Consider the following 57,671-nt stretch of genomic DNA (forward strand, 5'->3'; position numbering starts at 1 on the left):
ACTTACCATCTTGATAGATAAATGGCCCCGAGGCATTAGCAATGAGTTTTGATATAAAACCAATTTTATTCATAACTTCGCATTAGACCAACAACAACACCTGCGATTCGAAAGTCATTTTCTGCTGTGATGACAAAAGGTGAGAGGCGATCATTTGCAGGATGCAACTCAACTGAGTTTTTCTTCTTAAAGAAGTTTTTAACTGTGGCCTCATTATCAACAAGAGCGATGACTGTTTGGCCTTGGTTAGCATTTTCTTGCGCACGACAAACGAGAATATCTCCCTCGTGAATACCGTCGTTAATCATGGAGTCACCTTGTACATTTAGTGCAAAGTATCTTCCTGGCCTTGAGACCATATGACTTGGTACGAGAGTGTGCTCACTTGGGTTTTCGATGGCCTCAATTGGATTTCCTGCTGCAACATCACCAAGAAGGGGAATCTCGCTAAATTGTGGACTCATATTTGTTAAGGACGCTAGTTGTTGATCAACATTAGATGTTGTTTGCTCCACATCCAGTAACTTAATTCCACGACGAGCATTCCAGTCAACTTCGATTTTTCCGGCCTCTTGCAAATAGTGCATATATTTATTTACGGAACCGAATGACTTAAGGCCAAAATGCTCTTTAATTTCTTTTTGCGTAGGAGCATAGCCCTCGGCCAGGTAGTAATTCTTTATATAGAGATAAACTTGGTTTTGTTTCTTTGTTAATGCCATAACAATATGTTATGCGTAAGATATGCGTAAGTCAACATAAGTTTTGTTCACATACTTTGTGAATATTTTTCACGGTTTTTGTGAAAAAAACTTACAATCAAAAATCATCTCTTTCTTGAATTGACGTAGGGCCTTGAAATAGCTACTTATAGGTCATCAAATTAAAGGGAGGGTCCATGAAATCGTTTACAAGTTTAAGTCGTTTGGCAGTTATCGCTACATTACTATTTAGTACGAATGCATTCTCTCTAGATGCTAGAGCGCTGAATAAAGCGAAGTTTGAAAAGCTCGATGCAAGAGATCAAGAACAGTATCTTGAGATTGTTGATCGTGAAGTAACTGAAGTTTATCCTCGTTATGGACTTGTTTATAACAAGTTAACAAATGAGAAGAGTGGCGCAGGACTTGGTGAAGTCTTTATGACAGTTGATAAGATTTTGGCCCTTGGGCAAAAGATTTGGAAGATTGTCGATGCAGGAAAACCTGTTAGTAGCACAAAGTTTACAAAACCAATCAGTATCATCCCAAATATGGAAGATGTTAATGGAACATTCTCTTCAATGTCTCACTGGAGAGCTCCAATTGTTCGCTCATTCAAAGTTGCTTACCGCAATGGATTTGGCTCTGAGGTTATCTCATTCGTTTATACAGTTGTATTTCAATACGGTGGAAAGTTTGAAGGCAAGGGATCTTATATTACTGGCCTTTTTGTAAGTGCAAGTAACGTAAGTGTTTCTTGGGGATTTAACTTCTCAGCTTCAAGTGAGATTATGTCAATTGCAAATCAGGGAAGCATGGATTCACCAGTTGCTTCAGCAGTAGTTAATATTAACTACAAGGCATCATCAGTTTTGAAATCGATTGATGAAACAGATATCTTCTACGTAAATGGAGATGGCCTACTACAAAGAATGAATTAAGAATTAAAATAGAAAAGGCTTCCGATGGAAGCCTTTTTTTATAGTTTGTTTGCCTCTTTTAAAGCATCTGTTAGCATTGATTTGAAACGATCCAGCCTTTCTTCTTGCTGGTTCTTATACTTCTTAGAAGATGCCCTTTCCGCGCTTAAATCACGCCCTTCAATCGCTGGTGCAATAATTTCTTTAATTATATATTCTCGAGCACGAGCACCAGTTCTTGTTTTAGTAATTTTATACCATTTGAAATCTTTCTTATCGATAATATTTAGGAGGTCTCCTGCGTTTATCGTAAACTCTCTAAAGAAACCTCTTAGGCCACGTGAGCGATTTCTCATGCGATTAAGCTCAGTTTGAACAAGAGCATACGAGAGTTGATCGCCAAATGATCCATCTTTCGTATCACTTGTAAGTGCTTGAGCAAGTAATTTTCTAAGATTAGTATCCTCTGCAATATTATCAATTGCACCTTCTTCAACTTTTTTAAGAATATATTCTTTAAGCTTGCGCCCTTGTGGTGTTCTCATAATATCTGTTAGCAGACGATTATTTGTAATATCTTCAATCTTTTCGATAACAAGATTATCTGGCCCATTATAAGAAGCTAGCTCTTTTTTAAAGACTTCATTTAAATTCATTCCCAATTGTGAAGTGATGAGGTTTTCAAGCAGTTCACTTTCCATGAGGGCCTGGGTATTTTGTGCTGTTGAAGACGAAGGATTATCAAGGCCATGCCTTTGCATTGCAATTGTTGTGTTGTGAATTGCCTGATCGCAGATAGCAGTATTATTTTCGCATGAATACTTAAGTGTAGATCCTACTAGTTCAAGAGTTGAAATAAGTTGTGCATTCGGCATTCCCTCAGAAGATGAAGAATCTTGTTTGTGACCAGTTTCTTGAGCTTTTGCAGGAATGGTGAGGAGGATATCCATGACCTTTCCTAGTTGCTCTGGGTTTTGTCTTCCGTAGACTTGAATAAAACGATTCTTAACTTCATCTTTTGCTTGTGCTTCAAGTTTAGTAACACAAGAGTTCATATTTTGAGTGGCCTCTTCTAGATCAGGGTTTCTTGGCCCATCAATACAACGTTCAAATTCGCGGTATGCTTGTGATTTTGTGAAGTCCTGTAATGTTGCATTTGGATTTGCAAACTTATTAAGATCAGAAAGGAGAGTCTTAGCAATTGATTTGGCGATATTTCCAATTTCACTGCTAAGGCAATCTTTTGCGTTATCCTGTGCTTTTATATCATCACTTACCGAGTCAAGACACTTCATTAAATTTCTTGAAGATGTTTGAGTTAGAGATGCTACTTTGTTTGGTTCGTTGCTAAAAAGTGGTGCAATCGTTTCTTTTATAATCTTTGGAGCAAGTGAACGGTAAGCATCCTTAACAGTCACTGACATACAAACACTCGCTGCCGTTGTTGCGTTTATTTCACTGTTTCTTTCTTTATCTGCAAGTGTCTTATCAAGACAATTGTTAAGTTGGGTGCTGATTTTCTCTTTTGCTGCTTCAAATTCTGCTTTTGTAAATTTCGACTTAAAATCCTCTAGAGTCTTTTCAATTGCTCCAGGAGCAACTCTTTTAATAAGTAGAGGAGTTAGGGTGTCGACGTTGCTATCAAGATTATCAGGAGTACTATTACTTATGTGATTCTCGATAAATCTATTGAGGGAATTAACCTCGTTTGTTGGTAAGTTAAACTCTTTTACTTGAGCATGTGCCATTTCTTTTGCAATTAAACCAATGACACTCCTTTGGGTTTTAAATGTACAGGCCGAAATAATATTGTTCATTTCATCTTGATATGAGCCTAATGATGTGTGTTTTGAAAGATCGCTTTCTAGGCAACCTTTCATTGTATTCTTTACTCTTGATAGCTCTTGCTCTGATATTGCCGCTTCAACTACTGTGTCAGCAATACCTTTGTCACTTGTTGCTTTATAAATACTATCTTTTAGAATTGATCCTGAAAGGGAAGTGATGGCCCCTGTTAAGCACTGGTTAATAAGATTTTCATCAATGTTTTTTGTCAGGTCTCGATATATTTCTCTTTTTGCTCGTTCAATACAAATTTCATAATCTCCAATAATTCTTTGAGAAAGACGAACTCTTTGGGCCTCGTCGATATTAAGAGCATCAAATTGTTTATCAAACTCAAGTGCTAAAATTGACTTTGCAGCTTGTGCTGTTGCCATGGCCGTAATAAATGCTGAACACTCATTTCCGTCAGTTGTATTCTTTGCATTCATACAGGCCGGTAGATGCTTCGTTTTAATTTCTTCAATTAAAAGATTTTTTTCATTTTGAGATAGGCTTTCAGATATCTTTGGATTAGTTAAGATTGCAATTTCTACTACATCGTAAGTTGCACTCATCTTAAGACTATCAATACATTCACCAATTGTTTTTGTGAATTGTTCGGTACTCATTTTAGCAAGCACAAGATATTCTTGTGGTGTTTGACTCTTTTCATTAACAATAGGTGCATAACGACAGTTATTTGACTTTCTTAGTATATCTCCAACAATAGCGTTGTTTTGTGATTTCCCTGTGTAGCCTTTAATTGCATCATTAACACGTCCAGCACGAGTACGATGATAACTTTCTAGGATTCCTGTATAGACACAACCTTTAACGACTGATGTTGTGTCGATGATCTTTTCAAACTTATTAAAGTTTTCACTCACACACTTCATATATGCGTTTGTTGACTTTGATTTAAGTGTCAGTATACCATCTTCTGGTGTGAAATTAAGGCCAATTTGTTTTTCTAATTCTTTCTCACCTATAGCTAGTGCAATATTATTTGTGAATATATTTGAACATTCGATGACTTGATCTTTTCTGACGGCCTTATTAAGACACTTATCTAAGTCTTTAAGGTAAGGTGTAACAAAGGCCATCTTTTCTTGTTCACTAGAAAAAGTCTTCATGTCATCAAGTAGTAAATTGACAACTTCTTTTGAGTAAGCACTTGCTAGCTCCCTTATTTTATCGAAATTACCAATATCCTTCTTGTTAACATCATCAAATATTTCTTTAATTCTTGCCTCTGTTAAGTTTTCAGAAATTGCACCAATATTCTTAAATGTTGTATACAGAAATTCTTCTTTATCAAATGGGTTAATGCTTCCAAAGAAGTTAAAGACGCCAATAGCACCTCTTTCAATGACTCCCATTGTTTTGTCTCCAAAGTCAGGGGATTCCATATTTGAGTAGCTAAGTCTTGCTGTAAGTGACTTACGATGACACTCTTTTTCAAGATCACGAAATTCATTTGTAAGCTCTTGCCTTTCTTTTGCAATAGAAGTTTTTTCGTATCCATTTAGCTTAGAGATGATTTCGTTTAATTGATCATTTAATTCAATGGCAGGAGTAATAAGGTTTGCAATACACTCTGCTGCATTATTACAAACGATAACTGCCGATTCTTCACTATAAGTTGTGTCCTCGAGAGTAGCTAAAAAATCAGACTCAAGCTCATACTGTTCTTTCAGTTTATTCATAGGGATAAACTGTCCATCACTAGAGATTATCCCAGCAAGGATCTCTTCTTGATTCGTTAGATTTTGGCAAATAATAGGTGAAGCGCTATATGACTTCGAAAGTTTAAGCTTTTTAATATCACTTATAAGATGTGTTGATCTTACATCAACTTCTTTTGATGCTGCTTTAATTTTACAATTAGAAAGATTTTCGTCGCTATGATGCTTTGTTGGAAAGTAGGCGATGGGTGTGTCTAGCTTTAGGGTTTTATGAGCAGCATCTCTTTGATTGTATCTGACAGCGGGAATTCGATAGCTAATGCTATCGTTATGACAAGATACATAATAGCGAGTTAATTGTAGGGCCCTTGGGTTAGATGTACGTGTACAACTTTGTTCATATACTATCGTATTTCGATCGAGGATAGTTGCACTACATATCGGAGTTGCACTTTGTGCATCTGATTTAATATTGCCACGTTTTAAAACACAGGCCGACAGATCGTCTGAAGCATAGACTTGAAAGGTCGTAGATATAAATATGAATAAAATAACAATAAAACGATACATTTCATTGATCTTTTCGGAATGTTTAGATTAATACTTGAGGGAAATGTTGAGGTATTAAAAAAGACTTGGGCCAGAGATTGAGTCTAAGTAGCTGATAATCCCTTTTGCTGAGTATTTTGCATAGAGGTGATGAAACCAATCATCTAAAACAAGAGAGGCTTCAGTAGTGTTCGTAAGAAAGCCGGCCTCTAAGAGAATAGAAGGTCTTTTTGATAATGCTAGTACATAGAAAAGGCCCGGTTTTAGGCCTCGGTCTTTCATCTTATAATTCTTTGTTAGAAGCTTTCCTAATTCATCGTGAACTTTAGTCCCAAGCTTTTTAGATTCTGGTGCAACACGCTCAACGACAAGATCAGTTAGAATATTGTTGATGATGACCTGTTTTCCTTCAAGATCTCGGTTTTCTACCGCTTCAATTTTTGCGATCGCAGCATCTTGGTGATTGTTTAAGTAGTATGTTTCAAAGCCACTTGAGCTATTGTCTTCGGCCGCATTTAAGTGGATTGAAATAAAAATATCGGCCTTAATAATGTCGGCCATATCTGCTCTTTTTTGTAGAGAGACTGTTTTATCAATTGTTCTTGTTAAATAAGCGCGGTGCCTCTTTGTTTCATTGATATACTTTTTCAATTTAACAGCAATTTTTAGTGTGACATCTTTTTCACAAACAACGTTTAGCTTCTTTTTTCTCCACACTTTTGCCTTGGCCCCACAGTCTTCACCGCCATGACCAGGGTCAATCAGTACAGTCGCTGCAAACGTCTGTGATACGAATAAGATGGAACAAATAAGAAGTAAGTTTTTAATCATGTATAGTTATTATATGGATATCCCTCTAGCAGTGCAAATGGATTTTATAAAGCTTATGAATCTTTTGATCATGAAAGTCCTCAGGGATGCTCCATCTTGTCATATCCTTGACTTCAAAGCTCTGTTGTACTTGCTCACTAAGTTTAAAGCTACGTAAGTTATTTGAAAAATAGAGGACGCCACTATCTTCAAGAAGTTTTGAACAGTGCTCAATTAAAAGCTCGTGGTCTTTTTGCACATCAAATACAACATCCATTTTTTTAGATTTTGACATTGATGGTGGATCAAGGATGATGACATCGTATTTCTTGTCCTGCTTTAAAGCTTCATCTTTTAGGTATTTTAAAACATCTTCTCTAATAAAAGTATGTTTATTGATATCTAATTCATTAAGTTTAAAGTTTTCTTTTGCCCAATCAAGATACGTATTAGACATATCAACACTTGTTACAGTTGCTCCAGCATATGCACTTGCAACAGATAAGCTTCCTGTATAGCAAAAAAGATTTAATACTTTTTTATTTTGAAAATCTTCTTTTGCTAATAATTGCCTTAGTGGCCTATGATCGAGAAAGAGGCCTGTATCAATATACTTATTTAAAACTAGTTTAAATTTTAAATTACCTTCTTGAGAAATAAGGGGAGTTTCACCTTTAGATTTTTCATATTGAAAATCCTGTCCTTGTACCTTTCTTTCTTTTATGAAAATGGCATCATCGTTAAGTTCAGTGTGTTCCTTAATGGCCTCAACCAATAGGGGAAGATGGTTCTTATCAGCGTCAATCTTATCAATGCTTCTTTTATAAATAACACAGTAATTGGCGTGAATATCAACAATGAAAGGAAAGTCAGGAATGTCTCTGTCATAGAGGCGAAATGAATCAATATTATTTCTCTTGGCCCATTTCTTTTTATGTCGATAAAGTTTTTTGATGCGCCCATTGATTGCACTCATGATTTTTCCTTCTGTAAATTCAAGCAGCTGATATCACAAAGATTATGCTTAAATTTTAATATTTTGCAAGTACCTGACTAAAGTATGCAACTAAGGTTTCCGTTAAGTAAGACGATATTACGAAAGCTTATCAATTTTAACATATATACAATTGATTCACATTCTATTTCGTGAGGAGAGTTTAATGAAATTTATGGGTAGAAGTATGCTTGCGCTGTATGCGTTTGTAGCAATTTCTGGAAGTACTTATGCAAGTATCTTTACTTTTGGCGAGCTTTTATTGAAGCCGGTCTCAATCAAATCTAAAATTGTGAAAGAAGGGGTCTCTGGCGCTTCTGTTACAAGCCTCAAAGATTCGATTAATAATAGTGTCGCTTCGCTTTCGCATGGACATGCAAGTTTGAGTGATGCCCTTGTTGAGCTAAGGCCAAATACGACAAAAGAAGATGCTGCAAAAATAGGTCGTATTCTAGCTGCATTAAAAATGAATCACGATACCGTAACAGGGCAAGAGTTTAAGGATATTGTAAATGATCTTGCTTATATTGCATCTGTTTATGGTGAAGACTCTAGTAAGATTTTAAATTGTTCATATTGTAAATCGGATCAATTAGCTAGTCTTGGATTCAAGTCAAATATTACTGTTGTTGCTGATCCAGTTTTAAAAAAACAAGTTTCACGACTTCCAAAAAGTTCTACATCTATTTCTCGCTACATTAGCAAGATGTCTCGAAAGGGCAATGCTAAAGATGTCACTCGTTACCTCGATGCAGGTGAGCGTAAGACTCTAGCGTTATTCTTAAGTTTTAATGATCGTGGAGCAAAGAAAGAATACAAGCAGTTCTATGATGCTGTTTCAAAATACAATGCTGACAAGGCCGGAAATGTAACTCTTGCTGGACCTACTGCAAAGGCATCTTTCTGGAAAATTATTGATGGTAAGTTTTCGCCACAAAGAGCAGCGAAATTAGCTAAGGCCATTAATGAAGCAGCTAAGAAGCCAGTTTCTAAAAGAGAAGATGAGTTTTATAAGCAACTTTATAAAGTTAGCGATAAGACTCCTGAAACAGCAAATAGTATTGAAGAGCTAAAAGCTAAAAAGTGTTTTTTCAAATAATTAAATAAATAATAAAAAATGAAGGTATAGCGTATGAGTGATACTAATAGAAAATTTAAAGATCTTTATTTGCCAGTTGTTGGAACTGTTGCAATTGGGACAGCTGCTTTTTTTGGGGTATCCCAACTTAAGCATGGTGATTATCGAAATCCATCTTCTGATGGAAGTTTCAAAACTGCTTATGAAGCATGGGCCGATCTTCAGTATTCTGGAGCATCATATAGTGCCAAGGCGCTTTTAGTAGATGATAAAACTCTTCCAGGCATGCTTGGAGGGGTAACTTACGGTGCCGAAAAAGAAGCGTCTTCTTCTCTATTAACAAGAGTCATGTCTCCTTCGACGGCAATTATTAAAAAGAATATTGATACTCTTTCAGATGCAAATAAAGAGCTTTTCTTTCGCGATTTCTTAGAAAATTATGCAAAGGATTCTAATGGATATCGTACTTATAAAGACGTTACGACAGGTCGAAAGATTGATCTCGCAAGAGACGTTGTAGACGCCGAAGGAAACCCTAAGGTTATTGACTTAACTGAGCTTAAGGCAACTGATATCAAAACAGCTGACTTAGCAACTTTAGAAAAAGTTTTCTACAATCTATTTGAGCAGATGGAAGATCGATCAATGACTTTCATTAAGCCGACTGTTAGGCGTAAGTTTTTTACTGGAAACCTTCCTGGTCTTCCAAAGATTGTTCAACCAGAAGGTGGTGGTTGGTATAGCAAACCACATAAATTTCTTGGTAACAAGCAAGACTACCGCGAGTGGAAGCCTAACTTTGGTAAGGCCGAAAGATTTCTTACAGATGCCCATGGCCACGGTGGTGGTAATGGTGGTTGGGAGATTAACTTTAAGGCCCAAAATACTTATGGTGAATTCGAAGAAATGGTTGCATGGTTTAGGGAATCTCTTTCTCAAGTTGTGCGCGATCCTTTAACTGGTAAGAATAAAGTTCAACTCTTTCAAGCTCCTGGTCACCAGAGACTTGTTTTTAGAAAGCACCCTGATCTCGATGAAGCAAAGCTTTCAGAGTTCTACCGTACGATTCAGTCTTATATTGTATTAAATGGTATTAAAGGTAACTCTGGAATTGAATTTGCCAATTATAAGAATGTTCAAACAGAATCAAACCTTACTAATCTTTATCATGGTGGACGTGGTGTAATTAGGCCAGACGATCAGTGGAAGCCATGGATTGAAAAGACTGGTGGTTTAGGTATAGAGTTTAGGGCCGGAACAAAGAACCTTGCGCCTGCAAGATTTTATCAAACGACACTGGCCGCTCGTATTGGGGCCAATGACTTTAGTGGCATTGCAAGTATTTCAGACTATAACTTGAATAGCCCTGCATTTAGAGAGCCTGAAAGTATTGCAGCTCGATTTGGTATTGAACTGAGTGTTGTCGAACAGGCAATCGCTAATATGCAAAAGGCAGGAATTAAGGCCGACTACCGTGTGATGTTCTGGGGCTGGACAGAACCAGAGGTTGCATTCATTGGTGATACAAAGCGCGAGATCATTAAAAATCTTGTTAAAGATTATACACAGAAGGTCGCTCTACTTGATCCGAATATGTCTCAAGACAAATTAAAGCAAGAAATTCGTGAAATGAATCGTACATGGGTTTCAGCTTCTAAGTTAATTGATGATCTTGAAGCCTATATGCGTCCTAAGAAAATGGACTATAATGCATTAACAATGGACTTTAAGGCCAACGTCGATGCTCCTAATAGAGTTGCAAATCCAGTCGATGTTAATAAGATTGATCTTGGTATCGAGTACTCTGGTAAGTTCCCATTAAGACTTAAGTCGATTACTTCTAAAGATCGTCTTGAAGATGGTAAGCGCGCTTGGGTACAAACTGTTATTGATCTGTCATCACAAGAGCGTGAAGCAATTATTAAAAGAGTTGCTCAAGATCTTTATGAAGAAATTGGTGGTGAAGAAGGTGAGGCACCTGTTAAATTAGAAGTTGATGGACACGGGCACGGACTTGATGTTGCCTATGCAATTCGCGATTCTAAAGGCCGAAAATGGCAAGTTGAATGGGATGGTATTGGCCGCTCATATACTCCTTCTGGTGAGATCATTGCAGATTCTCCACGTGGGGGAACGATTGAGCTAATTACGCCAAAGTTTACTCCTACTATTGAAGAGGTATCGTCGGTATATAAAGCTTTTGAGAAGAATAATGTTCTTCCATCATTAATGGCCGGTGGTGGTCACGTCAATATTGACCTTGCTGCATTTGATGGTAACCCTAAGGCCCTTGCAAGATTCTTAACAATCTTCCACGAGCATAGAGGGATCATTTCATTAATGTTCCAGCATATTAATCGTACACACACTTCAGAGCCTGTCGTTGTAAGTGATACACTTAAGAATGCACTTAAGGACTTTAATGGATCTGAAGAAGAACTTAAAAAGCTTCTTTATAATGAAAGGTACTTTAATACTCGCTTCGGACGTAAGACTCGTTATATCCAACTTGATGTTTCAGCTTACTTTCAGGATGTTATCCCAGAAGAGTTTGTAACAGATGACTTTGATATCTCTAATCCTACAACAGATTGGAGAAGAACTTTTAGAGTCGATCCAAAAATTAGAAAAGGTGAGTTTAGAATGTTCAATGCTCCTCGTGATGCGGCCGAATCAGCAATGCAGATTCAGCTTGTAAGAGCAATGCTTGATAAGGCCATCAATAGTACGACTGCCTTATCTGGTGAAATTGATAATACGACTCACGTTGATTATGTTAAGAAACCAGATATGGTTGAAGATGATCTTAAAAAGTTATGTGATGATTTAGGACTTGATGTTAACCAATTCCGTACAGCTGCAATGGAAGGTTTATCTATTTCTCAACTAGAGTCAGATAAAATCTTCTTTAGAAGTATTGATGAGAAAATGGCAATCCATCCTCATCAACCTGGTTGGGGAAAAGCTGTTGATGCAAGAAGTAGCGATGAAGCTCTTAACTCTACTGGACGTCAGTGGACTCCAGGGCCAGCTGATGAGTTAAATACAATGGATAATGAGCACCGTATCCGTGCAGCTCTTGCTGCCCAAGAGATGAGACAAGATATTGTTCCAGCTCGTGAGCTACCAGGAGAGTTTGTGAGAACAAATAGTTGTGAAGAATTATTAAATGAAATTTTATAGAAAAGAAAAGGGCCTCATCAGAGGCCCTTTTTTTTATATTAATTTTTAAGCTTGTAAATCCTGAATATAATCCATAAAGACTTGATGGCGAATTGGCTTATAAAGAATGTCATGTGCGCCTAGTTCTTTTACTTCATCAAGAGACACTTCTTGGTGGGCCGTTACAAAAATAAATTTCTTGAAATCTAGTCCTTCTAAAATAAGGTTTTTTAAGAAGTCGATTCCATTCATTTTTGGCATGCGAATATCAGAGAAAATATAATCGAATTTTCCATTCTTAACTTTCTCAAGCGCCTCTTCACCATTGTACGCAACTTCATAATCTAATCCGATGCGATCAAACATGTATTGATAGAGCTCTACTAATTCAACTTCATCTTCCACAAATAAAAACTTCAAATTAAAAATCCTGTTGTGCCGTGCTGTGTTGTCTAAAAGACACTTCATCATAGTTAATTTTTATTTGTTTATCAAGCAATTTAGTTTGATTGGCTTAACTATTTGAAATCATTTGTCTTGAAAAACTCTACATCAGCATACTTTTCCGTTGCAAGCTTAAGGTCCCATTCCGTGCGGTAAATAAAGCAAGGGCGGTCCTTAATATCAAAAGCGATATTTGCACTATAGCGGGAAATAAATTCGTCTTTAATTTTCTCGCTTGGAAATTTTATCCATCTAATACCGTTGTAAGGGAAGCCTTCGTATTCTCCCTTAACATTATATTCGTCTTCTAGGCGACGTTGGACAACTTCAAATTGCAGGGCACCAACTGCACCAAGAATTTTCTCTGTTGAGTTATGGCGTCTAAACAACTGAACAGAACCTTCTTCTGATAGTTGCTGTAGACCTTTATCAAGCTGCTTTCCTTTCATTGGGTCTTTTAAGAGAACTCTCTTAAATAGTTCCGGGGCAAAGCTTGGAATCCCTGTAAACTGCATGATTTCACCTTCTGTAAAAGTGTCTCCAATTTGCAGCTTTCCAGAATCGTGGATACCAATGATATCTCCTGGAATTGCATATTCAGTAATTTCTCGATCTTGCGCTTGAAAGATTAGTGGAGTTGCTATTTTTAATTCTTTTCCTGTTCTTGCTAATGTAACTTTTTGGCCACGAGTAAACTTTCCTGAACAAACGCGGATGAAAGCGACGCGATCACGGTGCTTCTTATCCATGTTTGCCTGAATCTTAAATACAAAACCACTAAATTTAGATTCATTTGGCTCAACAATACGTGTTTCACCTTTTTCTAGTGGTGCAGTGATTACTTCACGCTTTCCTGGACCTGGCGCAAATTTTGAGAATGTATCTAAAACTTCTTTTACACCAAAGTTATTAAGAGCAGATCCAAAGTACATTGGAGTCATGATACCTGCTAAAAACTCTTCTTCGTCGAATTCTGGCATTAGTTCACTAATCATTTCAAGATCGTTTTCTAACTTCTCTAATAATTCTTCGCCAACAAAGTCGACAATATGCTGAGCTCTTAAGTCGCTTGCATCAATGATATTTGGACTAAATGGATCTTGAGCATCTTTAAAACTCATAATTGTTTTCTTCTTAAGATCGTATACACCTTTGAAGTCAACACCTGAGCCAATTGGCCAAGTCATTGGCACACACTGAATAGAACAAGTCTTTTCAACATCATCAATTAGTTCAAATGGGTCAAGAGAATCGCGGTCAAATTTATTACAGAAAGACACAATTGGAGTATCTCGCATTCGACATACTTCCATTAGCTTCTTTGTTTGAGTCTCAACACCTTTGGCCGAGTCAATCATCATTAGAACACTCTCTACAGCAGTTAGCGTACGATAAGTATCCTCGGAGAAATCCTTGTGACCAGGAGTGTCGAGAAGGTGCATGGCACGTTCATTATATGGAAATGACATAACTGATGAAGTGATTGAGATACCACGTTCTTTTTCCATCTCCATCCAGTCTGATTTTGCGTAGTTACCTTGCTTACTCTTTACCATACCTACGCTGCGTACAACTTGACCAAACCATAAAAGTTTTTCTGTCATTGTTGTTTTCCCCGCATCTGGGTGAGAAATAATTGCAAAGGTCGCTCTTTTTAAATCTTCCATTTAATTCGTATCCTAATTTTATAATTTTATGATGCGACACTGTAACACAGTGTGAATAAATTGAATAGCTTACTTCAAATCTTATTTATTTTTTAAATTTACTTAATTGAGTGTCTTGGGCATACTCTTAGTCAATAATTTCTTTGTAGAAAAGTTAACAAAATTAACAATTTAAGGAGAACTGATGAAAGGTTTTAAATCTTTAATTGGTCTTATTTGTGTTGGTGCTATTTCATTTAGTGCCCAGGCCGCAAAAAAGCCAAATTTTTTAATTATCTGGGGAGATGATATTGGTGTTGAAAATATCTCTGCCTACAGTCACGGTATTATGGGTTATAAAACTCCAAATATCGATCGAATTGCTAAAGAAGGGATGATGTTTACAGATTACTATGCTGAACAATCTTGTACAGCTGGTCGTTCAGCGTTCATCACAGGACAAGCAACTCTTAGAACAGGTCTTTCAAAAGTTGGGCTTCCTGGTGCTAAGGCTGGACTTCAAGATCGCGATATCACAATTGCAGAGGTATTAAAGACTCAAGGATATGTTACGGGTCAGTTCGGAAAGAACCACCTAGGTGATAGAGATGAGCATCTACCGACAAAACACGGTTTTGATGAATTCTATGGAAACCTATATCACTTAAATGCTGAGGAAGAGCCAGAAGATCCAGACTATCCAAAAGACAAGGCGTTTCATAAGAAATTTGGTCCTCGTGGAGTTCTTCACTCATTTGCCGATGGAAAAGTAAAAGATACTGGTCCACTGACGAAGAAGAGAATGGAAACAGTTGATGAAGATATTGTTAATCGTTCAATTAAATTCATGACTGATGCTGTTAAGAAAAAGAAGCCTTTCTTTGTATGGGTAAATACAACTGGAATGCACTACCGTACACACCCTCGTCCAGAGGCCAAAGGACTTTCAGGTCAAGGTGACTACAACGATGTATTCGTACAACACGATATGTATGTAGGTCGTCTTCTTGATTCTTTAGAGAAGAATAAGATCAAAGATAATACTTTTGTTATGTACTCAACTGACAATGGTGTTCACTTCAATACATGGCCAGATGCTGGTATTACAAAATTTAGATCTGAAAAGAATACGAACTGGGAAGGTGCTTACCGTGTTCCTGCTCTCGTTATGTTTCCTGGGAAGATTAAAGCTGGTCAAATCTCAAATGAAATTGTTTCTACACTTGATTGGATGCCGACGATCACAAAGTGGGCAGGATACTCTGATATCAATAAGAAATTTCTTAAGGGAACTCGTATTGGTAAAAAGAAGGTTAAACTTCACTTAGATGGGTTTGATCTTACAAAATATCTTGAAGGTAAGGAAAAGAAGTCTCCTCGAAATGAGTTCATTTACTTAGATGATCAGGGTGTTCCTGTTGCCGTTCGTATGGGAGATTGGAAAGTTGTTTTCTCTGAACAAAGAGCAAAGACAATGGCACTATGGGCCGAACCATTTGTTGATCTTCGTGTTTCAAAGGTATTCAATCTTCGTCGTGACCCTTATGAAAGAGCAGACCAAAACTCGAATACATACTGGGACTGGATGCAGTACAAAGCGGCTTACGTTTACATGGCCATGGATGTTACATCGAAGTTTCTTGAAACATTCAAGCAGTACCCACCAAGTCAAGCTGCTGACTCATGGAGTATGAAGGATATTACAAGAAATATTCTCCAGCAAAATAAAAAGAAATAACTTACTTTGATATGGCGGACCTAGTGTTCGCCATATTTATATTTGGAATGATTATGTCTGTTTTAAATGAAATTCAAAATATTCAAGAACAATTAAATAATCGAATCATTGGTCAAGAAGAGATCATTGAAAAGATCATTCTTGCAGTTCTATGTAATGGAAATGTTCTTCTTGAAGGTAATCCTGGAACAGGTAAAACGACAACGGTAAAATACCTGGCCGGACTGATTGGTGCCGATTTAGGTCGTATTCAATTTACTCCAGATTTACTCCCATCAGATGTTGTTGGTTCTGAGTTATATTTGACTGATGAAAGTGGTAAGGGCCGTATTGAATTTAGTAAAGGACCTGTTTTTAACAATCTTCTTTTGGCAGATGAAATTAACCGTGCCCCCTCAAAAGTACAATCAGCTCTTCTTGAGGCCATGGAAGAAAGGCAAGTTACAGTAAATGGTGTTACTCATAAATTACCTAAACTTTTTATGGTTTTAGCAACTCAAAACCCAATTGAACAAGATGGTACATATCCGCTTCCTGAAGCACAATTAGATCGCTTTATTTTTAAGCTAATTCTCAATTATCCTAATAAGGATAATGAAATGAAAATTATGCAATTAATTAGAGATAATTATAATGCTCCACAGATCAAGAGTGTCTCAAGTGAAGAGATCATTTTTGAGGCGAGAAATGAAATTCAAAAGATTACTTCTTCGGCCGCAATTGATCAGTATATTGTTGATATTGTCGATGCAACAAGAAGTAGCGATAAACTCCCTGATGAGACTCGTAAGTATATAACGATGGGACTGAGTACTCGTACGACCCTCTCGCTAGATATTGCAGCTAAGGCCAAGGCATGGCTTTGTGGCAGCGAATTTGTTACTCCCGATCACGTGCGTTCAATAATGAAGCCAGTTCTAAGGCATCGATTATATATTAGTTATGAGGCCATCGCTGATGGAGTCTCGGCCGATAATATAATTGATCAAATAATAGACTCAGTAGCTGTATTGTAAAAACAATGATTCAAGAGAATACGATTTACATATCTAAGAACTATCTAATGGAGCTTAAAGCTAAGATGGTTCATTTTCGTACATTCATTGATCGTCCGATTAGGAATAAGTATGTAGGAAGGTTCGCATCTAAAGTAAAAGGCCAAGGCCTAATTTTTGAAGAGATGGATAATTATCGTCTAGGAGACGATATTAGAAATATGAACTGGAAACTTACACAGAAACTTTCTAGGCCTGTTGTTAAGAGATATACCGAAGATAAAGAAAGACCGGTCTACTTAGTTGTTGATCAAAGCTCAACCATGTTCTTTGGTTCAACAAGTAAAATGAAGTCTGTAGTGGCCTGTGAGTTAGCAAGTATCTCATATTGGAGCGTTGTAAATAACCAAGACCCAGTCGGGGCCTTTGTTATTTCTAATGATGGTCATAGCTTTATAAAAGCATCAAAGTCACAAGCAAGATCTGTTGCTATATTAAGTGAGTTAGAGAGCGCAAATCGTAAACTCGATGTAAGTAGTTTGACTAATAAGATGGATGTGGTTGAAGAGGCCTTAAAGCGTCTTAGACATGAAGTTAGACAGAATTCTCTCATTATATTTATTTCCGATTTTTTGGATTTTAATGAAGGTGCTTTTACACAATTGAAGTTGTTGGCCAATAAGAATGAGTTAGTTTTAGCTCATATTGTTGATCAAAATGAAACAAGGCTTCCAGAGGTTAGTAATTTTGTCATTTCAAATAGTATTGATGAACTAACTATTAACTCGAAAGGGGAGAAGTTACAAAATGCTTATAAAGAAAATTGGGATAAGCATATTGATAGACTTTATGGCCTATGTCGGAAATTATCGTTTCCTATATTTGAAATAAATACTCATGAGAATATTTTTACTCAGTTAAAACAGAGGCGTTTTCATGAGTAAGGCCCTCGAAACAATTAAGCATGAGTATTTTGGGAATCTATCGATTAAAGGAATTCAAGAAGTTTCTGTTGAAGTTAGTAGTGTCTCATTGTTGCCACAAACTTGGGGATGGGCCCTACTGCTCATTATAATAATTAGTTTTGTTCTCTACTATATTTATCAACGTATTCTTTATCTGAAAAAGTATGGCCCCTATCTCAGAATCTATAAGGGCCTAACTAATAAGGATAAAGTTGAAGATATTTATCTCTTATATAAAAAAGTTTTCAAATTAAGGTTTAAAAAGCAAATTAATGATCGATTCTTAGTTGATAATGGACTTGGAGAGTATTCTCAACTTGAGCAAGATGAGCTTAATGAATATATCTATTCAGCTAAAAATATAGATGTTGAAGATGAGATCATTTTAAAAAAGAAAATGCTTTTAGATATTGGAGTTATTTTAGGGAGGTATCGTGATTAGTTTCGAGCATCCTATTTTCTTTCTGATTGTGCTATTGCCAATATTTGTTCATTTCCTTTTTAAGCCTTTTAGGATGCGACAAACTTCTATTAGAGCATCATTTTACAATATTGTTGCTGAAAGTATGCAAACAGCAGCAGGTGCTGAAAATATTAGAAAACGTAAACATATTCAAAACTCCTTATTAATAATTTCATGGGTTCTTTTTTGTGTCGCTCTTTCTAAGCCTGTCATGAGTGGTAAAGAAATAATTAAAAATATTTCTTCAAAGAGCTTCTATATCGCATTGGATTTGTCTGGCTCGATGAGCTATCAAGATACCCAAACTGGTGAGACAAGACTTGATGTTGCTAAGAAGAATATCACAAAATTTATTAATGAAAGAAGTGATGACTTTCTTGGACTTATTGTCTTTGGAGACTCTGCTTACCTTCAGGCCCCATTATCAAATGATAAAAAATCACTTGTGTCACTTGTTGAGCAATCTAGTGTCGGGATGGCCGGTCTTAGTACCAGATTAGGAGACGCCATTGGACTTGGAATTAAGCGATTTCGAGATACTAAGGTTAAAGAACGTGTTTTCATCTTATTAACTGATGGGAATGATACGGGTAGTGAAGTTCGTCCTATTGATGCTGCTCAAATAGCTAAGAATGAGAATATTAGAATTTATGTTTTGGGGTATGGAGATCCTACTACTGTAGGTGAGAATAGCCTTGATACAAATACACTCAAACAGATCGCCACGTTAACTAATGGCCGATTTTACTTACCCAAAAATGAGAAAGAGCTTGAAGAGGCATTTAAAGAAATCAACTCTATTGAAGTTCAGCAAATGACAAGATTAACATATCGGCCAAAGTACGACCTCTTTTATTACCCAATTATTATAATTTTATTATTATATCTCTTTGCCATTGTAATCGTGATATCTAGTCGACACTTTAGACATAGGAGTGTGCAATGAGTGAAATCTTGGCGCTAGCTAAAGCATTTATTATACGCTTTTATACTAATATTGCTGCTTTCCACTTCATTAGGCCATGGTGGCTGCTTTTGCTTATTATCGTAGTTCTATTTGCTGTACTCTATTTACGAAGTAAGAAGATGGGGGAGCTTGGACAATATTTTGGTCGTGATATTTTAAATGCTCTTGTTGTAAAACAACGAGGAGAATACCTTAAAGATCCACAGTTATGGGCGCTAGCATTAGCTTTTATGCTTATTCTTGCCGCTAGTGGACCTAGTTTTGAAAAGGTAAGGACATCCTTTGATGAGAATGAATCTAAAACAATGCTTGTCTTTAATCTTTCTGAATCAATGGAATCAATTGATATATCACCTTCGCGTATTGAAAGAGCAAAATTAAAAATTATCGATCTATTAAAAATTACTCAAGGCTCTTATTACTCTCTTGTTGTTACATCTGGTAACTCATATCAAATTCTTCCCTTTACAAGAGATTTTAATATCTTAAATAATTTCATTACAGCACTTGATACCTCTCTTGTAACAGGTGAACTCTTGCGCTTATCAAGTCTTGAGAAAGTAGTGGCATCTTCCTTTACAAAAGATGGCCAGGGGCAAAACTTAATTTTTATCTCTGATCAAGTTGATGATGAATCGATTCCAATTATGGCCCGTGGGCTTGAATCCAATGATGTTAACTTAATTGTCTATGGTGTAGGCCGCCCAGAAGTTGAATTAGATAGCAATACTTTCAATCCTACTTTACTGCAGAAGTTTGCTTCAGTAGGAAATGGTAATTATATAGAGTTCTCTAATGATAATAGTGATATTGCTCAAGTGAGTGCTTATTTAACAAAGTATTACCCCCTAGATAGCGATAGTGATCTTCCTTGGCACGATCTTGGTTATTATCTACTCTTTCTATGCATTGCCCCTTTTGTTATGTACTTTAGGCGTGGTTGGGTGGCCGTTATTCATTGTTTTATTATTTTTGTTTGCTTCTCTCCAAAGACTGTAAAAGCAAATATAATATTGGATCCATTCTTAACTTCAAATCAACAAGGCCATTTATTTTATAAGCTCGGTTATTTTAAGAAGGCCGCTAAAGAATATGATGATCAGTATAGTAAGGCCCTCTCTTATTATTTGGCTGAGGACTTTAAGAATGCTCAGCTATATTTTTCAAGCCTTGATTCTCCTGCTGCGAGATTTGCAAATGCAAATTGCATTGCACATATGGGTTATTACTTATCAGCACAATTAGAATACGAAAAGATTATTAAGAGTGGTGGCCCCTATGCAAAGAAGGCAATGCAAAATGTTGAGATTATGAAAAAACTTGTTGCTGAGATTGATGCAACTAGTTTGGCCCAAAGGGCCGAAGGGGACGAGAAGACAAAACTCTACCGTGAGAAATTTAAGATATCTCGCGGGGCCAAGGTATTAGAGACAAATACAAAAGATTCAAGCGAATCAAAAGATGCTCTAAATGTCGATTTATGGATGAATAAAGTTCATTCACCTCTGCGAGAGTTTTTGGCCCGTAAAATTCAAATCATAGATCAGCAAATAGAAACTAAAAAAGCTGATAATGATGAGGTTGATAATGAATAGATCATTATTTTATTTCCTCTCATTTTTTATACTGGTTTTTCATCGTCATTCTTATGCATTAAATGGAATAAAAAGTTATTTGAACTCAGGCGAGATTGAGTTCTCGTTTGTAAGAGCAGGTGAAGGGAAGATTGTTCCAAAACAATTAGTTGTTTTCGATCTTTTTACAAAATATCAAAAAGGCTTAGAGGTTGATGTTAGAGTTCTCGATATCAACTTTTCCAAAGGACTAGCAACTCAGCAAAGCACTCGCGAGTACTTCCTTCAGTCTTCTGGCAATTTTTTATTGAAATCTCAGAGTATTCAAGTCTTTCCAAGTTATAGTGGTAACCTTCTTGTTGAAGGCGTTAGACTTGCCGTTACTGTTCGTAATAAATCGACAGGTGTAAAAGGCCGTGAAGAAATCTTTTTGCCTGGCCCATCTTTTGAGGTTGAAGATGTGGGAGCTAATTATGATTTTGTTGCCTCGGGAGTTGAGGAAAGCCTCACTCAAATTAGTGAACAAAATGAAGACTCAGATGCTCTTGTTTTTGAATACAAAATTGAAGCGAGTCAGACAAGTGTGGCCCTATTACCTCAAATGCGTTTTAAGAGACAAGATGATGTCTCGTTTTATTATGAAGTACTTGAAAAGGATGATCGTTTTGATCGTGGAGAAGCGAAATCTATTATAAGAGAAAAGATAACTGTCGTCTTTAATCGTGCTGGTAGCGTTAAGCTTGAGCCCACAAGGATTCGTTATTTTGATATAGATAATGATGAAATTCAAAATAGTGAACTACAAAATATAATAATACACTTGGGAGGATTTTACTTCTCTACTAAGACTAAACTCTTAATCTGTGTCATCGCTTTAGTTCTTGTGTTTGTTTTTTATCTCTATCGACTAAATCGAGAATCACTCGCATATTTTTATAATAATTTAAAAGAAGAGTATAATAATCGACGTGTTTTCAAACAGATTATAAAAAAGCGAGATGCAGTTGGACTAATCAACTACTTATATCGATTTGCGCATGATGCCAATGAGCTTACTCTGATGTCATTTTTTGAAAATTATGGTATTGATGATTCTGCTATATCTAATATTTCTAATGAAGAGGCCATTGTCGGTATTGAAAAATTATTTGCCGATCTTTTTTTAGAATCTAAGCAGTCTGAGGATTATTGGCCACACTTCGAAAGATTATCGCTTAAGAGAGATCTCAAAATGGCATCACTTAAGTATGGTAATCACATAAGTGAGCTTAACTAGTGCAAATTATACTTAATATCATCTTCTTTGTTCTTGTTCTTATTGCTGCTCCTTCGTGTTTTAATAAAAAACTAGAAGTTACAAAATTTGATCCCACAAAAAATTCTTATGAACAATTAAAGAGTAATAATGATCCATCAACATGTTTTCAGTGTCACGAGGATGTCGCAACTCAGTGGAGCAGTTCAGATCATTTTCATTCAATGAATAAGGGGACTAAGGAATTTGTAAAAGGTGATTTTAATAATAAAGTTTTTGAAGCAAATAGAACAAAGTATCTATTTGTCGAGAAACAAGGTCAGTTTTATATTTCTATCAACGGCCTCGATTATAAAGTTCTTTATACATTTGGACATTATCCACTTCAGCAATATGTTGTTGATACTGGAAAAGATGGTAAATTCCAAGTACCTCCAATTGCTTGGGATATCGAAGCTAAGAGGTGGTTTAATACTTTAAGTGAAGTTCAAGTAAATCATCCACACCTTAGTGATTCACTAAAGTGGGATAATAGAGTTAATAATTGGAATAATCGCTGTGCAAGCTGCCACTCTTCAGGCCTAGATAAGTCTTATGATTTTAAAACTGATTCATATAAGACTAAGTCTTTAAGTGAAAATGTCTCATGCTTTTCTTGTCACGGTGATGCTAGTACACACCTTAAGTGGGCCAGTATGCCTTTAGAAGATAGAGACTCTAATCTGACAAACAAAGGCTTTTGGCGTAATTCAACAAATGGTTATAAAGAGATTATTCCTGCAAAAGATGGTGGTGTGCATACGTATATTACAGAACATGATGCAAACACGACTTGTCTTACTTGTCACAGTTTAAGAGAAGACATGAGTGATCATGCTGACTTTGCTGCTGACTTCTTTAATCAATTCTCTCTGACGATTGTAAATGATAATCAGTATCATATTGATGGCCAGCAGAAAGAAGAAGCTTTTGTAGGTGGCTCTTTTCTCCAATCAAAAATGTTCCATAATGGTGTCAAATGTATTAATTGCCACAATCCTCATAGTGGTAAACTTAAAAAAGAAGGAAATGCTCTTTGTTTACAGTGTCACGATCTTTCTTATGATAAAAAGGCCCATCATGGACATGAAATCGCAAGTGCAAGTTGTGTCGACTGTCACATGCCTAAAAAGGCATTTATGGGAATTGATATGAGGGCCGATCATAAATTTGTCATTCCTAGGCCTGATTATTCTCTTTCCTATGGTGTACCTAATAGTTGTACTTCTTGTCATAGCGATATTTCAAAAGAGAAGATGAACTCGATGTTCCAAACTAAGTTTCCTGATCTTAAAACAAGAGATGAGCTCCTTGAGATAATTGGTGAAATGAAGAAGGGGAATTTTAAAAATAAAAATCGACTTCTGTCGTATATCAATAATGTTGACATGCCAGAGATGAAAAGGGCCGCGGCCATTGTTCTTCTAAGAGAGTTTCCTAGCATGAAGAAAGCCGATTACGAGAAGTTATTAAGTAGTGATTCAATTTTGATAAAAAAAGCAACATTGGAATTATTATTAAACTTTCCAGATATTTCACAGCTTCAGACGGCCATTATCGATATGGCAAAAAAAGGACCTAAGCTTCTTTCTTTCTCAGCGGTTTATGTTCTAGCAACTCATGGCCTTAATTTTGAAAAGGCTCCAGGCATTGATCTTAGGCCTCAGCTTGATTCTCTACTAACTATGTTAGAGCTTCATAGTGATGCTCCTGATAATATTCTTAAACTGGCAACTTTGTCTCGTTTTGGCCTATTTCCTAAAACACCTGCACAACTTCTTGAGGCTTCCATAAAGAAGTATCCATATTTTATTGCGGCCTATATCAATTTGGCCGATCTTCATCGCTCAATTGGTAATGAAGCACAGACGGTACAAATCTTAACGCAGGCATTGAATAAAAACCCACAGGATGGCAGTGTTTTAACTGCACTAGGTATGCATTACACGCGACTAGGAGATTATCCTAAGGCCCTTGATTATTTTAAATCTGCGAGTGACTTGAATAAAGATAATGCTTATTTTAATTACCTCTATATACTTACCTATAAACAGGTTTTTGGTGCTGAGCAGGCGCTTGGTGAAGCTAAGAAATACGAATCTCGCTATGAGGCATCATTCCTTTTTAACCAATTACTTTTTGCTTTAAGTGTAGAGCTTCAGGATGTTGAGAATACGAAGTTCTATAGTAAGAAAATAAATCGTTTTAGACAGTGATTTTGAAACAAAAATTACTGTGAAAAGTCGTGATTCTCTTACATTTTTAAGAATTTTTAATGAAGGCCATTAGGTCAACAAACTACTGTTGTAATATTTACATGTGCAAAAATGATAGGTTGTAACATCTCAAATCACGTCGTATAAACCACTCATTAATGTAGCAGGGATTGATGAATAAACATATCGATAAAGTTGTGTTGTTGTTCTTTGTTCCCCAAATTCGTGTTAATTTTCGTGTTGTTGTTATTCTCGAATTATTCGTATGTTTTTCAATTTCTGCTACACCTAATATATATAAAGGCCTGCATTGCAGGCCTTTTTTTTTCTTATTGTTTTAATTCTTTGTGCTTGTCTTGAATCATTTTAATAATTTCTAGCGTGTCTTTCGTGCGTAACATCTTAGGTGAAATCTCGTCACTTGGAAGCTCCCAAAGTTTATCTAGGGTACGGTAGAACTTAAGGTTCTTATTTGCCCATACCTCATCAACTTTACTAACAGCAGTGAAGTGAGGTGCTGTGTGTAGTACTTCTGGAGAATCAGAAAGAACATTTTTGATTGCTACTAGAACATCAGTAAAATCATCTAGCTCTTTCTTTGTGAAAGATTCAGTTGGTTCAATCATAAGACCAAATACTTCTGGGAAAGCAACTGTTGGTGCGTGAAGCCCGAAGTCTAGGAATAACTTTCCAACTTTTGCAATAATCTGGTTCTTAAGAGTTCCTGACTTTTCGATATGAGCAAACATATCGTCACTTAGTGTAATAATAAATTCGTGCATACGTGGTGTTTCATCCGCTCCATGTGGTAGCATTGGATAAACATCCTTAAGCTTTTGGAAAAGATAGCGTGCACTTAATACTGCAATTTGTGACATTGTCACAACACCGTCTTGGCCTAGGGCCTTTAGATAAGTGTAGGCACGTACCTTGTGAGCAACGTTTCCATCGTGGCGGTGGAAGTCTCCAATACATTTTGGAGCACGTACTTTCTTGTATGAACCATCAGATAACTTCTCAATTTGAGTTCCTGGAATATAGTCAACAAGTTTGCTACTTACAGCAACGATTGCATCTCCTGGTCCACCTCCACCGTGTGGAATTGTCCAAGTTTTATGAAGGTTGTTGTGGCAAGCATCCACTCCTAATTTTTCAAGAGAAACAATCCCTGCAATAGCGTTCATATTCGCACCGTCCATATAGACTAGGCCGTCAACAGAGTGAATAAGATCCGCTACTTCTTTAAAGTTCTCTTCAAAGATACCTGCTGTATTAGGATTTGTTACCATGATACCAGCAATGCGCTCGCCATCTGTTTTGATAATCTCTTTTAGTTGCTCAAGATCAATTTGACCTCTTTCATTAGCATCTAAAGTAATGATACCAACTTGTTTCCCGTCAACTTTAGCTGGGACAAAACCAGCTACTGCGGCAGTCGCTGGATTAGTTCCGTGGGCAGAGCGTGGGATAAGAATTACATTCTTAGTTTCAGCGTTACCTCTATCTGCATGATAGGCCTGGAACATCTTGATACCAACAAGTTCTCCCTGTGCTCCGGCCACTGCTTGAGTAACAAGTCCTGGAAGTCCTGTTATCGCTTTAAAATCTTCTTGGATATTGTAAAGAAGCTCAAGTGTTCCTTGAGTATACTTATCATCTAGGTCTGGGTGTGCCATTGTAAAGCCAGCAAGTCCTGCTGCCCAGTCATTCACATATGGATTGTATTTCATTGTACATGAACCAAGAGGGTAGATGGCATCATCTGGAGAAACGTTTAAGCTTCCACACTTGTCGTAAAATGCTTTTACTTCTTCTGTTGTGAAAGTTGCAATCCCTGGCGCATCTTCTCTTATATATGTTTGAGGGATTTCCGGCATGAAGAATTCTGATTCACTTTGCGCTGAAAAATTTGCATTAAAAGCAGCAATTAATTTATCGAGATCTTCTTGAGTGTGCTGGTCACCAAAAGAGACTTTTAATAGGTTTCCTTCTAGATTGTGACGGCCACTAATATCTTTACCTGCAACTAGATCTTCAGTTGAGGCAAGCATGTCACTTACTTTCTTATCTAGCTTTAGAACAACTTCATTGAAGTAAGGAGCATCAAAGGCAAGCTCCACACCATCTAGGTGTAGTATATTTGAAAGGAAGTATTGAGTGTTTTGTCTTGAAGTTGCAAGCTTATCTGATAAACCTTCATCACCAAGTGCTAAAAGTGCAGCACCTGCAATTGTTGCTACAAATGACTGGTTTGAGCAGATATTACTTGTGGCCTTCTCACGACGGATATGTTGTTCACGAGTTGATAGTACCATCGCAAGACATTCTTGATTATTCATATCAACTGCATTGCCTACGTAGCGTCCAGCAGTTTGGCGAATTTGATTCTTATTTGCGTCGTTAAAACGAATTCCAAAGATACCTAAACCTGGTCCACCATAGTTTGCGTCTAGGCAAAGGTGTTGACCTTCACCAACGATCATTGTTGCACCGGCTTTGTCACTACCGTATTCACTTGGCTTCTTTAAACCACCCTTAGCAAGTAGCATTGGGTCGATAATAGCAATTGAGAATACTTCGTTGTCACGACATAGGTCAGTTAAGGCATCAACATCTTCTAGTAGACCAAGTGAGTTTACTTGGCCAAATGCAAATGCAGCAATTTCTTTATTTGTTTCAAGTAACTCTTTTACTTTATCGAAGTCTGTTAGACCGCTTTCTTTATTAATTGGTGCCCATAGGATTTCCAGATCAGTATGTGCAGCATTTGTTTCAAGTACACTTCTATCTTGAGGATAGATTGCTTCACTTACTAATACTTTTGTTCTCTTGCGTGCAAGACGTACTCCTGTCTTTAGTGCTTCAAATAAACAAGTTGATCTTTCGTATAAAGACGCATTAACCGCTTCATAACCAGTTAGTGCTGTAATTGCACTTGAGTAGATCCAAAGAGTGTTTAGTGTTCCTTGTGATCTTTCTGGTTGGTAAGGAGTGTATGCTGTTGTTAGTCCTCTAATATTGCAAACATATGGAACGATCTCATGAATTTTAAACTGTGGAAGTCCATCACCTAAGAAGTTTGTAGGGATTTTATTCTTTTTTGATAGTTCATCAAGATTAGTAACGAGATCATCATAAGATAGTCCTTCTTTTAAAGGAATTTTTGATGAGAATTTTACATCGTCTTTAATATGAGAGAATAATTCTTCTAGTGTCGTTAGACCTAGTTCGTTTAACATCTGTTTAATTTCTTCATCACTTGCACTGATATAATTCTTTGCAAGTTCACGATTAAGATCACCAGAGTTTACTTTTAAATTTCTTGGGTCAAAACCAAGTTTCTCAATAGTTGAGTTTGATACGTCTTGTGTGTGTGACATCTGTTCTCCGTGTGTGTTATATCTAGATAAATTAATTCTAAAGTATGTATTTACGAAAAGTATATATAGCATAGAAAAAACTGGCCATCTACTTGATTTTAATATGAATGAGACTTCACTAAAGACTAATATTGATATTGTAATTGACTGCGCGCAAGAAGAAGATTTAAAAACAGAATCTCTGAATCAAGCGCTGCGCAACTATTTGCAGAAGCTCTCTTCTCATAAATTGACTTATCAATTGCACATGACAGGTGAATCCTTACAAGGGGTTTATTTAGTTTGGAAAGATAATGAATTGTGCTTATTTGATCCGGCCCGAGATTCTTCATTGAAGCTTGATTGGGCAACAGACTTACAAACTCATTTAAAAAGGAATTATGCTGTAACAAAAGAGCCGCTTTTTCGTGCCCTAAAACTGAAAGGTGGTGACATCGAGCATAATAAAGTTGTTGATGCAACCCTAGGTACAGGTAAAGACGCTTGCTTACTTTTAAGCTTTGGCTGTCATCTCGATTGTTTTGAAAGAAATCCCTATGTTTTTGGACTTGCTCTTTGGGCGTACGAGAAGGCCATAAGTTTTGAAAATGAAAAGATTTCTAATATTTTCAAAAAATATATGAGCATCAGCTATGGTCAAGCAACTTTGGCCGATACGGGAAGTGATTTTAAGCGATGCTTTTACGATCCCATGTATGAAATGACAAAATCCAAGGCCAAGAGTGCGCTTAGTCGCAAGGAAATGGAAGTCTTTAAGGACTTAGTAGGTAAAGATACTGATCAGGATCTATACCTATGGTCTTTGTGTACCAAATTTCCTTTAGTTTGCTTAAAGAGGCCAATTAAAGCAAATGAGGTACAAATTCCTACTGATTGTAAGCATCAAAGAGTCGTCTACAGCGGTAAATCGACACGTTATGAGCGCTACTTTCTTCCTTAATATTCTTAAGAAAACATAGTCTTTTAATAAAGTTATTGTTATTATTTCAAGCGTTTAGTAACTCAAACTCAAATTAAAGGAATTTCATGGATATCGTTATTTCTCCAGCGAAGAAACTTAATTTTGATCACTCAGATATCACTGTTGCTCAAGATGTAAATCTAGAGAAACCTACGTTCATAAAAGAGGCCACTGAGCTTGCTACTAAGATGGCAAATTTTGAAAGTGAAGATTTATCTAAAATGATGAAGCTTTCAAAGGCCTTGGCCGATTTGAATGTTGATCGTTTTAATAATTTTAAGAAAACAAATGATCTTGGCGCTGCAATTTTTAGTTTTGCAGGAGATACATATCAAGGCCTAAATGCGGGTGAGCTTAAAAAGAGTGAGTTAAACTATGCTCAAAAACACTTAAAGATTCTTTCTGGCCTCTATGGTGTTCTTGCTCCATTTGATGAGTTACGTGCTTATCGTTTAGAGATGGGAACTCGTATTAATGGCCAAGGTCTAACAAATCTTTATAATTTTTGGGGCGAAAAAATTGTTGAGAAAATTAATGAAGATGCAAAAGCGAATAAGTCTAAGTATCTTGTTAACCTCGCTTCAGAGGAATACTTCAAGAGTGTTAAAAAAGACAAACTCGTTCCTGAACTTGTTAATGTGCGCTTCTTAGATTTTAAGAATGGCCAATATAAGGTTATTTCTTTCAATGCTAAAAGAGCACGCGGTATGATGGCACGCTTTATTATTGAAAATAAAATTAAGGATATTGAAGGTCTTAAAAACTTTGATGTTGCTGGTTACAAGTATGCTGACTTTGATGAAGTAAATAATGAACTTATTTTTAAAAGAAAAGAGTCTTAAATATAAAGGATTAAGTATGAAGAAGTATGATGTGTACGGAATGGGAAATGCCCTTGTTGATATGGAATTTAAAGTTTCTGATGAATTCCTAAACGACCACCTAATTGAAAAAGGCCTAATGACTCTTGTTGAAAAAGAAAGACAAGATCACCTTCTTAACTCTCTTAGAGGAAGTAATGTTGGTCATTCTCGTGCTTGTGGGGGATCTGCTGCAAATACGATTATTGGTGCTACTCAACTTGGTGCTAAAACTTTCTACTCATGTAAAGTTGCACAAGATGAAACAGGAGAGTTCTATAAGAATGACCTGCTTGCAAATGGTGTTAAGTCTAATATTGAACAAGGTCTATATGATGGTGAAACAGGTAAGTGTCTTGTCATGATCTCTGAAGATGCAGAAAGAACTATGAATACTTTTCTTGGAACGACTGCAACATATTCAGATGAACAACTTGATCTTGCCGCTCTAGGCGACAGTAAGTGGCTTTATATGGAAGGTTATCTTGTAACTGGTGCGGCGGGAATTGCTGCCTGTCAAACGGCCAGAGATTTTGCAAGAAAGAATGATGTTAAAGTTGCATTAACATTTTCTGATCCTGGTATTGTAGGCTTCTTTAAAGATGGCTTCAAGCAAATGATCGGTGATGATAAGTTGGATCTTCTTTTCTGTAACGAGGAAGAAGCAAAATCATTTACTGGAATGGATTCAGTTGAGAAAGCATTTGAAGCGCTAAAGAATATTTCACATTCTTTTGCAATTACTGCTGGCTCAAAAGGAGCTTTCCTTTATAATGGTTCAGAGCAAATTAATGTTTCAGCTCCAAAGGTTTCTGCTGTTGATACTAACGGTGCAGGAGACTTATTTGCAGGTGCATTCCTTTACGGGATTACTAATGGACTAGACTTTAGCGCTGCAGGAACACTTGCATGTGCGTGTTCTGCAAAGCTTGTAACACAATACGGGCCAAGATTAGAAAAAGAACAAACTCATTCTATTTTAAAAGAAGTTTTATAAGAAGGTATTTAAATGACACAATTAAAGCGCATCGAACTTAAGCAATTATTTGATCAGGCATCTGACTTTATCGGCTCTGTTGTAACTGTTAAAGGATGGGTACGTTCGGTAAGAAAATCAAAAGCATTTTCTTTTATTGTTTTAAATGACGGATCTTCTCAGGATCTACTACAAATTGTAGCTGATGGTGGTATCGAAAATTATGAGGCCCTTTCGACTATGTTAACTGGTACTTGTGTATCAATTACTGGAAAGGTTGTTGAGTCTCAAGGTAAGGGGCAGACAATTGAGATGCAGGCGACAACTGGTACTGTAATTGGTGCAGTTGATGATTCTTATCCTCTACAAAAGAAAGGTACTTCACTTGAACACTTAAGAGATATTGCTCACTTAAGAGTTAGAACAAATCTATTTGGAGCAGTTTTTCGTGTTCGTCACGCACTTGCTATGGCAACTCACAAGTTCTTTGATAATAAAGGTTTCTTCTACCTAAACTCACCAATTATCACTGCAGTTGACGGTGAAGGTGCTGGAGAAATGTTTAATGTTTCAACGCTTGATAAGCACAATCCTCCAAAAACGGATAAGGGTGAAGTAGACTTCGCTAAAGATTACTTTGGTAAAGATGTTTCACTATGTGTAACTGGACAACTAGAAGGTGAGTGTCACGCATTAGGGCTTGGGAAGGTTTATACTTTTGGTCCAACGTTTAGATCTGAAAATTCAAATACTAAGCGCCACCTTGCGGAATTCTGGATGATTGAGCCAGAAGTTGCATTTGCAGACCTTGAGGATGTGGCCGAACTTGCTGCTGATTATATTAAGTACATGATTGAATATGCCTTTACACATTGTCGTAAAGAACTTGAATTCCTTTATTCAATGCCATTTACTGATGTTGATAAGAATCATTTTGAAACACTAGCGGCAGTTCGCGATAGTGAGTTTAAGAAAATTACTTATACTGAAGCAATTGAAATTCTATCTGCTTCAGGTGCAAAATTTGAATTCCCGACAAATTGGGGAGAAGAGCTTCAAACTGAGCACGAGAAATATTTAACAGATGTACACTTTAAATCACCTGTTATTGTTACGGATTACCCAAAAGATTGTAAGGCCTTCTATATGAAGCAAAACGATGATGGGAAAACAGTTCGTGCGATGGACGTTTTAGTTCCAGGTATTGGTGAGCTTATTGGTGGATCTCAACGTGAGGAAGATCTTGATAAACTTACAAAGCGTATGGATGAGATGGGAATGGAGAAAGAAGGTTACTGGTGGTACCTAGAGCTTCGTAAATTTGGCTCGGCTCCTCACTCTGGATTTGGACTTGGTTTCGAGCGTGCAATTATGTACATCACAGGTATGAGCAATATCCGTGACGTTATTGCATTTCCAAGAACTCCAGGAAATTGTGACTTCTAAGAATCGCGAAACGATTATATTTTTTCCGGGGCTTAATCAGGCCCCGGCATCTTTCATCTTTTCAAACCCAAATGTTAAATTTATCTCACTTTCTTTCAACAAGAATTCTCGTCCTGATATTGGAAAGGATTTAGAGCGAATTAGAAAAGTATTTAAGGAAAATGGGCGATCTAATATCGTTGCTCATTCTTTGGCGGCCTTACTTATTGAGTGGTTAATTCAAAATGAGAATCTTGATATAAGAAATTGTAAAATTACTTACGTCGCCCCTGCGTTTTACCCACGCAATTTACTTACTAAATTTGTTAAGGCATCAGCAAGGGGAGCGTTATCTCGTCTTCCTATCCCATCACTTGCGCCACTTAAGACTCGTGTTCGTTCCTATGTCGAACTTGGGGTTTACGCAGAGATTTTGGCCTTAAATGAGGGAGTTCTACTAAAGAGGATTAACGCTTCTGTTATAGTGGATAAGAGAGATGAGATGCTTAATGTAAAATACTTGAAAGCTATCTCTGGGCTTGAAATAGTGAGGGAAAATCATTTCCCTCACCATCGTTGTTATACATCTTTAAAAAGAATTATTGATTAGATTTTGTTTCCGTATTCTTTGGTTTATCACCAGAAGGCTTACGGAAGTTTCCGCTTTTTGATTTATTGCGGTTCCTATTGCGATTGCGATTCTTGTTTTGTGACTTATTTTGGCCATCTTCAGATTGTGCATTTTTATCCTGAGGCCTTCTGTTTCTAGGCCTATCATCACTATCTTTGTCACCTTTTTCATTTCTATTTGTTGGGCGACGCTTTGGACGATTGTTATTATGGCGCTTTTTTTCAATTTTTTGCTTTGGAATATTGTCCGATTCATCTTCAGTTGAATCTAATGGAATCTTCTCAATGTCCTCGTCGTCACTATTATTTGATTCTTCTTCATCATCAAATAACTCGTGCGCATCTTCTTCAATATCATCGCTATCACTATCGTTATTTAGGCTTTTAAGGAAGGCCTGCTTTCTTAGACGTAGCTCTTCTTCTAACTCCTCAATTCCAATAATTGTCGAAGTTTCTTTTGTGATTGATCTAAATTCAGTAGGGAAGCTCCATTCTTTAGGTGGACGACAACGTTTTTTATCAAATTGATTCTTATAATAGCGACGGATATAGCCTCTATCAGTTAACATTTCAAATTGTTCTAATAGAATATGAAGCTTTAAAACCTTTCCGATATCACCATTCTTAGTGCGGATATAAGATCCTTCTCCTGGAAGGAATTCTCTCTTATTTGTGTAAACATCATCTTCGTATTTGATACAACACTTAACTTGTCCACAAACACCATTAATTTTTGAAGGAATTAGGGCAAGGTTTTGATTCTTTGCCATTTTTATGGATACGTTTCCGTAGTTTGTTAAGAAGTACGAACAACAAGTTTGAAGTCCACAAGCTCCTGTTGCTCCAAGTGCCGCGGCACGATCTCTTACTGAGATTTGGCGAAGCTCGATCCTCATCTTAATCTCTGAAACAAGGTCTTTCACAAGATTTCTAAAGTCTACACGCTCTGGAGCAGTGAAGTAGAATACGGCCTTTTTTCCAAACTGAATAAACTCAACGTGTGTTAAGTTCATATTTAGATTGTACTTTTCAATGAGGCGAAGGCAGATGATTTCGGCCTCGTTCTCTTTTTTCAAATAACTCTTTTGTTCGTCGATATCTTCCTGAGTTGCAACTTTTGAAATTGAACGAATAGGGAGCATCGACTTGTCGAATGTGACTTCGTATGGGAAAGAGTTGATATAACCAACAGTCATTCCTCTGTCACTCATCGCTATTACTTTTTGTCCGTAAGTGAATTTTCTCTTACCTAGTAAGAAAGGCTGACTTTTAGCATTTCCTGGGAAGCGAACTCTTACCATTGTAAGTGTTTGACCTTCTTCGAATTTACCATCTTGCTCTTTAGCAAGTTTATCATCATGCTTGTTGAATTTATTTACTTTCTTCTTACCACCTGACTTATCATTGTCATGTGATTCAGATATATCTTGCTGATCTTGGTTCGTCATTTTGTCCCATCAATTTTTTTTGAGTAGCTTCAATTGTCGTATTATTGGTAGCTTATGTCTAGCCAAATTGCATTAAATCACAAGTTGAAGTAGACGTGCTAGTCGTGATTTAGATGAACCATTAAATGGAATTTCAAAAGTTGAGGCCTTTGTCGCATCTAGACAGCTTTGAGCATCATCGAAGCTATAGTTATTGCTCTGATTCATATGTGAGGCCACTAAGTGATGTATATTTGCTTCTCTGCTTGGTTCTTCTTTAATTAGGTCTCTTAACTCATCTAGTTGAAGGTTATTTGGCCTGATCGTTGATAGAGTTTTGGCCAACGCTTCATCCTCACATTCTTTTGTGATGAAATCAGAAAAGCTCATATTCGTTCTACGCTCAATACTACTATGATCGTGAGAGACAATGTTGATTTTGATTGTTCTTGAATCAATTGTAGCAAGAGTCTTTTCGTCATTTGATTTGATAAAGACGAAAATATGACCTTCTGGTGGCTCTTCAAGTGTTTTGAGTAGCTTATTTGCTAGTATTTGAGTGATCTTTTGCGATTGTTTAAAAATCGTAAATGAATATTTAAGTTTCGAAGGTTTGAAACGGATGAAATTGAAGAATTCCTCAATACTGTCATCGCTAACTTTATAGGACTTCTGGTCTGTTGAGACAAAGAGAATATCCTCATGTCCACGCTCGAGAACTTCTTTGGCGTGAGCTGGCTCCCAACCATTCTCATAGCAAAGAATATTTATTAGAAATTTATTGGCCCATTCTTGCAGAATTTCGTCTTTGGACGAAACTTCACGGTGGCCACCTGTATGAAGAGTGTAGAAGTGGGCCAATTTTTGCTCTTTGTAACGAGCAAAAAGCGCTTCAAATGGAATATCTTTAACTTTTGAAGAATTATCCATTAATAATCGTTTCAATCTCTTCAATTAGTTTCTGAGTGACTGATTCAAGCTGTGCACTTCCATCGATTGTTGCAATACGATTAGGAAAGATCTGTGCACAATAATCATATCCTTCAATCAGGTCTTGATGAAAACTATTGTCACGTGACTCAAAGTAGTCCTTTGGCATATTTCTTAAACGTTGTCTCTCTAGTGATTTTTCTAAATCAATTCTTAGGTAGAATGTTTTATGAGGGACAATATTTAATGGAAAGCTTGAGTGAATATTTAAGATATACTCTGGCCCTAGTTTTCTTGCCACTCCTTGATACGCAATCGAGCTATCTAGGAATCTGTCACAAATTACTACTGTATTTGGTGAATCGAGCTCTTTCAAAATCAGTGCATGTAGATTTTGTGCACGAGCACTCGCAAATAAATGTGCTTCTGCTGCAGGGTGAATATCTGTATTAGAAGTTAAAATGGCCTGCCTTAATTTTTCACCGAAAGCAGTTCCACCTGGTTCGCGAATAACGATAACGTTAAAGCCTTTATCTTCAAGGTAATCCTTGATTTTTACAATTTGTGTCGATTTTCCTGAGCCTTCAATTCCTTCAAAGCTGAAGAAGAATGATCCAGGGAAGGCCGCTTGGCGAAATACATTAGTTAGTTGCGTGATATCTTTAGTGTGTTCCATAACTTAAAAGTAACATAAACAATCAATTATTGACTACTTATTCTTTCAATTTTTATGGAGACAACCTATTAGAATTGTTCACCTTCTATAGCATCTTCAGGTGTGAATTCATCACTAAGTCCCGGTGATTCATCTGGGTTTGCACCGGCCGCAGGCGAGCGATCAAGATACTCATCAACGATTTCTCGTGCCGCATCAAGCTCGTCATAATTATTTAGCTCTTGCTCTGGTGGATCAAATGTCTCTTTTGAGATTCTCTCTCGTACAGGATCTAACTCTAGTGCTTCATTGGCATCATCGAAGATAACCTCTGGTGGAAGATCAGCAGGATCCATTACTGCATCATTCATCTGCCTTGATTCAGATAGAAAGTCAGCGTTTCCAATTGAATCGTTACCTTTTGTAATTTGACGCCTATTTTGCGCTCTCTTCTTAAAGGCGCTTGGAGCTTCTCTTCTTTTTGAAGTTTTAGTCACTGTCTTTGCTGAAGGCTTCTTTTGCACTTGTGCTGCAGGAGTTCTCTTTGTTTGTGTTCTGGCCGTTTTCTTCGTTTTTGCAACAGGAACATCAGGCGTTCCAGACATCTTGCTAAATACAAAGAAGATAGCAAATACAAATACGAAACTTGCAGCAAATGCTCCTAAACGAAACATTGTCGCTGGGTCTGATTTTTCTTTTTGTTCAAAATCGTCAATTGATGCTTTATTTGGGTTTAGCTTTTGATTTCCAATATAAGCAAGATCGTAAATGAATTCACGATCTTCAGAGTCTTGCTTAGATAGCTCAATTGCTTTGTCTGCGTCTAAGATTGAGTTCTTAAAAATATGACCTTGAGGCGATTCTGGTAAACTTTCGTTTGAGCGGCTGCGACGATCAAATACTTCAAATTCATGAATTGTTCCCCAACTTTGTCCGTTATCGACAGAAATAAAGTCAGTGTAGAGTAGTTCTAGAGAATCAAGCATGGCCATAATTTCACTACTCTTATATGGCCCGTCTTTCTTATTGCTTCTTAATATAAAGAATTGGTCGTCTTCATCAACTTGAAACTCTTTAATGATCTCTGGCCTTCTTCTTTGAAATAGAGGATGGGCCGTAATGACAGACCATTGTTCTTCCAACATGCTTTTTACGAAGACCTTTTGGTTAAATAATGAGTATTCTTCAATAAATTCCTTTAGATCTTCTTGCCAAAATGGCCCAAGTTCCTTGCCACCATCTTTGATAAAGTAGACTTCATTAGGCTCATAGAGCCCTCCTGAAATTTGTTCTTTCGTAAGTAGGTATTCAGTAACTTTTTTCTTTGTACTAGTGGCCATAAATCCTCAAACCCTGATTAGATTAATCACTTTCTATTAGGTTTATCGGAAATTTTTGCCTGTAGTTTAATAAAGACTTAAAAAAACAAAGCCGACTATTAAAGTCGGCTTCGTAAGTATTTAAAATGGAGTAGTTAATTAAAAAACTGGGAAAAATGCTGATACGATTAAAGAAGCATTCTTTAGTGTACCATCAACGAAATCTGGGTCTTCACCTCTGAAGTCAACTGGCTCAAGAGCAAGTGCTGCAGATAGAGAACAGATTGGGAATGAGTAACCAATTTCTGGTGAAAGTGATAGAGTTTCAGACTCTGTAGCACCAGTTTTTCTCTTTGTACGGTAGTACTCAATCGATAGAGCTGTATACCACTTATCATTGATATAATAAGTTGGAGCTACGGCAGCATAGTAGTTCTCTAGAAACTTAGATGAACCAGTATTTCTGATATAATTTTCATAGAACGCATATGTTCCAATCTTGAAGTTATCAGTGATTTTCTTACCACCAATTAGGTAAAGTCTATTCTTTACATCGTACCCTGAACCATTTCTAGTTGCTGCTGGGTAGTAGTAAATTCTGTTTTGTAGGTATAGATCAAAACCGTTCTTTTCATCAGTTAGGATATTCTTAACGTAAAGACGTGCTTGAGTTGCACCGTATTGTTGGTGAACTGTACGGCTTCCGTCTGCATTCTCTTGTCTCTTAGTAAAGTCTGTTTGCCAGTATGGAACAAGCTTAACTGCGAATGTCTTATTGATATTGTAACCAAGGTATAAGTAGTTGTAGAAACTGTAACCATTGATCGATTGTTTAAAGTTGTTAGAACCTTCAACTAGGTATTGCATATTAAAAGGTGAGTCTTTTAATTTTTGGTACCATGAAGTTCCTGTTGAAGCTTCTGAAGTTGTTGCAGAATCTGTTGAAGATGCTGCTGTTGAAGTTGATGAGCTTGACGATGGCACAGATACTGATGACGTTGATGTCGCCGCCATAGAACTTACTGCCACGAATGCAATGATTGCTCCCTTTAAAATTCCCATTTTTTCTCCCTCTTTCTTTTATAGACTGTAGATATTGGAATTTTTTTTATTGAATTGCAACAAATGATTGTAATTTAGTGAATTAATATTTCAGTTTGTAAGAACATGTCAGAAAAATATGTTGATTTAATTACTTTGGTGTCAAATGGACCTTATTTTGGCTTCTATATTAGAAAAAACCTCATTATAATATACCTATGTTATTGATTTTTCTTATTCAGGCAATTGTAAGAATTGCGCTCTATCCATTATTTTTTGTGCTTTATCTATTAAAAGTGGGACCTTTCTATGCTCGAGTCTCTTTTGAAAGAAAGAATTATCGAGATGAAGGTTGTAGGCCCTTTGCTCGATTTGGAAAAAAAGCACACTGTGTCTTTCACTTCTCAAGTGAAGGAGAGTTTGAGCAGATTAGACCTTTGGCCGACGAGCTTATCTCTTTGGGCAAGAATGTTGAGCTAATTTTCACATCTCCAAGTGTTGAGCATAAGGTTATTGATTACTATCAGGCCAATAGAGAAAATATTCGTTATTTACGTTTGCCTCTGATGATTTATTTCCCGCTTCTTTCACGCCAGAATATCATTGCTTGGTCGAGCGCAAAGAAAATGATGATGGTTCGTTATGACTTTTTTCCAGAGCTACTTTATCTTGGCTCTAAAATGAAAGAATTTATTCTTTTTTCAGCAACTGTTAAAAGCTCACGTATAAAGACCACAGATATAAGTGAATTACGCTTACCTGGCCTTAAGAAGTATATCTATTCAATGTTTAGTAAGATTATTTGTGCAACTAATGAAGACTATATGATTATCGGTAAAGATATTAGTGCTGATAAACTAGAGCACCCAATTGAGCTTAGAATGTTGCAAATTGATTCTCGTCAGCACTTCTTTAGAAGACATTCTTTATATGAGGACTTGAATAAGCTCTTATCTTTGGCCGAATATGAAAAGAGAATTTGCTTGGCCCAGACTTGGCCTGTTGAAATGGATGCTTTTTCTGATCAAGAATTTTGCAAGCTGATAGGAGCAGGTGAGTTATTTGTGTTTATGGCCCCGCATGTACTCAAAGACGATAATATTGAAAATTTAAAAGTGCTTATATTAAAGCATTGTCCCGATTTTTCAATTCATATGCTGACAAAAGAAATCATTGAAAATAATCAAATAGACTCATTTATTTCAAATTATAAGCAAAGACCTGGACTCATTATATCCACTCTTAGAGGCATATTATGTGAGATCTATCCTTATTTCCGAACTGTCTTTGTAGGCGGAGGACATGGGAAGGGGATTCATTCTGTACTAGAACCCTTTGTTGCTGGGGCAAATATATTTTGTGGGCCAAATGTAAAGCGCTCGACAGAGTACGATACTATTGTAAAGTCCGGGGTTGGCGTTGGTGTGATTGATAATATGAATGATGCCTATTCAATTATAAAAAGCACTAGCACCAATAAGATGGCCAATGAGTTGATTTCTGATATGATTAAAGAAAGTGAAATGGCCAAACGCAAACTTATCGCATTATTAACGAATTAAAAAAATATAATATATGAATAAAAAAATAGATACTCTCATCATTGGAAATAATATTGCTAGTTTTTTAACAGCAACTCAAATTCTTAAAAGTGGATTTGGTGCAATCTATTTGAGGGATAAAAGAATTAAGGCAAGTGATCCTTATTTTAAATTCTTTGGGCCTTTAGATTTAGCATTTATTGAAGCTTGGGCCAGTGATCTCGAATTAGATTCGACAATCTTTGATAAGGATTCATTTGTTCACGCTCCTTTTTATTTAAAATATAAGAGCGAGCAAACGCTTTGTGCAGGACTTAGTCCTTATTTAAACTTCTCTCAGATTTGTCGTCATTTTCCTGAGCTTTATAATGAGTTTATCAATCGTTTAAGAATTGAAGAAATTGATCAAGAGAAGTTTGACCAAGATTTCATGTCTTCTGTTAAGCGCCTTGGAGAGTCTTTGTGTCGTTATAAAACATTCCATCAGGTGACAGTTAATACTCTAAGATCTGCTCTTCCAAATTATATTCATGATATTTATGAAATTTTTAAAAAACATTTAAGACTTAATAAAGACCTTCAACGATTTGCTAGTTGCTTTCGCTGTGTTTATACAAAGACATTAGAGCTAACATTTTCAGATCTTGAAACAATATACTTCTTTATCCTTATGTTATCTCCTCGCTTTAGGTTTCAGTGGCAACTTGAAAAAGAAGAGCAGGCCACAAAGACTATTGAATGTTTAGGAGGAAGTAGCTTTGAGGATATCGTTGAAGAATTTAGCTTTTCTAGCAGAAGACCTTGGGCGGCTCAATTGTCGTCTTTTTCAGGGGTCGTCGCGCCTCAAAAGATCGCAATTTTTAGCTCTAATTTAGACAAGTTAAATATCGCTCATAATATCACTGACCTCTATCGCTGTGTGAAGCTAGATTATGCCTTGGCCGATAAGCTAATCAGTGCTGATTACTACTACTTTAATGAAAGTTCATTTGGTGGTGATATCGTCTTTATCAGGAAAGAAATAAGCTTGGATGGTACTTGTCAGATTAAAATGTTTAAACAATTTGATGACTGCTTAAAGTATGATTTCTGCGAAAAAGAACTTCATCAATTTCTTTTAGATAACCAGATAATTGATAGAAATGACACTCTTTTAAAAGGTAAACTGACAAATGAAACTTGCATGCTTCGTAATCACAGTGTGATTAATTCTGGCTCAAGGATTAATCTTAAGTTCAGAATGGGTCAAGCTGGTAAGTTCGAGTCTGTAAAAGGCGTCTTCTACCATGGGCCACTAAAGAAGAATAACTTAGGTATCACGCAAACATTATTAGAGGCACGTGACTTTAAAACCTTTATTTAAGTATAGGTATAATGAAGAGAAGCTACACTACAACCATTCTAAAATCACAAAGCGGTCAAACCGCAGTTGAGTATCTTCTACTTCTAGTGGCCGTCGTCTCTATTCTCTTTGCGGTCTTTCAAACTCTTGATGCTCGCTTCAAGGCCGACCCTGAAGCATGCCAACAAGGTAGTATAAATCCTCTTTGTTTTCTTAAAACTATCGGAATTGATGGCTCCAATGAGGTCGATCCTAAGAAATTTCGTACATTCAGGCTTCGTTAGACAGTTCTAACTATCTAATTTTAAAGAACTTTTTCCGTTTTCATGAAATTATTTCATCAGCGTTCGCTTTTGAACAGATTAATCTCGCAATGTGTTATAAGAAACTGTAACTCTATTTAAAAGAGACAGGGAGAACATCATGAAAACAACAATGATTAACTCGGCCGTATTGGCCGCACTTCTAATTTCAAGTGCAGCCTCATATGGACAACAAGACGATCCATTATTAAGTGAAACAGATCAAGTTGTTCATACTGACGAAATCAATATCGACGGGTTCTACAAAAAGAAAAAGAAACCATCACAAGCTGACAAAATCCAAAAGCTACGTCGTGAGCTAGAGGAGAAACACGAGCAGATGATGAGAAAGAATGTTGAGGATATGCGTCTACAAGAAGAAAAGCGTATCGCTGACAAGATCCAAAAGGCACTTGAGGGACAACTTAAGGCAATGGATGAAATAAATAATCAACAAGCAGCACCTGCTAGAGTACAAGCGGTCGCTCCTGTTGTAGCAGAACCAGTACTTCCAGAACTTAGTAATAAACTAACAATTGAGACTGGATATAAGAGTATTACTGGTGAGCAAAAAGAATGGACAGCAGGGATCAATTTCCAAGCTTCTGTTGAAACTGTTATTTCTGAAAGAGTTTCAATCGGAATTAGCGCTGGATTTATGAACCTTACTATTCAAGGTAATGAGCTTAGTAACTACAACAACTATGGTTACTACAATTATAATAACTATAATGCTTATAACTCTTATTCTCAAAATGATGAGATTTCATATAATGAGTTTAACTTTGGTGGATATGGTAAATTTTATTTCTCACGTTCAGCTAAGATTAAACCATACTTAAGTGTTGGAACTGGAATTCACTTTGGATCTTTTGAAATCCAAAACCCAGTTGATACTTTTAACGAGACTAAGCAATCGATGAAGTATGTATCAGGTAGTGCATCTCTTGGAGCAGAAGTTAATTTTGCTAAAGAATTTAGCGCACAAGTTGGCCTATCTTACGAAAAGAATATTTTTAGACTTGGTGAAGAAGCACAATACAATGGTTCAACTAACCAGAAGGCATTAGTTGACCAAGCTAGAAATATTGAAAATGCTGACACATTTACTTTAGGTGTTGGACTTTCATACCTTTTCTAAACAATTGTTTAAAAAACCCATGTTCTCATAAAAAGGCCCCGCTCAGGGGCCTTTTTACTTTTCATTGCCACTGATTATCCTTACAATATTAAGCAAGTAAAATAATTTGAAGAAAGGAATCATCAATGAAACCAGTCTACATTGTCGAGGCAGTGAGAACTCCTCATGCAAAAGCCGGAACTATAATTAAAGATATTCAAGCCCCTTATTTAGGTGCTTACCTTGTTCGCCATATTATGGATGGAACTTCAATCGGTGACGATGAAGTTGATGAGGTTATTTTTGGAAACACAGGTACTCCTGCAAAGTATCCAAACGTAGGACGTGTTATTGCACTAGAGGCAGGCCTTCATAAGAAGACTTCTGGTTACTCTGTTCACAGAAATTGTGCTTCAGGACTTGAGGCCGCTTCTCAAGCTTTCATTAAAGTAGCAAGTGGACGTTGTGATGTCGTTGTTGCTGGTGGTGTAGAGTCAATGTCAAATATGCCACTTATTTATGGGAAGCAAATGACTGAGCTTTTTGCTTCACTTATGAAAGCAAAAACAACTGGTGATAAATTAAAAGTTCTTTCAACTTTTAAACCTGCATACCTTTCTCCAATTATTGCAATTGAACAAGGTTTAACGGATCCTTTTTGTGGCCTAAATATGGGACAAACTGCAGAGCTTCTTGCACGTGAACTTGGGATCACTCGTGAAGAGCAAGATATCTATGCAAATGAGTCTCACCATAAAGCTATTAAGGCCATTGAAGAAGGTCGTTTTGCTGATGAGATCGTGCCACTGATCTATGGTTCAAAATTAGATAAATTACTTATGAATGATCATGGGCCACGTAAAGAATCTTCTGTTGAAGGTCTTGCAAAAATGAAGCCTTACTTTGATCGTAAGTCAGGAACTGTTACAGTTGGAAATAGCTGTCCAATTACAGATGGTGGATCAGCGATTCTTTTCTGTTCTGAAGAGGCCGTTAAAAAATATAACCTAGAGCCACTTGCAAGAGTTGTTGATTATCACTTCCATGGACTAGAGCCTGAGCGTATGGGAATGGGACCACTTCATGCAATGGATGGTGTCTTTAGAAGATCTAATATGACTCTTGAGCAAATGGATCTAATTGAAATTAACGAAGCCTTTGCTGCACAAATTATTGCTGTTAAGAAGGCATTTACTGATAAGAAAGTTGCTGACTTCTTTGGTATTGATAAATTATGGGGTGAAATTCCTGCTGAGAAACTAAATGTTAACGGTGGTGCTATCGCTCTTGGACACCCAGTAGGATCAACTGGATCACGCTTAATTGTAACTCTTGCTCATGAGCTAAAGAAGAGAAAAGCAGGATTTGGTGTTGCTTCACTTTGTATCGGTGGTGGTCAAGGTGGTGCCATGATTATCGAGAACTTACAAAAGTAATTAATTTAGAAAATATAGGATATAGCAATGACATATAAGAGAATCAGTTTTGAAATCAAGGACAAGAAAGCATATATCGGCTTTGGTTATAATGACAAAGCTTCGATGACTGTTTTCGATGAAGAAACATTAAAAGAGCTTCAAGATATCGTTGAAGATCTTCATACAAAAGAAAAAGAGCTAGATGGAGCAATCTTCTTTTCACACAAAGACAGATGTTTCATGGCAGGCGCAGATATTAAATTATTCGATACCATGCATACTGCAGCAGATGGACAAGCAGGAGCTGAAGCAGGTCAGACAATCTTTAATCGCATTGAAGACTTAAAGATGCCTACTGTTGCTTGTATCCACGGTGTGTGTCTTGGTGGCGGACTTGAATTTGCTCTTTCTTGTAAATCAAGAATTGTAAGTGATGACAAGGCAACAGGTCTTGGCCTTCCTGAAGTTAAGCTTGGCCTAATTCCTGGATTTGGTGGAACTTTTCGTCTACCAAAAGCAGTAGGGCTTCCAACTGCTCTTGATATGATCCTTTCGGGAAAAACTCTTAATGCTAAAAAAGCAAAGAGGTCTGGACTTGTTGACGAGGTATACGCAAAAGAGCGTCTTGTTGATCTTGCACCAAACCATTTCAAGAAGAAAGTTGATAAGCGTGGTTTCATGGATAAAATGCAAGACGCTGCAACTGATAATGTATTCACAAAGAAGATTATTTTTCAAAAGGCACGTGAATCAGTTTTAAAGAAAACTAAAGGTTTCTACCAAGCTCCTCTAAAAATTCTTGATGTGATGGAAGCTGGAGTAATGAAAGGTCGCACATCTTACTTAACTTCTGAAGCTCAGGCTTTTGGAGAGTTATGTATTGGTGAACAATCAAAGAACCTTCGCCATATCTTCTTCCTAATGGAAGGGTCTAAGAAAATGGACGATGCCAAGGGCGTTGGAAGAAAGCTTCGTCGTGGTGCTTGTCTTGGTGCTGGAACAATGGGTGGTGGTATCGCTTGGCTTATGGCAAAGAATGATATGTTTCCAATCATGAAAGACCTGAATCAGGTAGGACTTGAGCTCGGTCTTAAACAAGCTTCAAGTAACTTTGCTGGTGCAGTAAAAAGAAAGCGTATGTCTCACGATGATTTTGAGCGCAAAATGAGATCAATTAGCGCTCAAACAGATTACCGTGGATTTGAACACACAGACCTTGTGATTGAGGCCGTTGTTGAAAATATGGATATTAAAAAGAAGGTCTTTGCTGAAACTGAAACTAAAGTTCGTAAAGACACGATCCTTACTTCAAACACTTCATCTCTTTCAGTTCAAGAGATGGCAAGTGCGCTTGAAGATAACTCAAGATTTGCAGGTCTACACTTCTTTAACCCTGTTCACATGATGCCTCTTGTAGAAATTATTAAACACGATGGTGTCTCTGATGAAACGATTGAGTCTCTTTATGATTGGGTAGTAAAAGTTAAGAAGACTCCAGTTGTTGTTAACGATGGCCCAGGATTCCTTGTTAACCGAATTCTTATGCCATATATGAATGAAGCAGGATTCTTACTAGAAGAAGGTGTTTCAATCAAAGATATCGATGATGCTTGTCTAAACTTTGGTATGCCAATGGGCCCATTTAGACTTCTTGATGAAGTTGGAATTGATGTTGGTGATAAAGTTTCTAAAATTATTTATGACGGACTAGGGGAGCGTCAAGCTTCAAATGGTATTGGAAAGCAAATGCTTGAAAAAGAATTCTTTGGAAAGAAAAATGCTAAGGGATTCTATCTATACGATGAAAAAGGTAAGCCAACTGGTCCTAACCAGGAAGCTTGGAATATGCTTCCAAAAGCGTCTAAGAAGCTGAGTGAAACAGAGATTCAAATGAGAATCTTTCTTCCAATGATTAATGAAGCTGCTACAACACTTGAAGATAAAATCGTTGCAAAAGCAAAAGACGTTGATTTAGGTCTAATCTTTGGTATCGGTTTCCCTCCGTTTAGAGGAGGTCTTCTAAGATATGCAGACACTCAAGGGATCGCTCGTTTAAGAGATGAAATGCTTAAGTTTTCTGAAAGTGTAAGTAAGGCCAGATTCACTCCATGCGCACTTATTAATAAGCTTGCTGATGAAAACTCAACTTTTTACGAGTTATAGATTAAATGTTTCTAAGTTTTTTTAGATTTTTTCTAAATTACTTATTTAAAGCTAAGACTCGCCAAAGGCTACTTATTATGGCCTTGGCGAGTCTTATCATATCAAGCTTTTCACTCCTAAGTGTTCAGTCAGTTCTTAAAGGACTTCAAACCAATCGCATCGAGCGTGGAAAGCAAACTCTTGGCCGATACATTATTGATCTTCCAAGAGATCTCGACTTTGAAAAAACACAGTCTTACTTAGATGATAATAAATTAAGATATTCATTTGAGTATGAAATAGAGGGCCTTATTCGTCTTGAAGGCTACTTAGCACCTGTTATTTTTCATGGTGTTGCAAGTGAAACTTCTACGATTTTACCTAAGGCCATTGATCATTGGCCTGCAAGAGAAGAAATCCTCTTATCACCTTATTTAGGTCGAAAGATTTATGCAGGACTTGATGATAAGATTCAATTTATTTCTCCGGCCCATACTGATGTGTTCTTTGGTGAACTGCCACGCTTTAAGTCTCTCATGATTGAAAATTTCACTGATTCAATGGACCCAGATATCGACGAACTTCACGCCTGGGGACACGCTTATAGTGCATTTTCAATCGCAAAGTCACGTCGTTATAATAAACTGAGGGTTTATAGTGTTTTGGGTGCCGCTGAAGTAGGAGAGCTTAAGCAGTATTTAACTTCAAAAGGTGCAAGCTTTAAAACATGGGAACAGTTAAATCAGAATCTTGTTTATGCTCTGGCGCTAGAAAATAATGTGGTTCTCTTTTTATTTTTAGCAACGATTGTTCTTGTTACATTTTCGATTATCTCAGGGCTTTCAATTTTCTATGCAAGAGTTAGAAATGACTTTGCTTCTTTTTGGATCCTTGGAATGAGTATGGATCAGATTAAGAAGTATGGGGGACTTAATATTGCCATTATTACAGTTTGTGCAATTGCTTTAGGTAATCTTGTGAGTTTTATTGTATTAAAGCTATTAGCGCAGTTTTCTCCTGTTATCATGCCGGCCATGTTTGTTGATCGTTCATTACCTGTGCGCTTTACAGCTTCATCGTTCGTCTTCTCGTTTCTAGTGCCTGTGATTATTACAGTAATCTTCACTCTTTTTTCCAATTGGAGATTTTTCAAGGATAATGGGAATTTCATTAGTTTTGTTAAAAAAGTAGGAACTTAATGTTTAAACATTTTCTTCTATTATTTATTTTATTAAGTTTTTCTGGATGTACAGGTATGAGTAAAGTTGCCTCTGTGTTTATGTCTTCACTCGGGGCCCACCCGAATAAGAATGAGTTAAGAAGCTTTGAAAAGTCGGAAAACTTTGATGCCTCTAAGCAAATCTTTATAAACCGCAGACCTAATATTACTAAAGAGCAACCTATTCAAAAAGATGGTTTTGGTTTTTCTAAGTTTATTGAATTCTTAGGAAAGGGCGGAGGGCGCTATCCTGAAAAAACTTTGCCTTCTATAAAGCCTGATATGGAGAAGTTCTTAGAAAAGTCAGATCACGTTAAATCGATTTGGTTTGGACACTCAACGATTCTTTTAAATGTCGACTCAAAGATTGTTCTAATTGATCCAATCTTTTCAGGTTCTTCTTCTCCGGTACCTTTATTCGTTAAGCGCTTTGCACCTCCTGTTCTTAGCTTAGAAGAACTTCCGGAAGTTGATTATATTATTATCTCTCATGATCACTACGATCATCTTGATATGACAACGATGAAATTCTTTGCCAAAAAGAAAGACGTCAAAATTATTACGCCTCTTGGAGTCGGTTCACATCTTAAAAGATGGGGAATAGATGACTCTCGTATTACTGAACTTGATTGGTGGCAAGATGTGGATTTTGAAGGCATCAAATTTACTGCAACTCCCGCTCAGCATTTCTCTGGGCGTGACCAGGCCCATGAGAATACGACTCTGTGGGCATCGTGGGTTGTAAAGACTCAAAATAATAATCTCTACTTTAGTGGTGATACTGGCTACGATATTCATTTTAAAGAAATTGGAGCTCGTCTAGGGCCATTTGATGTAGCGTTTATGGAATCAGGTCAATATAACCCAGATTGGTTTGCGGTTCACTTGCTTCCAGAAGAATGGCCAAAGGCCTATGCTGATATCAACGCTAAGTACTATTTCCCAATTCATTGGGGTGCATTTTCACTTTCATTTCATACATGGGATGATCCGATCTTAAAGTTAGATGAATATGCTCAGCAAGGTGTTCTTAAGCTAATGGCACCAAAGTTAGGAGAAATTGTCTCTTTTGATGAACAAGAATATGTTACAAAGAAGTGGTGGTAATCCAAATAGTAGGAGGCCTTTTGAAGTTTCTTATCTTAATCGTATCTTTCTTTCTCTTAAGTTGTAGCTCGACTACTTATCATAAAACAGTGGACTATGTTGATATTGATCGCTTCATGGGGGATTGGTTCGTACTAGCGGCAAGAGGCACATTTCTAGAAGAAGGCCAGCACAACTCTGTTGAGACTTATACGTGGAATGAAAAAGAGAAGCGTATCGACGTTAACTTTGTTTTTAATAAAGACTCTCTAGATGGAGAACAAAAGGTCCTCACACAAAAGGCCTGGATCGAGGATACAAAAACCAATGCCCATTGGAAGATTCAGCTTTTTTGGCCCCTTAAATTTGATTACCTTGTCGTTGCTCTTGATCCAAATTATAAGTGGGTTGCTATAGGTGTGCCAAGTGAGAAGTACCTATGGATCATGTCTAGAAAATACAGCAAAGACTATGCTTCTAAAACAGTTGCTAAGGCCATCAAGCAATTAGATGAGCTTGGTTACAACACAAGCGAGCTCATCCTTATCCCGCACCGATAAAATTTCAGATAGTTAGATTCGTTTATTTTTTGATCATATGTATATTTATTTCAATTTTTCACACGATTTCTCTTTATACTGTATTGTGAACTTGTTTAGTTAAGAAAGTAAATTCAAGAAATTATAGTAATGGAGATTATTTATGAAAAAATTATTACTCGTTCTACTATCACTGACTGCATTTTCAGCTTATTCGGCTACATACTCAGGTCAAAATGAAATGGATAAGGCCCTCGTTGGAAATGAGAATGTTGAAGTTACGCAAATCGTAGCAGGTGAGAAGTATAATCTTAAGATGAATTATGCTGGTCAGCTTCAAGTCGATACTACTTGTGAAAAAGATCGTGTTGAAAATGGATCTATCGTTTTTAGCTGCATGATCTATGAAGAAGAAAACCATAAAGTTGATCTGGTATTTTGGAAGCAAATGGGAATTCAAGATATGATCACAATTGACCTGAAAACAGGAATGGGATTAAGAGTAAATTTAGAAAGAATTGATTAATAACAGAGAGGTCAGAAAATGAAGAATATTTTAAAACTAGTTTTTGCTTTAATGGTTATTTCTAACATTAATGCAAGTTCGAATGATTGCCATTATTTCTTAGTTCTTTCAGATGTTGATGGACGAACTGATGTAACACAGAAAGTTATGAAAGTTTATGAAGATAAAGGTTATACTTTCACAAAAATCAGTAACTTAAATGAATTACCACAAGAAGGTAGTGTGAGTTATATGACAATTTTCTCTGATGTACATCACTACAGAGGAGCTTATACAAGTGTTAAGCTAAAGGATCTTGTTATAAATGATGGAGAGATTGTTCAAGAGGTAGAGTCTTCTTACAAGCTTACTAAGAAGCCACTATTTGGTTCTTGGACAAAGAGTCTTTTAAGATCTGTTAAGAGAAAAGTTTCTTCGTGTAAATAATTTTTAAAAGTTATATATCTGATTATAAAAGGGCCCATACCGGGCCCTTTTGTTTTTATTAAGTTAGTTTTTTATTGCTTCAGATACAATTATAGTTGCGTCCAATAGTCTGGCCTATGAGCAGACAATGGCGCACCTACTTTACTTTAAAGCCTGCAAGCGCCGCAAATGCATTATTCTTTAATGGTGCATCACTAAAAGGTGCGCGGGTACGTATCGAGATTCCCAGTAGTTAGCATAGACTATACTTTGTTCATAATGATAAATATTTCAACTTTTCACACATCTACTTCAATTGCTGTACTTTAAATTTGTTTAGTAACGAAAATCTAAGTTCAATAAAATATAGTAATGGAGGTTACGAATGAAAAAATATTTAATACTAGTATTAATACTTCTTTCTAATTTTGCTTATTCACAAGTTAATCTTTGTCAGGAAGGCTATGATGAGGCCACTAAGACATTTGAAGAAGGTGTTGCGTCCCTGCAGAAGGGGTTATCACAAAATAGACAAATCAATTATGAATTTAGTGAAGATCGAGGTGGATTTGGCGCTAATTATAGTAAAGTTTGTTTTGAAATGTATCCGATTGTAAATCAATCGTTAAATGATGCTATTCAGAGCTTCCTTGCTTCATTAGATATATTAGAAGATACGGCAAAATATTGTAATCACGCAGCTCAAGGTCAACTTGAAAAGTTTTTTAATCAAATTACTGAGGTTGGGAAATATGCAGTTAATGAAGATAATTTGTCTAAGCAACAACAAGTTATTCGTTGTACTGGTGTAAAATCAGAATAAAATAAAAAGGGCCTTTCAAGGCCCTTTTTTATTCATTGCATCCCGAAATGTATCCAGGAACCTACTTAACTTTAAAGCCTGCAAGCGCCGCAAATGCATTATTCTTTAAAGGTGTATCGTTTTGCTTTGGCATCTTAGGCTTTCCACCAGCGCGTGGTTTACTCTGGCGAGGTCCACCTGAAGGGCGCTCATAAGTCTTTGCTTCTTCTGCACCATCTGATTTAAGAGATAGGGCAATACGCTTTCTATCCATATCAACATCAAGAACAACTGCTGAAACCTCTTGTCCAACTTTAAGAACATCAAGAGCATTATCAACAAAGTGGTCTGCCATTTGTGAAACGTGGACAAGGCCGTTTTCTTTGATACCGATATCAACGAAGGCACCAAATTGAGTGATGTTTTTTACGATACCTGGGTATCGCTCACCAATTTTAATATCTTTAATTTCACGTGCATCTTTTCTAAATTCCGTCGTCTTGAATTCTGTACGTGGATCTTGAGAAGGAGCTGTTAGTGATTTGTAGATATCATTAACTGTGAACTCGCCAAGCTTTGCAATTAGGTCCTTATCTGATTTAAGTTGGTTTGCAACAGCATTATCTGTTGTCAACTGCTCAAGTGTGAAGCCTTTCGACTGCGCCCAGTTCTCTAGCATATCGTAGTTTTCTGGGTGGATAAATGTTGCATCTAGCGGGTTTGCACCATTGTAGACACGTAGGAATCCTGCGGCCTGTTGGAATACCTTATCTGTAAAACGTGAAACTTTTAAGATTTCACTTCTATCTGAGAATAGACCGTTCTTATCTCTGTGCTTAACAATATTGCCCGCAACAGTCGGTCCAATACCAGAGATAAAAGAAAGTAGAGGAGCTGAAGCAGTGTTAATATCAACACCAACAAAGTTTACACAGCTTTCTACGACACCATCTAGTGACTTCTTAAGTCTGATTTGGTTTACATCGTGTTGATACTGGCCAACACCGATTGATTTTGGGTCTATCTTTACAAGTTCAGCAAGTGGATCTTGGAAACGACGTCCAATTGAAATTGCACCTCTTACAGTTGCATCTTTATCAGGGAATTCTTTCTTAGCAATTGCTGAAGCTGAGTAAATTGAAGCACCATCTTCTGAGATCATTGTTGCTTTAACTTTTCCATCTTTAACTGCTGTGACGTTATCTTCAACAAATTGAAGAGTCTCACGTCCAAAAGTTCCGTTTCCAATAGCGATATACTCAACATTGAACTGTTCAATCATTGCATTAAGAATTGTTGCTGACTCACGAACCTGATTTCTTGGTGGGTGAGGGTAAACAACAGTATCAACAACAAACTTACCTGTGTTATCGACAACAACTGTCTTACATCCCGTTACAACACCTGGGTCAAGTGCAAGAACCGTCTTAGGTCCTAGGTATGGTTGAAGAAGTAGGTTTTTAAGGTTTACACCAAAAACGTCAATTGCAGATTCATCTGAAAGCTTCTTAAGCTCACCCTTGATTTCTAAATCAAGTGAAGAGTGAATATAGTTTTTGTAGGCCTTTGAAGCACAGTCAACTAGTGCTTTGTAACTTGTAACACCAGTGTCAGCAAAGTGTTTTGAAAGAATCATATTATTTGCGTATTCTTCATCAAATACGATTTCTACTTTTAGAATTTTTTCTGTTTGTGCACGACGGATTGCTAGGAATCTGTGGGCCGCTTTTGGATCACGAAGATCCGCTACTTTTTGTTCATACTCAAAATAGTCTTTGTATTTTTGCCAGTCTTTGATTTCCTCATAACCTTTTCTTGGTGATGACTTAATCATTGCCTGTGCCCAGTAATCATTTCGAAGAGTCTCTTTCAGCTCTGTATCGTGTGCGATTTCTTCAATGATGATATCGCATGCTCCTTTTAATACATCTTCAAAAGTTGCAACTTTCTTATCTTTATTAATGAACTTTAAGGCCTCTTTTGCAAGCTCCGGCATAGGAAGCTTCGAAGTCTTCATTAAGATTGCAAATGGCTCAAGCCCAACTTCTTTAGCAATTTGTGCTTTTGTTTTTCTCTTTGACTTAAATGGCGCGTAGATATCTTCAAGTTGGTTGATATTTGTCGCTGCTTTAATCTTCTTTTCAATCTCAGGTGTCATCATCTCTTGTTTTGTGATGGCCTCAAGGATAAAAGCACGGCGTTTTTCACGCTCAATATATTCGTCGTATTTTTCTTGGATTAGACGGATTTGTTCTTCATCTAAACCACCTGTTTTATCTTTACGGTAACGTGTGATGAATGGGACAGTACAGTCTTCAACAAGTAACATGGCAAGTACGGCCATGATTTGTTTCGCTGTGATATCTGTGTTGTCTACACAAAATAGGACGGCATTTTGATCGATGATATCCATTGGGTTTTTTGCTGCTTTTTCTGTCGTCTCTGACATAATTCATACTCCATTAACTAAATTTGAATTAAAATTGTATAGTTATTGAATTTGGAATGACAATGGAAAACTTGAGTAAAATCGACTGGTTAACTTAAAAATATTGATGTAAGAAGTTATTATGACAAATGAATTCGATTATTTAGTAGTTGGTGATGGCATTGCTGGCCGCGCCATTTTATATTTCTTAACAAAAAAATATCCAACGGCAAGAATCGCTCAAGTATATGATGACGAGGCGTTTCCAGCTTGTTCGAGACGCACGACAAGCGTTGTATCATTCGGATTATTTGAAGAAGGGATTTCGAAGCTTGGAAATATTCTCTTTCATGCTCATGAATTCTTAAAAGACTTCGTTGAAGTAAATAGGCCATCTGGAGTTTATAGCTGCAAACAATTCTATCTTCCTCCAAATATTAAAGAGGATCCTTTAAAGTTTAAGCAATTTGAGGCCCGTTATGGTGCAGACTTTATTGAGTTTAAGAATCAGCAGACTGTTGCTAAAGATGCATATGTTATCAATCCTGACGAATTCCTTAATTTCTTTAAAACTGATGTCGAACAAATTAGGGCAAGAGTTAGTGGCGTTAATAAGGGCAAGGTTAAGACTAATATTGGAAGCTTCAATGCTCAAAAAATTATATTAGCAACAAGTGCCTACACGTCATTAATCTTTAAAGATAAGAGTTTACCAGAGGGCAAGCCTGTTAAAGGCACTTACTTTACTTGGGATATCGATTTAAACGAAGAATCCTTTGTGATTTCTCGTGGTCACTTTAATCTTATTTATCGTGCTCAGGATAATCTTCTACTATTTGGTGCAAATTCAATTGAGGGACTTTCTCATCTTCATTCTCCTAAAGAAGTGTATGAGAAACTAGAAATCTTTCAAGGCTTATTTCCTGAATTTAAAAATCTTGAAAAACCAATGATTCACACAGGAATTCGTCATAAAGGAAAGAGACGCACACCTTTTTGTGGTGAGGTTAGTGAAGGTGTCTACGCTCTAAACGCCCTATATAAGAACGGTTGGAGTGCTGGAGTTTCTCTAGCAAAAGAATTAGTGGATAGGCTCTAAGTTTTCTGAACGGTTTGCTCTAATTTCTTCTAGAACATAATCCCACATCTGTGCTCTAAGTTTAAGTGAATCAAGAGCTACTTGCGTTGCTTGTTCTTCTTTTTCAGCAGTGTCACAAAGCTGTGAAAGAAGTTTTCCCGCAAGGTCACCATGCTCGTCACCATCAAGTTCAATGTGACGAACAAGGTAGTGCTTAAAATATGGGGCATCGATATTCTTCTCTTCTAATACATTTACAAATGGTTGAAAAAGGTCAGGAATGAGATTTTCTCTTCCATAGAAAAATGCTGAAGCAACTGCACTCGGGTGTGCATTTGTTACTAAGTTTAGATTAAAGGCCGTAAATTTAGCGATCTCTTGTGGTAGTTCTTCAAAAGAGAAGTCATTGAAGAAGTTTTCAATTGGCGTTGTATCAGCACCAACTTCCTTCATCGCATTTAAATACATTGTGAAGTGATCAATATGGCCACCGTTTAGATCTTCATCACTTTCTTCACCTAAAACAATCTCGTTAATGAAACGAACGCACTCTTTGTCATACTTTGAAGGCATCCATGGCGTTGACACACATGTCACTTCACGTTGAAGGCCTTTTAATAGAGACATGAAATCCCATACTGCAAAGACGTGCCACTTCATAAGAATTTTCACATCATCAATATCGTTGATATTTGAATAAAGTGGGTGAGCGCATAGCTCGTTGTGGGCGTTTTGAATTGCTATATTGACCGTTTTCATATGCGGCCAATATAGCGTAATTTACTTAACTCTTAAAGTGCGAATTAACCCTTTAGCTTTAGTTGTGAAATAAGTGGTGGAAATCAGGCCTACTTAATGAGCGGCGTCTTCTTGGGCCATTGCGTCGACCACCTTGCATTTGAAGCTTTTGATTATACTTCTTGTCTTCAATATATTTTATGTACTTATCTAGGTCTTCTTTTCGGTAACTCTCAAGTTCTTGAAACATTTCATTAAAAGAGAGGATTCCTCCTGCTTCTTTCTCCGCCTTTGCAATCCTTTCGTAGAGCTTCTCACCAACTTGGTCTAGAACAACAAAGAGATCAATCTGTTTTGAACCTAGATTGAGTGGAAATTTCTCTTCTAAGTTTACACCTGCTACAAATTTAATAATACCGCGACTGATAACTGAACGACGTGCAAGCCAAGCAAAATCATTACCTAGTTTTGTTCCAAAGCTAGGATCAAATTCATATCTTTCCTTTTCCATCCATTCAAAAATCTTTGAAAGAATTGCGTCTTTGTAACGTGTATCCTTAAGTTTATCTGGATTTCTCCATTCGGCAACGAGATCAAAGCGTGAATCAAATTGAATTTCGCCAGGGCCGAATGTTTTAAACTTTGCGATATTTTCACTTGTCACTTGGAGACCAAAGTCTTGTAGAAATGAAAGTAGGGCCGGGTTAAAGCTCGTTTTAAACTCTGGGATATCCATAGCTGTTCCAGAAAGTTTTTCACTGGCAACTTTGTAACCATGATAAATAACTTCAGAGCAAAAGATTTGCGAGTCATCGTTATAGTCCATGGCAAAGTCGTATGGGATATTTTTATCGTGTTTCTTAGTAAATTTAGAGAAACGCTCATGCATCTCTTTGGCCGCTAAATGCGCTAATTTAGCGTCTTTGTGACGAAAGACAACAGTTCTAGAATTTGCCTGATCAAGGTGTACTTGAAAGGGAGCAACAACATTACCCACTTCGATATGGGCCTCTGACGTGAAAAGCTCGCCTGTCTTCTTGTCTTTATATACTAATGTTAAGTGTGAAAATTGATGGTCATCATCGCCGATTCGAGCAATAGCGGCACTTGAGTAGGCATTCCCGCGTGATAGAATAATATCTCCTGATTTGAGATCTCTCGGGCCTGAAAAACTATATTCAGGATTAACCATAAAGTGAATAGGAGAGTCGCCATCAAAATTTAATGTGCTAAATTTGCGCGGTACTTTTCCCTTAGGCCTTGAGGCATAGTAGGACTCAATAAAGTAGTCCTCAAGATAGCGTAGGGCCCTAAAAATATCTTTTACACCCTTAAGACATTGCTTTTCATCTTGATCAAGTTCCTTAGTACTATTGAGATCTTTTAATTTCTCCTTGAGATCAAGGCGAATATTAAAGGATGCATTCACGAAATCTTGCATTTGATACTGCGAGAATTCAGAAAAATCGATATCTGTTGATTTAATGGAAAAGAGGCGATTGTAGTAATGTTGAGTCTTTGTCGCACATTCTGCAGGAGATTTTACGCCCTTGGATACCTGTTCGTGCATCTCGTGCATGAGGGATTCAAACTTTGAGCTCTTTAATGAACTTGGCATTCGATAAGACTTCTGATTACAAGATACTAGCAAGGTAGAGACGATAATGGCTCCGGCGATCCCTGTAAGTTTCTGATTTTTCATTGTTTTCCCCCACAATTCTGAAAAATATAAATAGCTAAATAATCAAAATTGAACATGACTCAATAAATTTTTATCGGATTTTACCTTTTAAAACTTAAGTATTATTATCGGGTATAGAGAGATTTATTTATGACAAGCAATAAAAGTGAAGAAGTACATTATCGAATTTTAAATGCAGTAACCAAATTAGAAGTTGCTAAGGGACACCTTAACTGGAAAATCGCCGAGGTGGCCAAAGAGGCCGATGTTACTCGCTCACTCATCTATTATTATTTAGGTAAGGAAAAGGATGTAATCCTTAAGGAAGCGGTTAAGTATATGATTGCTCGTATCTTTAACCTATCTCAGGAAAACTCTGTTGGAATTCGTGAGCGTATTAAAATAGTTAGAAAGCAAATCATTCAAATGCCATATCTGTTAGCACTTTATATGATCAATAAGGGTGCTGGTAATGAATTGTCTGATATTATTGTGGAAGCCGAGGCCGAGTTATTTGAACTTCTAAAGAAGAAATATCCTAACGTTGATCCTCGTGAGCACTTAAAAATTTATCTTATGGAATTAGGGGTATGTCTTTACCGCGATGTGGATGATGATACTCTTGATTATATCTTTTCCAAATATGACAGCTTTGAAGCAAAGTAATTAAAATAGAAAAAGGCCTCTTAAGAGGCCTTTTTTATTTCTAGCAAAAATCAATTGATGCGTGATTGTACTGATCTGGTGGAAGTTCACACTTGTCTTCTGAGAAGTTGTGGTCTCCGCCGTTTTTAATTGGGTCATACTTCTCAACCGTACCTGGAATTGCTTGGTCATCGATTAAGTCATGGTTGCTATCAAATGCTTCTTTATAACTCTTGTACACATCTAGCATATAAACATCTGGTGACTGAGTCTTTCTTTCTTTGATGTTAAACATCGAGCTTGAAGCTTTTGCTAGGAAGTCAGTAAACTTATAAAGTGTCTTTCTTCCTCTAAACATCATTGTGTATTGGTTTTCAGTCATTCCAAGTCTATCTCTTAAGATTGAGTTGAATTGGAAACCTTCACCTGTAAAGTACCATGTTTCTTCTAGTCTTTCTTTTCCTGCACTTGGTTTACATACTTTGTAACGAATCGGATTGTTAACAGTGTTGTAAACTAATCTACCACCAAGTCCGTGATTTGATGGATACTTATCAGAGATCCATTCTGCTTTAAACTTTGATGTTCCTTCGATCATAAAACACTGGTGTGTTCTTGCTTCAAAGTTTAGTGTAATTGCTTCAGCGTATAGATCAATTGATTGTCCGCTGTCACTTCTATTGTTATCACCATTTGAACGATCTAGTGACCATGCCGTTGACCAGTCGTATCCTGCTGATACACCAACTCCACCGCTTACTGGTAACTTTTCTCCAAATGGAAGTTTGAAGTCAAGTTTTGCACCAACACCTGTTTTATATCCGTGAGAGAATCCAACTCTTCTGTTTTCAGTAAAGTAAGTTCCGCTACCAGTTGATTTTGAGATTCTAATAGTATTCGAGTGGCTAACTCTTGGTTTTGAAAGAATCTCTTGTACGTGACTTACTGGTGTAATCATCATGAATTCCCATGGAGACTCAATACACTTTTTCATATTGTAGTCTGAGTAAGATTTCCAGATTAGACCTGT

Annotated in this window: 47 protein-coding genes (2 of these 47 running past the window's edge); 30 read left to right on the forward strand and 17 right to left on the reverse strand. The window is 36.9% G+C overall.

Annotated features, from left to right (window positions below; translation table 11 throughout):
• Together ABMA70_RS01095 and lexA are read right to left on the reverse strand one after the other, a co-directional pair.
• Positions 1–73, reverse strand: the 5' end (the start) of a protein-coding gene (locus tag ABMA70_RS01095) for an AMP-binding protein (protein WP_392992064.1). Its footprint begins 2,030 nt before the window's first position; 73 of the gene's 2,103 nt are visible here — the first part of the coding sequence; its start codon is at positions 71–73; the stop codon falls past the left edge of the window.
• On the reverse strand, positions 66–722 hold the full coding sequence (gene lexA, locus ABMA70_RS01100) for a transcriptional repressor LexA (protein ID WP_103217155.1): 657 nt from the start codon (positions 720–722) through the stop codon (positions 66–68). Before lexA ends, ABMA70_RS01095 begins: the two co-directional genes overlap by 8 nt.
• 176 nt (positions 723–898) lie before the next feature.
• On the opposite strand from lexA, the gene ABMA70_RS01105 reads away from it, so the two are divergent.
• Positions 899–1,642: a hypothetical protein gene (locus ABMA70_RS01105; RefSeq protein WP_103217156.1), complete on the forward strand. Its 744-nt coding sequence runs from the start codon at positions 899–901 to the stop codon at positions 1,640–1,642.
• 38 nt (positions 1,643–1,680) lie between these two features.
• Here ABMA70_RS01105 and ABMA70_RS01110 read toward each other — a convergent pair whose 3' ends face one another.
• The 3 genes from ABMA70_RS01110 to ABMA70_RS01120 are packed head-to-tail and all read right to left on the reverse strand — an operon-like array spanning position 1,681 to position 7,465.
• Entirely contained in the window at positions 1,681–5,700 is a 4,020-nt protein-coding gene (locus tag ABMA70_RS01110; protein WP_392992062.1) for a hypothetical protein, read from the reverse strand.
• A gap of 54 nt (positions 5,701–5,754) precedes the next feature.
• Positions 5,755–6,510 carry an N-acetylmuramoyl-L-alanine amidase gene (locus ABMA70_RS01115; RefSeq protein WP_392992060.1) on the reverse strand — a complete coding sequence of 252 codons (756 nt, stop codon included), beginning with the start codon at positions 6,508–6,510 and terminating at the stop codon, positions 5,755–5,757.
• Positions 6,511–6,535: 25 nt separating this feature from the next.
• The gene (locus tag ABMA70_RS01120) at positions 6,536–7,465 is read right to left on the reverse strand and encodes a class I SAM-dependent methyltransferase (RefSeq protein ID WP_103217159.1); all 930 of its coding nucleotides are present in this window, start codon (positions 7,463–7,465) and stop codon (positions 6,536–6,538) included.
• Between the two features lie 184 nt (positions 7,466–7,649).
• Between ABMA70_RS01120 and ABMA70_RS01125 the strand changes: the two genes are divergently transcribed.
• Positions 7,650–8,582: a hypothetical protein gene (locus ABMA70_RS01125; protein WP_103217160.1), complete on the forward strand. Its 933-nt coding sequence runs from the start codon at positions 7,650–7,652 to the stop codon at positions 8,580–8,582.
• 33 nt (positions 8,583–8,615) lie between these two features.
• Positions 8,616–11,744 (forward strand): hypothetical protein, encoded by a 3,129-nt coding sequence (locus ABMA70_RS01130; protein ID WP_103217161.1) that lies wholly within the window; start codon positions 8,616–8,618, stop codon positions 11,742–11,744.
• A gap of 45 nt (positions 11,745–11,789) precedes the next feature.
• Here the strand turns inward: ABMA70_RS01130 and ABMA70_RS01135 are convergent, their stop codons facing one another.
• Positions 11,790–12,143 carry a response regulator gene (locus ABMA70_RS01135; protein ID WP_392992057.1) on the reverse strand — a complete coding sequence of 118 codons (354 nt, stop codon included), beginning with the start codon at positions 12,141–12,143 and terminating at the stop codon, positions 11,790–11,792.
• A gap of 98 nt (positions 12,144–12,241) precedes the next feature.
• Positions 12,242–13,834 carry a peptide chain release factor 3 gene (locus ABMA70_RS01140; RefSeq protein WP_392992055.1) on the reverse strand — a complete coding sequence of 531 codons (1,593 nt, stop codon included), beginning with the start codon at positions 13,832–13,834 and terminating at the stop codon, positions 12,242–12,244.
• Positions 13,835–14,018: 184 nt separating this feature from the next.
• On the opposite strand from ABMA70_RS01140, the gene ABMA70_RS01145 reads away from it, so the two are divergent.
• The 8 genes from ABMA70_RS01145 (at position 14,019) to ABMA70_RS01180 (ending at position 24,025) form a co-directional block, all read left to right on the forward strand.
• On the forward strand, positions 14,019–15,551 hold the full coding sequence (locus ABMA70_RS01145) for an arylsulfatase (RefSeq protein WP_392992054.1): 1,533 nt from the start codon (positions 14,019–14,021) through the stop codon (positions 15,549–15,551).
• Positions 15,552–15,604: 53 nt separating this feature from the next.
• Positions 15,605–16,567 (forward strand): AAA family ATPase, encoded by a 963-nt coding sequence (locus ABMA70_RS01150; protein ID WP_392992052.1) that lies wholly within the window; start codon positions 15,605–15,607, stop codon positions 16,565–16,567.
• A gap of 5 nt (positions 16,568–16,572) precedes the next feature.
• The gene (locus ABMA70_RS01155; RefSeq protein WP_392992050.1) at positions 16,573–17,490 is read left to right on the forward strand and encodes a DUF58 domain-containing protein; all 918 of its coding nucleotides are present in this window, start codon (positions 16,573–16,575) and stop codon (positions 17,488–17,490) included.
• Positions 17,483–17,953, forward strand: a complete 471-nt coding sequence (locus ABMA70_RS01160; protein WP_392992048.1) for a hypothetical protein — start codon at positions 17,483–17,485, stop codon at positions 17,951–17,953. Before ABMA70_RS01155 ends, ABMA70_RS01160 begins: the two co-directional genes overlap by 8 nt.
• 73 nt (positions 17,954–18,026) lie before the next feature.
• Complete coding sequence (locus ABMA70_RS01165; RefSeq protein WP_392992046.1) at positions 18,027–18,920, forward strand: VWA domain-containing protein; 894 nt, start codon at positions 18,027–18,029, stop codon at positions 18,918–18,920.
• Entirely contained in the window at positions 18,917–20,536 is a 1,620-nt protein-coding gene (locus tag ABMA70_RS01170; RefSeq protein ID WP_392992044.1) for a VWA domain-containing protein, read from the forward strand. Before ABMA70_RS01165 ends, ABMA70_RS01170 begins: the two co-directional genes overlap by 4 nt.
• Positions 20,529–21,791: a hypothetical protein gene (locus ABMA70_RS01175; protein WP_392992042.1), complete on the forward strand. Its 1,263-nt coding sequence runs from the start codon at positions 20,529–20,531 to the stop codon at positions 21,789–21,791. The genes ABMA70_RS01170 and ABMA70_RS01175 overlap by 8 nt, the downstream gene beginning before the upstream one ends.
• Entirely contained in the window at positions 21,791–24,025 is a 2,235-nt protein-coding gene (locus tag ABMA70_RS01180; protein ID WP_392992040.1) for an ammonia-forming cytochrome c nitrite reductase subunit c552, read from the forward strand. Before ABMA70_RS01175 ends, ABMA70_RS01180 begins: the two co-directional genes overlap by 1 nt.
• A 329-nt stretch (positions 24,026–24,354) precedes the next feature.
• Here the strand turns inward: ABMA70_RS01180 and gcvPB are convergent, their stop codons facing one another.
• On the reverse strand, positions 24,355–27,405 hold the full coding sequence (gene gcvPB / locus ABMA70_RS01185; protein ID WP_392992038.1) for an aminomethyl-transferring glycine dehydrogenase subunit GcvPB: 3,051 nt from the start codon (positions 27,403–27,405) through the stop codon (positions 24,355–24,357).
• Positions 27,406–27,508: 103 nt separating this feature from the next.
• Here gcvPB and ABMA70_RS01190 point away from each other — a divergent pair, with 103 nt between their 5' ends.
• The 5 genes from ABMA70_RS01190 to ABMA70_RS01210 all read left to right on the forward strand — a co-directional run bounded on the left by ABMA70_RS01190 (position 27,509) and on the right by ABMA70_RS01210 (position 32,237).
• Entirely contained in the window at positions 27,509–28,345 is an 837-nt protein-coding gene (locus tag ABMA70_RS01190) for a class I SAM-dependent methyltransferase (protein WP_392992037.1), read from the forward strand.
• An 86-nt stretch (positions 28,346–28,431) separates the two neighbouring features.
• Complete coding sequence (gene yaaA / locus ABMA70_RS01195) at positions 28,432–29,208, forward strand: peroxide stress protein YaaA (RefSeq protein ID WP_103217166.1); 777 nt, start codon at positions 28,432–28,434, stop codon at positions 29,206–29,208.
• 16 nt (positions 29,209–29,224) lie between these two features.
• On the forward strand, positions 29,225–30,223 hold the full coding sequence (locus ABMA70_RS01200; protein ID WP_392992035.1) for an adenosine kinase: 999 nt from the start codon (positions 29,225–29,227) through the stop codon (positions 30,221–30,223).
• Between the two features lie 12 nt (positions 30,224–30,235).
• On the forward strand, positions 30,236–31,648 hold the full coding sequence (asnS, locus tag ABMA70_RS01205; RefSeq protein ID WP_392992033.1) for an asparagine--tRNA ligase: 1,413 nt from the start codon (positions 30,236–30,238) through the stop codon (positions 31,646–31,648).
• Positions 31,638–32,237, forward strand: coding sequence for a hypothetical protein (locus ABMA70_RS01210; protein WP_392992031.1), 600 nt, complete (start codon positions 31,638–31,640; stop codon positions 32,235–32,237). Before asnS ends, ABMA70_RS01210 begins: the two co-directional genes overlap by 11 nt.
• Here the strand turns inward: ABMA70_RS01210 and ABMA70_RS01215 are convergent.
• The 5 genes from ABMA70_RS01215 to ABMA70_RS01235 all read right to left on the reverse strand — a co-directional run bounded on the left by ABMA70_RS01215 (position 32,227) and on the right by ABMA70_RS01235 (position 37,650).
• Positions 32,227–33,705 carry a regulatory iron-sulfur-containing complex subunit RicT gene (locus tag ABMA70_RS01215; protein WP_103217169.1) on the reverse strand — a complete coding sequence of 493 codons (1,479 nt, stop codon included), beginning with the start codon at positions 33,703–33,705 and terminating at the stop codon, positions 32,227–32,229. The two genes, ABMA70_RS01210 and ABMA70_RS01215, sit on opposite strands and share 11 nt — an antisense overlap.
• Before the next feature lie 72 nt (positions 33,706–33,777).
• Positions 33,778–34,629: a hypothetical protein gene (locus tag ABMA70_RS01220; protein ID WP_392992029.1), complete on the reverse strand. Its 852-nt coding sequence runs from the start codon at positions 34,627–34,629 to the stop codon at positions 33,778–33,780.
• Complete coding sequence (tmk, locus tag ABMA70_RS01225; protein ID WP_103217171.1) at positions 34,607–35,290, reverse strand: dTMP kinase; 684 nt, start codon at positions 35,288–35,290, stop codon at positions 34,607–34,609. Before tmk ends, ABMA70_RS01220 begins: the two co-directional genes overlap by 23 nt.
• A gap of 68 nt (positions 35,291–35,358) precedes the next feature.
• Complete coding sequence (locus tag ABMA70_RS01230) at positions 35,359–36,609, reverse strand: hypothetical protein (protein ID WP_103217172.1); 1,251 nt, start codon at positions 36,607–36,609, stop codon at positions 35,359–35,361.
• Positions 36,610–36,747: 138 nt separating this feature from the next.
• Positions 36,748–37,650: a hypothetical protein gene (locus ABMA70_RS01235; protein ID WP_103217173.1), complete on the reverse strand. Its 903-nt coding sequence runs from the start codon at positions 37,648–37,650 to the stop codon at positions 36,748–36,750.
• Between the two features lie 197 nt (positions 37,651–37,847).
• Between ABMA70_RS01235 and ABMA70_RS01240 the strand changes: the two genes are divergently transcribed.
• The 12 genes from ABMA70_RS01240 (at position 37,848) to ABMA70_RS01295 (ending at position 50,092) form a co-directional block, all read left to right on the forward strand.
• The gene (locus ABMA70_RS01240; protein WP_392992026.1) at positions 37,848–39,191 is read left to right on the forward strand and encodes a hypothetical protein; all 1,344 of its coding nucleotides are present in this window, start codon (positions 37,848–37,850) and stop codon (positions 39,189–39,191) included.
• Positions 39,192–39,204: 13 nt separating this feature from the next.
• Positions 39,205–40,533: a hypothetical protein gene (locus tag ABMA70_RS01245; RefSeq protein ID WP_103217175.1), complete on the forward strand. Its 1,329-nt coding sequence runs from the start codon at positions 39,205–39,207 to the stop codon at positions 40,531–40,533.
• Between the two features lie 11 nt (positions 40,534–40,544).
• Complete coding sequence (locus ABMA70_RS01250) at positions 40,545–40,796, forward strand: Flp family type IVb pilin (RefSeq protein ID WP_103217176.1); 252 nt, start codon at positions 40,545–40,547, stop codon at positions 40,794–40,796.
• Positions 40,797–40,935: 139 nt separating this feature from the next.
• A complete protein-coding gene (locus ABMA70_RS01255; protein ID WP_103217177.1) occupies positions 40,936–41,955 on the forward strand; it encodes an OmpH family outer membrane protein in 1,020 nt (339 codons plus the stop codon).
• A 125-nt stretch (positions 41,956–42,080) separates the two neighbouring features.
• Positions 42,081–43,370 (forward strand): thiolase family protein, encoded by a 1,290-nt coding sequence (locus ABMA70_RS01260; protein ID WP_103217178.1) that lies wholly within the window; start codon positions 42,081–42,083, stop codon positions 43,368–43,370.
• A 27-nt stretch (positions 43,371–43,397) separates the two neighbouring features.
• A complete protein-coding gene (locus tag ABMA70_RS01265; RefSeq protein WP_392992024.1) occupies positions 43,398–45,515 on the forward strand; it encodes a 3-hydroxyacyl-CoA dehydrogenase NAD-binding domain-containing protein in 2,118 nt (705 codons plus the stop codon).
• A gap of 77 nt (positions 45,516–45,592) precedes the next feature.
• The gene (locus ABMA70_RS01270; RefSeq protein ID WP_392992022.1) at positions 45,593–46,693 is read left to right on the forward strand and encodes an ABC transporter permease; all 1,101 of its coding nucleotides are present in this window, start codon (positions 45,593–45,595) and stop codon (positions 46,691–46,693) included.
• Positions 46,693–47,820 carry an MBL fold metallo-hydrolase gene (locus ABMA70_RS01275; protein WP_392992021.1) on the forward strand — a complete coding sequence of 376 codons (1,128 nt, stop codon included), beginning with the start codon at positions 46,693–46,695 and terminating at the stop codon, positions 47,818–47,820. Before ABMA70_RS01270 ends, ABMA70_RS01275 begins: the two co-directional genes overlap by 1 nt.
• Before the next feature lie 20 nt (positions 47,821–47,840).
• The gene (locus ABMA70_RS01280) at positions 47,841–48,359 is read left to right on the forward strand and encodes a lipocalin family protein (protein ID WP_392992019.1); all 519 of its coding nucleotides are present in this window, start codon (positions 47,841–47,843) and stop codon (positions 48,357–48,359) included.
• A 142-nt stretch (positions 48,360–48,501) separates the two neighbouring features.
• A complete protein-coding gene (locus ABMA70_RS01285) occupies positions 48,502–48,864 on the forward strand; it encodes a hypothetical protein (protein ID WP_392992017.1) in 363 nt (120 codons plus the stop codon).
• An 18-nt stretch (positions 48,865–48,882) separates the two neighbouring features.
• Positions 48,883–49,290 (forward strand): hypothetical protein, encoded by a 408-nt coding sequence (locus ABMA70_RS01290; RefSeq protein ID WP_392992016.1) that lies wholly within the window; start codon positions 48,883–48,885, stop codon positions 49,288–49,290.
• A 364-nt stretch (positions 49,291–49,654) separates the two neighbouring features.
• Positions 49,655–50,092 (forward strand): hypothetical protein, encoded by a 438-nt coding sequence (locus ABMA70_RS01295; protein ID WP_392992014.1) that lies wholly within the window; start codon positions 49,655–49,657, stop codon positions 50,090–50,092.
• Between the two features lie 61 nt (positions 50,093–50,153).
• Here the strand turns inward: ABMA70_RS01295 and ABMA70_RS01300 are convergent, their stop codons facing one another.
• On the reverse strand, positions 50,154–52,520 hold the full coding sequence (locus ABMA70_RS01300) for a Tex family protein (RefSeq protein WP_392992013.1): 2,367 nt from the start codon (positions 52,518–52,520) through the stop codon (positions 50,154–50,156).
• Positions 52,521–52,641: 121 nt separating this feature from the next.
• On the opposite strand from ABMA70_RS01300, the gene ABMA70_RS01305 reads away from it, so the two are divergent.
• Positions 52,642–53,598, forward strand: coding sequence for an FAD-dependent oxidoreductase (locus tag ABMA70_RS01305; RefSeq protein ID WP_392992011.1), 957 nt, complete (start codon positions 52,642–52,644; stop codon positions 53,596–53,598).
• Here ABMA70_RS01305 and ABMA70_RS01310 read toward each other — a convergent pair.
• Positions 53,581–54,336: a DUF3050 domain-containing protein gene (locus ABMA70_RS01310; protein WP_103217190.1), complete on the reverse strand. Its 756-nt coding sequence runs from the start codon at positions 54,334–54,336 to the stop codon at positions 53,581–53,583. The genes ABMA70_RS01305 and ABMA70_RS01310 overlap by 18 nt on opposite strands.
• A 58-nt stretch (positions 54,337–54,394) precedes the next feature.
• Positions 54,395–56,017 carry a YiiX/YebB-like N1pC/P60 family cysteine hydrolase gene (locus ABMA70_RS01315; RefSeq protein WP_392992009.1) on the reverse strand — a complete coding sequence of 541 codons (1,623 nt, stop codon included), beginning with the start codon at positions 56,015–56,017 and terminating at the stop codon, positions 54,395–54,397.
• Between the two features lie 129 nt (positions 56,018–56,146).
• On the opposite strand from ABMA70_RS01315, the gene ABMA70_RS01320 reads away from it, so the two are divergent.
• Entirely contained in the window at positions 56,147–56,662 is a 516-nt protein-coding gene (locus ABMA70_RS01320) for a TetR/AcrR family transcriptional regulator (protein WP_103217192.1), read from the forward strand.
• A gap of 40 nt (positions 56,663–56,702) precedes the next feature.
• On the opposite strand, the gene ABMA70_RS01325 is transcribed toward ABMA70_RS01320, so the two are convergent.
• Positions 56,703–57,671 carry the end of a hypothetical protein gene (locus ABMA70_RS01325; RefSeq protein WP_103217193.1) on the reverse strand. 1,890 nt of this gene lie beyond the right edge of the window, so only the last 969 of its 2,859 coding nucleotides appear in the window; its start codon lies off the right edge, out of view; its stop codon occupies positions 56,703–56,705.

This window comes from Halobacteriovorax sp. XZX-3 (assembly GCF_043196495.1).
Taxonomy (GTDB): Bacteria; Bdellovibrionota; Bacteriovoracia; order Bacteriovoracales; family Bacteriovoracaceae; genus Halobacteriovorax_A.

What these genes read in the sequence shown, in the direction of transcription:
- lexA (WP_103217155.1), bottom strand. Translation starts at nt 722, where the DNA reads ATGGCATTAACAAAGAAACAAAACCAAGTTTATCTCTATATAAAGAAT.
- ABMA70_RS01105 (WP_103217156.1), top strand. Translation starts at nt 899, where the DNA reads ATGAAATCGTTTACAAGTTTAAGTCGTTTGGCAGTTATCGCTACATTA.
- ABMA70_RS01110 (WP_392992062.1), bottom strand. Translation starts at nt 5,700, where the DNA reads ATGTATCGTTTTATTGTTATTTTATTCATATTTATATCTACGACCTTT.
- ABMA70_RS01115 (WP_392992060.1), bottom strand. Translation starts at nt 6,510, where the DNA reads ATGATTAAAAACTTACTTCTTATTTGTTCCATCTTATTCGTATCACAG.
- ABMA70_RS01120 (WP_103217159.1), bottom strand. Translation starts at nt 7,465, where the DNA reads ATGAGTGCAATCAATGGGCGCATCAAAAAACTTTATCGACATAAAAAG.
- ABMA70_RS01125 (WP_103217160.1), top strand. Translation starts at nt 7,650, where the DNA reads ATGAAATTTATGGGTAGAAGTATGCTTGCGCTGTATGCGTTTGTAGCA.
- ABMA70_RS01130 (WP_103217161.1), top strand. Translation starts at nt 8,616, where the DNA reads ATGAGTGATACTAATAGAAAATTTAAAGATCTTTATTTGCCAGTTGTT.
- ABMA70_RS01140 (WP_392992055.1), bottom strand. Translation starts at nt 13,834, where the DNA reads ATGGAAGATTTAAAAAGAGCGACCTTTGCAATTATTTCTCACCCAGAT.
- ABMA70_RS01145 (WP_392992054.1), top strand. Translation starts at nt 14,019, where the DNA reads ATGAAAGGTTTTAAATCTTTAATTGGTCTTATTTGTGTTGGTGCTATT.
- ABMA70_RS01150 (WP_392992052.1), top strand. Translation starts at nt 15,605, where the DNA reads ATGTCTGTTTTAAATGAAATTCAAAATATTCAAGAACAATTAAATAAT.
- ABMA70_RS01155 (WP_392992050.1), top strand. Translation starts at nt 16,573, where the DNA reads ATGATTCAAGAGAATACGATTTACATATCTAAGAACTATCTAATGGAG.
- ABMA70_RS01160 (WP_392992048.1), top strand. Translation starts at nt 17,483, where the DNA reads ATGAGTAAGGCCCTCGAAACAATTAAGCATGAGTATTTTGGGAATCTA.
- ABMA70_RS01165 (WP_392992046.1), top strand. Translation starts at nt 18,027, where the DNA reads ATGCGACAAACTTCTATTAGAGCATCATTTTACAATATTGTTGCTGAA.
- ABMA70_RS01170 (WP_392992044.1), top strand. Translation starts at nt 18,917, where the DNA reads ATGAGTGAAATCTTGGCGCTAGCTAAAGCATTTATTATACGCTTTTAT.
- ABMA70_RS01175 (WP_392992042.1), top strand. Translation starts at nt 20,529, where the DNA reads ATGAATAGATCATTATTTTATTTCCTCTCATTTTTTATACTGGTTTTT.
- gcvPB (WP_392992038.1), bottom strand. Translation starts at nt 27,405, where the DNA reads ATGTCACACACACAAGACGTATCAAACTCAACTATTGAGAAACTTGGT.
- ABMA70_RS01190 (WP_392992037.1), top strand. Translation starts at nt 27,509, where the DNA reads ATGAATGAGACTTCACTAAAGACTAATATTGATATTGTAATTGACTGC.
- yaaA (WP_103217166.1), top strand. Translation starts at nt 28,432, where the DNA reads ATGGATATCGTTATTTCTCCAGCGAAGAAACTTAATTTTGATCACTCA.
- ABMA70_RS01200 (WP_392992035.1), top strand. Translation starts at nt 29,225, where the DNA reads ATGAAGAAGTATGATGTGTACGGAATGGGAAATGCCCTTGTTGATATG.
- asnS (WP_392992033.1), top strand. Translation starts at nt 30,236, where the DNA reads ATGACACAATTAAAGCGCATCGAACTTAAGCAATTATTTGATCAGGCA.
- ABMA70_RS01215 (WP_103217169.1), bottom strand. Translation starts at nt 33,705, where the DNA reads ATGACGAACCAAGATCAGCAAGATATATCTGAATCACATGACAATGAT.
- tmk (WP_103217171.1), bottom strand. Translation starts at nt 35,290, where the DNA reads ATGGAACACACTAAAGATATCACGCAACTAACTAATGTATTTCGCCAA.
- ABMA70_RS01230 (WP_103217172.1), bottom strand. Translation starts at nt 36,609, where the DNA reads ATGGCCACTAGTACAAAGAAAAAAGTTACTGAATACCTACTTACGAAA.
- ABMA70_RS01235 (WP_103217173.1), bottom strand. Translation starts at nt 37,650, where the DNA reads ATGGGAATTTTAAAGGGAGCAATCATTGCATTCGTGGCAGTAAGTTCT.
- ABMA70_RS01240 (WP_392992026.1), top strand. Translation starts at nt 37,848, where the DNA reads ATGTTATTGATTTTTCTTATTCAGGCAATTGTAAGAATTGCGCTCTAT.
- ABMA70_RS01245 (WP_103217175.1), top strand. Translation starts at nt 39,205, where the DNA reads ATGAATAAAAAAATAGATACTCTCATCATTGGAAATAATATTGCTAGT.
- ABMA70_RS01250 (WP_103217176.1), top strand. Translation starts at nt 40,545, where the DNA reads ATGAAGAGAAGCTACACTACAACCATTCTAAAATCACAAAGCGGTCAA.
- ABMA70_RS01255 (WP_103217177.1), top strand. Translation starts at nt 40,936, where the DNA reads ATGAAAACAACAATGATTAACTCGGCCGTATTGGCCGCACTTCTAATT.
- ABMA70_RS01260 (WP_103217178.1), top strand. Translation starts at nt 42,081, where the DNA reads ATGAAACCAGTCTACATTGTCGAGGCAGTGAGAACTCCTCATGCAAAA.
- ABMA70_RS01265 (WP_392992024.1), top strand. Translation starts at nt 43,398, where the DNA reads ATGACATATAAGAGAATCAGTTTTGAAATCAAGGACAAGAAAGCATAT.
- ABMA70_RS01270 (WP_392992022.1), top strand. Translation starts at nt 45,593, where the DNA reads ATGGCCTTGGCGAGTCTTATCATATCAAGCTTTTCACTCCTAAGTGTT.
- ABMA70_RS01275 (WP_392992021.1), top strand. Translation starts at nt 46,693, where the DNA reads ATGTTTAAACATTTTCTTCTATTATTTATTTTATTAAGTTTTTCTGGA.
- ABMA70_RS01285 (WP_392992017.1), top strand. Translation starts at nt 48,502, where the DNA reads ATGAAAAAATTATTACTCGTTCTACTATCACTGACTGCATTTTCAGCT.
- ABMA70_RS01290 (WP_392992016.1), top strand. Translation starts at nt 48,883, where the DNA reads ATGAAGAATATTTTAAAACTAGTTTTTGCTTTAATGGTTATTTCTAAC.
- ABMA70_RS01295 (WP_392992014.1), top strand. Translation starts at nt 49,655, where the DNA reads ATGAAAAAATATTTAATACTAGTATTAATACTTCTTTCTAATTTTGCT.
- ABMA70_RS01300 (WP_392992013.1), bottom strand. Translation starts at nt 52,520, where the DNA reads ATGTCAGAGACGACAGAAAAAGCAGCAAAAAACCCAATGGATATCATC.
- ABMA70_RS01305 (WP_392992011.1), top strand. Translation starts at nt 52,642, where the DNA reads ATGACAAATGAATTCGATTATTTAGTAGTTGGTGATGGCATTGCTGGC.
- ABMA70_RS01310 (WP_103217190.1), bottom strand. Translation starts at nt 54,336, where the DNA reads ATGAAAACGGTCAATATAGCAATTCAAAACGCCCACAACGAGCTATGC.
- ABMA70_RS01315 (WP_392992009.1), bottom strand. Translation starts at nt 56,017, where the DNA reads ATGAAAAATCAGAAACTTACAGGGATCGCCGGAGCCATTATCGTCTCT.
- ABMA70_RS01320 (WP_103217192.1), top strand. Translation starts at nt 56,147, where the DNA reads ATGACAAGCAATAAAAGTGAAGAAGTACATTATCGAATTTTAAATGCA.